Annotated in this window: 51 protein-coding genes (2 of these 51 cut by a window edge); 28 read left to right on the top strand and 23 right to left on the bottom strand. The window is 69.8% G+C overall.

Going from position 1 to position 57671, the window contains the following annotated elements:
- A protein-coding gene (locus IEY86_RS11065; RefSeq protein ID WP_189131412.1) for an HAD family hydrolase crosses the window boundary here: on the bottom strand, window positions 1-620 show its 5' portion. It extends 7 nt beyond the left edge of the window; only the first 620 of its 627 coding nucleotides appear in the window; it begins with the start codon at window positions 618-620; its stop codon lies beyond the left edge, outside the window.
- A gap of 116 nt (window positions 621-736) precedes the next feature.
- Here IEY86_RS11065 and IEY86_RS11060 point away from each other — a divergent pair, with 116 nt between their 5' ends.
- A complete protein-coding gene (locus IEY86_RS11060) occupies window positions 737-880 on the top strand; it encodes a hypothetical protein (RefSeq protein WP_189131411.1) in 144 nt (47 codons plus the stop codon).
- Between the two features lie 33 nt (window positions 881-913).
- On the opposite strand, the gene IEY86_RS11055 is transcribed toward IEY86_RS11060, so the two are convergent.
- Both IEY86_RS11055 and IEY86_RS11050 read right to left on the bottom strand, forming a co-directional pair.
- Window positions 914-1327, bottom strand: coding sequence for a YunG family protein (locus IEY86_RS11055; protein WP_189131410.1), 414 nt, complete (start codon window positions 1325-1327; stop codon window positions 914-916).
- 30 nt (window positions 1328-1357) lie between these two features.
- Window positions 1358-2983, bottom strand: coding sequence for an MFS transporter (locus IEY86_RS11050; RefSeq protein WP_189131409.1), 1626 nt, complete (start codon window positions 2981-2983; stop codon window positions 1358-1360).
- A gap of 85 nt (window positions 2984-3068) precedes the next feature.
- Here IEY86_RS11050 and IEY86_RS11045 point away from each other — a divergent pair, with 85 nt between their 5' ends.
- The 3 genes from IEY86_RS11045 (at window position 3069) to IEY86_RS11035 (ending at window position 5373) form a co-directional block, all read left to right on the top strand.
- Complete coding sequence (locus IEY86_RS11045) at window positions 3069-3671, top strand: TetR/AcrR family transcriptional regulator (protein WP_189131408.1); 603 nt, start codon at window positions 3069-3071, stop codon at window positions 3669-3671.
- Window positions 3672-3979: 308 nt separating this feature from the next.
- On the top strand, window positions 3980-4624 hold the full coding sequence (locus IEY86_RS11040) for a dihydrofolate reductase family protein (RefSeq protein WP_189131407.1): 645 nt from the start codon (window positions 3980-3982) through the stop codon (window positions 4622-4624).
- A 185-nt stretch (window positions 4625-4809) separates the two neighbouring features.
- A complete protein-coding gene (locus IEY86_RS11035) occupies window positions 4810-5373 on the top strand; it encodes a dihydrofolate reductase family protein (RefSeq protein ID WP_189131406.1) in 564 nt (187 codons plus the stop codon).
- 187 nt (window positions 5374-5560) lie between these two features.
- On the opposite strand, the gene dnaB is transcribed toward IEY86_RS11035, so the two are convergent.
- Window positions 5561-7108 carry a replicative DNA helicase gene (gene dnaB, locus IEY86_RS11030; RefSeq protein WP_229698317.1) on the bottom strand — a complete coding sequence of 516 codons (1548 nt, stop codon included), beginning with the start codon at window positions 7106-7108 and terminating at the stop codon, window positions 5561-5563.
- Between the two features lie 445 nt (window positions 7109-7553).
- On the opposite strand from dnaB, the gene IEY86_RS11025 reads away from it, so the two are divergent.
- Entirely contained in the window at window positions 7554-8885 is a 1332-nt protein-coding gene (locus IEY86_RS11025) for an MATE family efflux transporter (RefSeq protein ID WP_189131405.1), read from the top strand.
- Between the two features lie 171 nt (window positions 8886-9056).
- On the opposite strand, the gene rplI is transcribed toward IEY86_RS11025, so the two are convergent.
- The 4 genes from rplI to rpsF all read right to left on the bottom strand — a co-directional run bounded on the left by rplI (window position 9057) and on the right by rpsF (window position 10794).
- Window positions 9057-9503 (bottom strand): 50S ribosomal protein L9, encoded by a 447-nt coding sequence (rplI, locus tag IEY86_RS11020; protein ID WP_189131404.1) that lies wholly within the window; start codon window positions 9501-9503, stop codon window positions 9057-9059.
- Window positions 9504-9520: 17 nt separating this feature from the next.
- Window positions 9521-9757 carry a 30S ribosomal protein S18 gene (rpsR, locus tag IEY86_RS11015; protein ID WP_182660364.1) on the bottom strand — a complete coding sequence of 79 codons (237 nt, stop codon included), beginning with the start codon at window positions 9755-9757 and terminating at the stop codon, window positions 9521-9523.
- A gap of 81 nt (window positions 9758-9838) precedes the next feature.
- Window positions 9839-10420 (bottom strand): single-stranded DNA-binding protein, encoded by a 582-nt coding sequence (locus IEY86_RS11010; protein WP_189131403.1) that lies wholly within the window; start codon window positions 10418-10420, stop codon window positions 9839-9841.
- 83 nt (window positions 10421-10503) lie between these two features.
- On the bottom strand, window positions 10504-10794 hold the full coding sequence (gene rpsF / locus IEY86_RS11005) for a 30S ribosomal protein S6 (protein ID WP_189131402.1): 291 nt from the start codon (window positions 10792-10794) through the stop codon (window positions 10504-10506).
- Between the two features lie 339 nt (window positions 10795-11133).
- On the opposite strand from rpsF, the gene IEY86_RS11000 reads away from it, so the two are divergent.
- The 3 genes from IEY86_RS11000 to IEY86_RS10990 all read left to right on the top strand — a co-directional run bounded on the left by IEY86_RS11000 (window position 11134) and on the right by IEY86_RS10990 (window position 13799).
- The gene (locus IEY86_RS11000) at window positions 11134-11442 is read left to right on the top strand and encodes a hypothetical protein (RefSeq protein WP_189131401.1); all 309 of its coding nucleotides are present in this window, start codon (window positions 11134-11136) and stop codon (window positions 11440-11442) included.
- A 179-nt stretch (window positions 11443-11621) separates the two neighbouring features.
- Window positions 11622-12740 (top strand): lipid II:glycine glycyltransferase FemX, encoded by a 1119-nt coding sequence (locus IEY86_RS10995; protein ID WP_189131400.1) that lies wholly within the window; start codon window positions 11622-11624, stop codon window positions 12738-12740.
- Window positions 12741-12761: 21 nt separating this feature from the next.
- Window positions 12762-13799 (top strand): alanine racemase, encoded by a 1038-nt coding sequence (locus IEY86_RS10990; RefSeq protein ID WP_189131399.1) that lies wholly within the window; start codon window positions 12762-12764, stop codon window positions 13797-13799.
- A 65-nt stretch (window positions 13800-13864) separates the two neighbouring features.
- On the opposite strand, the gene IEY86_RS10985 is transcribed toward IEY86_RS10990, so the two are convergent.
- The 3 genes from IEY86_RS10985 to IEY86_RS10975 all read right to left on the bottom strand — a co-directional run bounded on the left by IEY86_RS10985 (window position 13865) and on the right by IEY86_RS10975 (window position 19123).
- Complete coding sequence (locus tag IEY86_RS10985; RefSeq protein ID WP_189131398.1) at window positions 13865-14755, bottom strand: BRO-N domain-containing protein; 891 nt, start codon at window positions 14753-14755, stop codon at window positions 13865-13867.
- Window positions 14756-14826: 71 nt separating this feature from the next.
- A complete protein-coding gene (locus IEY86_RS10980; protein ID WP_373286993.1) occupies window positions 14827-16323 on the bottom strand; it encodes a glycosyltransferase family 87 protein in 1497 nt (498 codons plus the stop codon).
- Window positions 16324-16465: 142 nt separating this feature from the next.
- A complete protein-coding gene (locus IEY86_RS10975) occupies window positions 16466-19123 on the bottom strand; it encodes a transglycosylase domain-containing protein (protein ID WP_189131396.1) in 2658 nt (885 codons plus the stop codon).
- Window positions 19124-19560: 437 nt separating this feature from the next.
- Between IEY86_RS10975 and IEY86_RS10970 the strand changes: the two genes are divergently transcribed.
- The 4 genes from IEY86_RS10970 to IEY86_RS10955 all read left to right on the top strand — a co-directional run bounded on the left by IEY86_RS10970 (window position 19561) and on the right by IEY86_RS10955 (window position 23504).
- On the top strand, window positions 19561-20241 hold the full coding sequence (locus IEY86_RS10970; RefSeq protein ID WP_189131395.1) for a PadR family transcriptional regulator: 681 nt from the start codon (window positions 19561-19563) through the stop codon (window positions 20239-20241).
- Between the two features lie 120 nt (window positions 20242-20361).
- Entirely contained in the window at window positions 20362-21444 is a 1083-nt protein-coding gene (locus IEY86_RS10965; protein ID WP_189131394.1) for an inositol-3-phosphate synthase, read from the top strand.
- A gap of 141 nt (window positions 21445-21585) precedes the next feature.
- Window positions 21586-22887: an MFS transporter gene (locus tag IEY86_RS10960; RefSeq protein ID WP_189131393.1), complete on the top strand. Its 1302-nt coding sequence runs from the start codon at window positions 21586-21588 to the stop codon at window positions 22885-22887.
- Window positions 22888-22994: 107 nt separating this feature from the next.
- On the top strand, window positions 22995-23504 hold the full coding sequence (locus IEY86_RS10955) for an LppU/SCO3897 family protein (RefSeq protein ID WP_189131392.1): 510 nt from the start codon (window positions 22995-22997) through the stop codon (window positions 23502-23504).
- 109 nt (window positions 23505-23613) lie between these two features.
- Here IEY86_RS10955 and IEY86_RS10950 read toward each other — a convergent pair whose 3' ends face one another.
- Window positions 23614-25089, bottom strand: coding sequence for a CCA tRNA nucleotidyltransferase (locus IEY86_RS10950; RefSeq protein ID WP_189131391.1), 1476 nt, complete (start codon window positions 25087-25089; stop codon window positions 23614-23616).
- 182 nt (window positions 25090-25271) lie between these two features.
- Between IEY86_RS10950 and IEY86_RS10945 the strand changes: the two genes are divergently transcribed.
- Window positions 25272-27752, top strand: a complete 2481-nt coding sequence (locus IEY86_RS10945) for a DUF6049 family protein (RefSeq protein ID WP_189131390.1) — start codon at window positions 25272-25274, stop codon at window positions 27750-27752.
- A 345-nt stretch (window positions 27753-28097) separates the two neighbouring features.
- Here the strand turns inward: IEY86_RS10945 and IEY86_RS36355 are convergent, their stop codons facing one another.
- Window positions 28098-28775: a hypothetical protein gene (locus IEY86_RS36355; protein ID WP_229698315.1), complete on the bottom strand. Its 678-nt coding sequence runs from the start codon at window positions 28773-28775 to the stop codon at window positions 28098-28100.
- Between the two features lie 36 nt (window positions 28776-28811).
- Between IEY86_RS36355 and murJ the strand changes: the two genes are divergently transcribed.
- The 7 genes from murJ to IEY86_RS10910 all read left to right on the top strand — a co-directional run bounded on the left by murJ (window position 28812) and on the right by IEY86_RS10910 (window position 37607).
- Window positions 28812-30962, top strand: coding sequence for a murein biosynthesis integral membrane protein MurJ (murJ, locus tag IEY86_RS10940; RefSeq protein WP_229698314.1), 2151 nt, complete (start codon window positions 28812-28814; stop codon window positions 30960-30962).
- A gap of 184 nt (window positions 30963-31146) precedes the next feature.
- Window positions 31147-33033 carry a protein kinase family protein gene (locus IEY86_RS10935; RefSeq protein ID WP_189131388.1) on the top strand — a complete coding sequence of 629 codons (1887 nt, stop codon included), beginning with the start codon at window positions 31147-31149 and terminating at the stop codon, window positions 33031-33033.
- A gap of 34 nt (window positions 33034-33067) precedes the next feature.
- Window positions 33068-33754 carry an RNA polymerase sigma factor SigM gene (gene sigM, locus IEY86_RS10930; protein ID WP_189131387.1) on the top strand — a complete coding sequence of 229 codons (687 nt, stop codon included), beginning with the start codon at window positions 33068-33070 and terminating at the stop codon, window positions 33752-33754.
- Window positions 33751-34665 (top strand): anti-sigma factor family protein, encoded by a 915-nt coding sequence (locus tag IEY86_RS10925; RefSeq protein WP_189131386.1) that lies wholly within the window; start codon window positions 33751-33753, stop codon window positions 34663-34665. The genes sigM and IEY86_RS10925 overlap by 4 nt, the downstream gene beginning before the upstream one ends.
- Before the next feature lie 267 nt (window positions 34666-34932).
- Window positions 34933-35919, top strand: coding sequence for a thioredoxin-disulfide reductase (gene trxB, locus IEY86_RS10920; RefSeq protein ID WP_189131385.1), 987 nt, complete (start codon window positions 34933-34935; stop codon window positions 35917-35919).
- Window positions 35920-36009: 90 nt separating this feature from the next.
- A complete protein-coding gene (gene trxA, locus IEY86_RS10915) occupies window positions 36010-36339 on the top strand; it encodes a thioredoxin (protein ID WP_189131384.1) in 330 nt (109 codons plus the stop codon).
- Window positions 36340-36437: 98 nt separating this feature from the next.
- Entirely contained in the window at window positions 36438-37607 is a 1170-nt protein-coding gene (locus IEY86_RS10910; protein ID WP_229698313.1) for an N-acetylmuramoyl-L-alanine amidase, read from the top strand.
- 111 nt (window positions 37608-37718) lie between these two features.
- Here the strand turns inward: IEY86_RS10910 and IEY86_RS10905 are convergent, their stop codons facing one another.
- From IEY86_RS10905 to rpmH, 10 genes are all read right to left on the bottom strand, one after another.
- On the bottom strand, window positions 37719-38336 hold the full coding sequence (locus IEY86_RS10905) for a GNAT family N-acetyltransferase (protein WP_189131383.1): 618 nt from the start codon (window positions 38334-38336) through the stop codon (window positions 37719-37721).
- A 6-nt stretch (window positions 38337-38342) separates the two neighbouring features.
- Window positions 38343-38510: a hypothetical protein gene (locus tag IEY86_RS10900; RefSeq protein ID WP_189131382.1), complete on the bottom strand. Its 168-nt coding sequence runs from the start codon at window positions 38508-38510 to the stop codon at window positions 38343-38345.
- 238 nt (window positions 38511-38748) lie between these two features.
- Window positions 38749-39825: a ParB/RepB/Spo0J family partition protein gene (locus tag IEY86_RS10895; RefSeq protein ID WP_189131381.1), complete on the bottom strand. Its 1077-nt coding sequence runs from the start codon at window positions 39823-39825 to the stop codon at window positions 38749-38751.
- Window positions 39818-40924, bottom strand: a complete 1107-nt coding sequence (locus IEY86_RS10890) for a ParA family protein (protein WP_189131380.1) — start codon at window positions 40922-40924, stop codon at window positions 39818-39820. The genes IEY86_RS10895 and IEY86_RS10890 overlap by 8 nt, the downstream gene beginning before the upstream one ends.
- Window positions 40925-41281: 357 nt before the next feature.
- Window positions 41282-42013, bottom strand: a complete 732-nt coding sequence (gene rsmG, locus IEY86_RS10885) for a 16S rRNA (guanine(527)-N(7))-methyltransferase RsmG (protein WP_189131517.1) — start codon at window positions 42011-42013, stop codon at window positions 41282-41284.
- Window positions 42014-42164: 151 nt separating this feature from the next.
- Window positions 42165-42698, bottom strand: coding sequence for a Jag family protein (locus IEY86_RS10880; protein ID WP_189131379.1), 534 nt, complete (start codon window positions 42696-42698; stop codon window positions 42165-42167).
- 63 nt (window positions 42699-42761) lie between these two features.
- Window positions 42762-43979, bottom strand: a complete 1218-nt coding sequence (gene yidC / locus IEY86_RS10875; protein WP_189131378.1) for a membrane protein insertase YidC — start codon at window positions 43977-43979, stop codon at window positions 42762-42764.
- 2 nt (window positions 43980-43981) lie between these two features.
- The gene (gene yidD, locus IEY86_RS10870; protein WP_189131377.1) at window positions 43982-44278 is read right to left on the bottom strand and encodes a membrane protein insertion efficiency factor YidD; all 297 of its coding nucleotides are present in this window, start codon (window positions 44276-44278) and stop codon (window positions 43982-43984) included.
- The gene (gene rnpA / locus IEY86_RS10865) at window positions 44275-44673 is read right to left on the bottom strand and encodes a ribonuclease P protein component (RefSeq protein WP_189131376.1); all 399 of its coding nucleotides are present in this window, start codon (window positions 44671-44673) and stop codon (window positions 44275-44277) included. Before rnpA ends, yidD begins: the two co-directional genes overlap by 4 nt.
- A 26-nt stretch (window positions 44674-44699) precedes the next feature.
- Window positions 44700-44837: a 50S ribosomal protein L34 gene (gene rpmH / locus IEY86_RS10860; protein ID WP_003975051.1), complete on the bottom strand. Its 138-nt coding sequence runs from the start codon at window positions 44835-44837 to the stop codon at window positions 44700-44702.
- Between the two features lie 411 nt (window positions 44838-45248).
- Here rpmH and dnaA point away from each other — a divergent pair, with 411 nt between their 5' ends.
- From dnaA to IEY86_RS10820, 8 genes are all read left to right on the top strand, one after another.
- The gene (gene dnaA, locus IEY86_RS10855; RefSeq protein WP_308425127.1) at window positions 45249-47201 is read left to right on the top strand and encodes a chromosomal replication initiator protein DnaA; all 1953 of its coding nucleotides are present in this window, start codon (window positions 45249-45251) and stop codon (window positions 47199-47201) included.
- 949 nt (window positions 47202-48150) lie between these two features.
- Entirely contained in the window at window positions 48151-49281 is a 1131-nt protein-coding gene (gene dnaN / locus IEY86_RS10850) for a DNA polymerase III subunit beta (protein WP_189131374.1), read from the top strand.
- Between the two features lie 97 nt (window positions 49282-49378).
- Window positions 49379-50353, top strand: a complete 975-nt coding sequence (gene gnd / locus IEY86_RS10845) for a phosphogluconate dehydrogenase (NAD(+)-dependent, decarboxylating) (RefSeq protein ID WP_265804289.1) — start codon at window positions 49379-49381, stop codon at window positions 50351-50353.
- Between the two features lie 54 nt (window positions 50354-50407).
- On the top strand, window positions 50408-51532 hold the full coding sequence (gene recF, locus IEY86_RS10840) for a DNA replication/repair protein RecF (RefSeq protein WP_189131372.1): 1125 nt from the start codon (window positions 50408-50410) through the stop codon (window positions 51530-51532).
- A gap of 113 nt (window positions 51533-51645) precedes the next feature.
- Window positions 51646-52170, top strand: a complete 525-nt coding sequence (locus tag IEY86_RS10835) for a DciA family protein (protein WP_229698341.1) — start codon at window positions 51646-51648, stop codon at window positions 52168-52170.
- 268 nt (window positions 52171-52438) lie between these two features.
- A complete protein-coding gene (gene gyrB / locus IEY86_RS10830; RefSeq protein ID WP_189131370.1) occupies window positions 52439-54505 on the top strand; it encodes a DNA topoisomerase (ATP-hydrolyzing) subunit B in 2067 nt (688 codons plus the stop codon).
- A 70-nt stretch (window positions 54506-54575) separates the two neighbouring features.
- Window positions 54576-57182, top strand: a complete 2607-nt coding sequence (gyrA, locus tag IEY86_RS10825) for a DNA gyrase subunit A (protein WP_308425126.1) — start codon at window positions 54576-54578, stop codon at window positions 57180-57182.
- A gap of 2 nt (window positions 57183-57184) precedes the next feature.
- Window positions 57185-57671, top strand: the 5' portion of a protein-coding gene (locus tag IEY86_RS10820; protein WP_189131369.1) for a DUF3566 domain-containing protein. The gene runs 128 nt beyond the window's last position; the window shows 487 of its 615 coding nt (coding positions 1-487); it begins with the start codon at window positions 57185-57187; its stop codon lies beyond the right edge, outside the window.

Genomic DNA, 57671 nt, shown 5'->3' with positions numbered 1-57671 from the left:
ACGAGTTCATACGCCTCGCGCAAGTCCGTGCCGTTGTAGGCGAATGTGGCCAGCTCCCGTACGTGGTGGTCGGCGTTGACCGCGACCGAGGTCCTGAGCGCCTGGAACAGCGGCGCGTCCGACAGCGAGTCCCCGTAGGCCACGCAGCGCTCCCGGCCCACCCCGAATGTGGCGCACAACTCGTCCGCCGCCAGCACCTTCGACTCCGGCAGCAGGATGCCCCGCGGATCCAGCCGCGCACCCGCGAAGGGCACGTCGGGGAAGACCGAGGCCCGCACCTCGTGCGCGCCCCACTCCCGCAGGCGGGTCACGAAGAAGCTCGGCGACAGGGAGATCACCGCGCAGTACTCGCCTCGGTCGCGGATGTCCTGCCACACCTCACGGATCCCCTCGAGCCAGGGCGCGGACTCGAACGCCGCCATAACCTGCTCGGCGTTGAGCCTCCCCCACATCTCGTAGGCGCGGGCGGCATAGCCGGGTGGGTCGGTCAGCCCTTCGGCCAGTTCGGCCTCCAGCATCCGGAACTCCTCGATGAGCCCCAACTCCCGGGCCATCTCCATGCTCGCCGAGGATCCGCGCATCAAGGTCCCGTCCATGTCGAAGAGATGCAGTCGACTCACGGCAGCAGGGTAAGGGCACACGGTGCGGGCCGGTGCCGCCAGGGGGTGGGAACAGATGGAATGGCCGGAATGGTTGAGGATCAACTCATGTTCTCAGGTGGGGAAGGAGGGTCACCGTGACCAAGTACCCTCAGTACGAGAGCGACTACGACACCGGGCCCGAGAGCACCCCTCGGCGCTGGGAGCGTGCCCAGCTGCTCTTCGAGACCAACAGGTTCTCGGGGCGGAGCCGGACGGTGGGATGCTCCCGGACACCGTGAAGGTGTCCGGGAGCATCCGCCTTCCCGGTCGGCTCAGACCAGGTGGCCCGACATGCGGCGCGGCAGTGGGCCCAACAGGTCGGCGATGCGGCGGCGCAACTCCTCGTACTCCCTCTCGCGCCGGCCGAGCGGCCCCCGTGGCCGCTCGATCAGCCGAGCGTTGGTGACCACCTCGTCGGGCTCGAACTGCTCCCGGGTGAGATCGATCTCCACCTCCGTCGACAGCCGGTTCCACCAGTGGTGGCCGCGCCGCACCCCGTTGACATGCACCTCCCCGAGTATCAGCTCGCCTCCGAGCAGGTCGTGCACGACGAGGGCGGTGATGTCGCACTGCCCGCGAGCCGGATTGCCCGGATGCCATTGGGGAAGGTCGTCGGGGGAGCAGATGTCGGCTGTCCACGAGGAACGCAAGGCTCGTTCGATATCGCTCAGAGTCCAAGGCACCATGACCGCCAGCCTGCCACCCGCCACTGACAATCAGGCTTCCACGGCGGCCGACGAGGACCCCCGCTCGGCCTCGGGGTCCATCCCGGCGTCGGTCTCGCGGTCGGCCTTCACGTCAGGCCCCGCCGCCGTCGAGGTGGCGGCCTTCGCGTCCCGCAGCAGGGCCACGGCGAGGACGGCGGCACCGGCCATCACCACCACCGCGCCGATCGCGGCCGCGTTCATCCCGCTGGTGAATGCCTCCCGAGCCGTGGTGAGCAGGGTGTCGGCCGTCCGCGCGGGCAGGTGCGCCGCGACCGCCTGGGCACCGCCGAGCGTCTCGCGCACCTCGCCCATGGCCGCGGTGGGCACCCCCGCGGGCATGTGCCCGCCCATCCGGTGGTGGTAGACCGCGCTGCCGATGCTGCCCAGGACCGCCATGCCGAGCGCGCCGCCGAGCTCCGAGCTCGACTCCAGCAGGGCGGAGGCGGAGCCGGCCCGCTCGGGCGGGGCGACGCCCATCACCAGTTCCGAGCCCAGGGTCATCACCAGGACGAGTCCCCCGGCGTAGACGGCGGCCCCGGTCAGCGCGACCCACAGCCCGGAGTCGGCCCGCACCCGTGTCAGCTCGACGAAGCCGAGGGCCGCGGTGAGGAAGCCCCCGGCGAGCACATGGGCGCGGTTCACACCCCGCTGGACGAGCAGGGAGCCCACGGGAGCGGCGAAGCCGACCGCCACGGACGGCACCAGGCTCCACAGGGCAGCCTGGAGCGGGCTCTTGCCGAGGACCGACTGCAGGTACTGCGTGGTGAAGATGGCGAAGCCCACGATGGAGAACATCGCGATCAGGTTCATCAGGAGCGATCCGCCGAAGGCGCGGCGGCGGAAGAGCTCCAGGTCGATCATCGGGTCGTCGAGCGTGCGCTGCCTGCGCAGGAAGACCAGGCCGACGGCCAGACCGAGGACGACGGCGAGCGCCGGGAGCGCCTCGAAGCCGTTCTTCGCCATCTCCTTGAGCCCGTACACCACGGGCAGGAGCGCCCCCATCGACAGCAGCGAGCTGAAGAAGTCGAACCCGCCCTTGCTCGCGCCCTTGAACTCCGGCAGCAGGACCGGGGCGAGCAGCAGGAGCATCAGCATCGCCGGGGTGTTGACGAGGAAGACCGAGCCCCACCAGAAGTGCTCCATCAGGAAGCCGCTGAGGATCGGGCCGAGGGAGACGCCGCCGACCATGGCGGCCGACCAGATGGAGACGGCCTTGGCGCGCTGTTTGTCGTCGTGGAAGAGGTTGCGGATCAGCGCCAGGGTCGAGGGCATCAGGGTCGCACCGCCGATGCCCAGCAGCGCCCGGCAGGCGATGAGCATCTCGGCGCTCTGGGCGTAGGCGGCGGCGACCGAGGCGAGACCGAACGCGGCCGCCCCCGCCAGGAGGAGTTTGCGGCGCCCTGTCCGGTCGCCGAGGGCGCCCATGGTGATCAGCAGGCCGGCCAGGACGAAGCCGTACATGTCGAGGATCCACAGCTGCTGGGTGCTGCTGGGCTCGAGCTCCTTGGTGATGGCCGGGACCGCGAAGTACAGGACCGACACGTCCATGGACACCAGGAGGCAGGGGAGCAGGAGCACTCCGAGGGCGATCCACTCCTTGCGCCCGGCCTTGGCGCTTGCGTTGGTCTGAGTCATGGCAGCGAATATACACACGTCTAATACGCTTGTATAGGACGCTTGTTTAAGACGCTTGTATAGCCATCGCGCTAGGCTGTGGAGCATGGGACATCGAGAGGATCTGCTGGCCGGCGCCAAGCGCTGCCTGCTCGAGAAGGGGTGGGCGCGCACGACTGCGCGCGACATCGTGGCCGCCTCGGGCACCAACCTGGCGTCCATCGGCTACCACTACGGCTCCAAGGACGCCCTGATGAAAGCCGCGCTCGTCGAGTCGCTCGGCGACTGGGGCGAGGAGATCGAGCGGGCCATGGCCGCGGACCTCGATCCGGAGGTGACACCGCTCGAGCGGTTCGAGACGATCTGGAACCGCATGGTCGAGCACTTCACCACCCACCGCCAGCTGTGGGCCGCCAATATCGAACTCGTCGCCCAGGCCGAGCACGACCCGCAGATGCGCAAGACCCTGGCCGACCTCCAACCGGAGGGGCGCGAGGGCATGCTGGAGATGTTCCAGGGCGTTCACCGCGAGCCCGCGGGAGACTCGGCGCGGATCTTGGGCGCGTTCTACCAGGCGCTCCTGATCGGCGTGATGTCCCAGTGGCTCATCGACCCCGGGACCGCGCCGTCCGGCAAGGACGTGGCGGAGGCGCTGCGCATCGTCGCCTCGAGCGTGACCGCGACCGACCGGTCACGGGAGAACGGCTGAGGCGCCGGTCGGTGCGGGACTGCAGCCATCCGTTCTACCCACTCACGCTGGATCACAGCTCGCTCGAAGATCGGTCGGCATATGCTGTTCGAGTGGTCGGACGTGCGGGCCTGGATCACGGCGCCCGGCATACCTGCCGAGCCCTGCTGCCGGGCGGCGCAAGAACGCTGACCGCGGGACGGGGTGGTGACCGACGCACCGGGCGAGGCGGTCGGCAAGTACGAAGCTGGGGACCGTCGCAGCGATGAGTCCGGCGGCGCCCACAGGTCTACCTTCCGACCGAAAAACCAACTCATCGGGAGTAAGGCATGGGCCTCATCCACATCGAGCTGTTCGCAACCCTCGACCTCGTCGGGCAGGCGCCCGGCGGCCCCGACGAGGACCCGGTGGGGTTCCCGTTCGGCGGCTGGCAGGCGCCCCTGCTGGACGAGGTCACCGGGGCGCAGGTAGGTGCCGCGTACGAGGGCACGGACGCCCTCCTGCTCGGCCGGCGGACGTATGACATCTTCGCCGCCTACTGGCCGAACCAGGAGGGCGGCGAGGACAACGAGATCGCCACGCTCTTCAACAGCGTCCCGAAGTACGTGGCCTCCCGCGGCAGGCCCGACCTCTCGTGGGCCGGGTCCACGCAGCTCGGCCCGGATCTGGCCGACGCGGTGCGCGAGATCCGTGACCGGCACGAGCACGTGAAGGTCGTCGGGAGCCTGAACCTGGTGCAGACCCTTCTGCGCGAGAAGCTCTTCGACCGTCTCGACCTCTGGGTGCACCCGATCGTGCTCGGCGTCGGGAAGAAGGTGTTCGACGGTGGCGCGGTGCCCACGAACGTCACACTCCTCGAACCGCCGGTGGCCGGTCCGAAGGGGACCGTGTATCTGCGCTACGGGCTCGCCGATGGCACGCCCGGGACGGGGGACATGAGCGCACCCGATCGCGGTGCCGGGCGCGACGACTGAGGCCGCCCCGCGCCATGCCACCCAAGATCGGTCTCAGATCGATGCCGTTTCCACGGCGGAACGATTGAGTCTGCGGCTGAGCCACCGAGCACGAGGACTACATGCGAGCTCAGATCGCGCGCCGATGAGGTTCCCGCGCCGCGCCGGTCTGTACGCGTGAGACCGACTCACGGAAGGCTGGTGCCATGCGGAAACTGATCTACGGCATGAACCTGACCCTGGACGGCTACATCGCCGCGCCCGGCGACGACATCGGCTGGAGCGTGCCGAGCGACGAGCTGTTCCAGTTTTGGTCCGACCAGTTGCAGGCGACCGACCTGTCGCTGTACGGGCGCAAGCTGTGGCAGACGATGAGCTCCTACTGGCCCACCGGCGACCAGCAGCCCAGCGCCACCCCGGCGGAGATCGAGTTCGCGCGCCGCTGGCGGGACATGTCGAAGGTGGTGTTCTCCTCGACGATCGACGAGGTCGACTGGAACACCCGCCTGGTCACCGGCGACGCGGTCGCCGAGATCACCCGGCTCAAGGCCGAGGACGGCGGCCCGATGGACATCGGCGGCGCGACGCTCGCCGGGGCGGCCATGCGGGCCGGGCTGATCGACGAGTACGTGCTGGCCACCGCGCCGGTCCTGGTGGGCGGCGGCACGCCGTTCTTCACCGCGCTGGACAGCTGGGTGAACCTGAACCTGGTGGAGACGCGGACGCTTCCCTGCGGCGTGATCCTGACCAGGTACGAGAGGAGGCGCTGACCCGGGCCCCCGCCAGGATCGCGGCCCGGGTCCGGTACAGCCGTCCTGGGTGAACCGGACCACCGCCCAAGCCACCCGAACGAGTGAAGCCCCTGAACTGCAAGTCTCGTGGCAGTGGCATTTCTGCCATCCATCTGCCAACTGCCGTGAGATTCTGCCAGGCTTTTGAGGCCCTACAACTCGGCGATCAGGTCTGGGCCATGTCCACGAAGCGGGAGTAGTGGCCCTGGAAGGCCACGGTGATGGTCGCGGTGGGGCCGTTGCGGTGCTTGGCGACGATCAGGTCGGCCTCTCCCGCGCGGGGGGACTCCTTCTCGTAGGCGTCCTCGCGGTGCAGCAGGATGACCATGTCGGCGTCCTGCTCGATCGAACCACTCTCTCGGAGGTCGGAGACCATCGGCTTCTTGTCCGTGCGCTGCTCGGGGCCGCGGTTGAGCTGGGACAGCGCGATCACCGGTACCTCCAGCTCCTTGGCGAGGAGCTTGAGATTGCGGGACATGTCGGAGACCTCTTGCTGGCGGCTCTCCGGGCGGCGCGAGCCGCCGCTCTGCATCAGCTGGAGATAGTCGATGACGACCATGCGCAGGTCGTTGCGCTGTTTGAGCCGGCGGCACTTGGCCCGGATCTCCATCATCGTCAGATTCGGCGAGTCGTCGATGTAGAGCGGAGCCGCCGTCACCTCCGGCATCCGGCGCGCCAGGCGGGTCCAGTCGTCGTCCGTCATGGAACCGGACCGCATGTGGTGCAGGGCCACCCGGGCCTCGGCCGACAGCAGGCGCATCGCGATCTCGTTGCGCCCCATCTCCAGGGAGAAGATGACGCTGGGCATGCCGTTCTTGATCGAGCACGCGCGCGCGAAATCCAGGGCCAGGGTCGACTTGCCCATGGCCGGGCGGGCCGCGACCACGATCATCTGGCCGGGGTGGAGGCCGTTGGTCAGGGAGTCGAGGTCGGTGAAACCGGTCGGGACGCCGGACATCTGGCCGCTGCGCGAGCCGATGGCCTCGATCTCGTCGAGGGCGCCCTCCATGATGTCGCTCAGCGGGGCGTAGTCCTCGGACGTTCGCTGCTCGGTGACGGCATAGATCTCCGCCTGCGCGGAGTTGACGATGTCGTCCACGTCCCCGTCGGCCGCGTATCCCATCTGGGTGATACGGGTACCGGCCTCGACCAGGCGGCGCAGAACGGCCCGCTCGTGGACGATCTCCGCGTAGTACTCGGCGTTGGCCGCCGTCGGGACCGACGAGACAAGGGTGTGCAGGTACGCGGCGCCGCCGACGCGGGTGATCTCGCCGCGCTTGACCAACTCGGCGGCCACCGTGATCGGGTCGGCGGGCTCGCCGCGGCCGTAGAGGTCGAGGATGGCGCCGTAGATGGTCTCGTGGGCGGGGCGGTAGAAGTCGACGCCCTTGATGACCTCGACGACGTCGGCGATGGCGTCCTTGGACAGCAGCATGCCGCCGAGGACGGACTGTTCGGCGTCGATGTCCTGCGGGGGAACGCGCTCGAAGCCCCCGCCGCCGTCGAATCCCCCTCGGTCGTGCCGGTCGCCGCGGTCTCCCCGCTCGCCGCGTCCGCCGCGACCGCCGTAGCCGCCCCGCTCACCGCGGTCTGCGCGGTCTCCGCCGTCGTCGGAGCGGCGGGAGACCGGGAGCCGCTCCACCGGGGGCTCGTCCGGCCAGGGGTCCTCGGGGGGCGGGGCCAGGTGCCCTCCAACGTGCTCGGGCTGGTTCACCCCGCCACCTCCTCCCCGTCCGCGCCGCGGACCGAAATGCCAGAACTGCGCCCCTCTTTCTTACGGCACGGCTGTGACAAAAAGGGGTCCCGACTCCGCGTCCGGCGCGTCGGTCGAGTCGTCGCGCGACGCCCAACGCTAGGGCCGTCGGCACCGTCAGCCAAGATGGTTATCCACAGGCCATGTGGACGACGGGGCCAACTCTGTGGAGAAGCTGCCCCAACCTGTGTACAGGCCGGGGGAAGACGCTGTGGATAACCAGACAATCAACCGCCACTTGAGGCTGTGACCTGCGGATTCTCCATCCACCGCCTGTGCAGGAGAAAAACTTCTCAGGTGCGACCAAGATCACGACAAACGGTGCGCAGTCCATCACCCCACAGTCAGCAAAGTAATAGACCAAAGTGGCTTGCACCTATTACCTGTGGACGACTACGGTAAGCGCATGCCCGAAGCCGCCACCAGACCCGCGCGACGCCATGACCGAGAGATCGTCGCGCTCGCCCTGCCCGCCTTCGGCGCACTGGTCGCCGAGCCCCTGTTCGTCATGGTCGACAGCGCCGTCGTCGGCCACCTCGGCACCGCTCAGCTGGCCGGACTCGGTGTCGCGGCCGCCCTGCTCGCCACGGCCGTCAATGTCTTCGTCTTCCTCGCCTACGCCACCACCGCGGCCGTCGCCCGCCGCGTCGGCGCAGGTGACCTCCCGTCGGCGATCCGCCAGGGCATGGACGGCATCTGGCTCGCCGTCCTGCTCGGTGGTGTGGTCATCGCGGTGACCCTGCCGGCGGCGCCCGCGATCGTGGACCTGTTCGGGGCGTCGGCTACCGCGGCGCCCTATGCCGGAACGTATCTGCGGATCAGCTCCCTGGGGATCCCCGCCATGCTCGTGGTGCTCGCCGCCACAGGGGTGCTGCGCGGCCTCCAGGACACCCGCACCCCGCTCGTCGTCGCCGTCGCGGGCTTCACGGCCAACGCGGGACTCAACGCCGGACTCGTCTACGGGGCCCACCTGGGCGTGGCCGGTTCCGCGTGGGGCACGGTCATCGCCCAATGGGGCATGGCCGCGGCCTACCTCGTCGTCGTGGTGCGCGGCGCCCACCGGTACGGAGCGGAGCTCAGGCCGGACCTCGCCGGGATAAAGGCCGGCGCCACCGCGGGAGTTCCCCTTCTGGTGCGCACACTCAGCCTGCGTGCCATCCTGATGGTCGCCACCGCCGTGGCCGCGAGGCTCGGGGACGTCGAGGTGGCCGCGCACCAGATCATCCTCACCCTGTGGAGCCTGCTGGCCTTCGCGCTCGACGCGATAGCCATCGCCGGGCAGGCGATCATCGGCCGCTACCTGGGGGCGGGCGACGCCGACGGCGCTCGGGCGGCCTGCCGCCGCATGGTGCAGTGGGGCATCGCCTCGGGAGTGGTCCTGGGGCTTGTGGTGGTGGCCGCCCGGCCGTTGTTCATCCCTCCGTTCACCTCCGACCAGGCGGTGCGCGACCAGTTGACGGCGGCACTGCTGGTGGTGGCGGTGACCGAGCCGGTCTGCGGGATCGTCTTCGTGCTCGACGGGGTACTGATGGGCGCCGGTGACGGGCCCTACCTGGCCTGGGCGATGCTCGGCACCTTCGCCGTCTTCCTGCCGGCCGCCCTGGCCGTGCCCGCCCTCGGGGGCGGACTGACCGCGCTGTGGTGCGCGATGGGGCTGTTCATGGCGACCCGGATGGCGTTCCTGTGGGCGAGGACGCGCTCGGGCAAGTGGATCGTGACGGGTGCGGTGCGGGCGTAGCGCCTGCGCACCCGAGCCCCGCGCCCCCGCGCCCCCGAGCCGCGGGTCCGCGGGTCCGTTTCAGCGGCGGCGGCACCCCGGCGAATCGGCAGCGGCAACGGCGAAGGGCCGGGACCCCCAGAACGGGGGTCCCGGCCCTTCGTCAACCACGGCGACAGCCATGACCCCGGGTCAGGCGGAGACGACCTCGAGGTCGAGCTTCGCGGAGACCTCGGGGTGCAGGCGCACGGTGAACTGGTGCGCGCCGACCGTCTTGATCGGCGAGTCCAGCTCGATACGGCGCTTGTCCACGTCCGGACCACCGGCGGACTTGATCGCCTGGGCGATGTCGGCCGGGGTGACGGAGCCGAACAGGCGGCCGGTGTCACCGGCGCGGGTCTGCAGGCGCACCTTCACGCCCTGCAGCTGCGTCTTGACGGTGTTGGCGTCGTCGAGGGTCTGGATCTCGCGCACCCGGCGGGCGCGGCGGATCTGCTCGACGTCCTTCTCGCCACCCTTGGTCCAGCGGATCGCGAAACCGCGCGGGACCAGGTAGTTGCGGGCGTAGCCGTCCTTGACCTCGACGACGTCGCCGGCGGCACCGAGGCCGCTGACCTCGTTGGTGAGGATGATCTTCATGCTTCGGTCACCCTCTCTCAGCGAGCAGTCGAGGTGTAGGGCAGCAGCGCCATCTCACGGCTGTTCTTCACAGCCGTGGCGACGTCGCGCTGGTGCTGGGTGCAGTTGCCGGTGACCCGGCGGGCACGGATCTTGCCGCGGTCGGAAATGAACTTCCGCAGCAGGTTCGTGTCCTTGTAGTCGACGTAGGAGATCTTCTCCTTGCAGAACACGCAAACCTTCTTCTTCGGCTTGCGCACGGGCGGCTTCGCCATTGTGCCTCTCCAAACGGGATCAAGAAGTGGGGGATTCGCCCCGTCCCTGCGAGGACGGCCGTGAAGGCCGCCCGCCCGGGACTAGAAGGGCGGTTCGTCCGAGTAGCCGCCGCCGGACTGGTTGCCACCCCAGTTGCCGCCGCCCTGGCCGCCGGAGGCAGGAGCCCCCGTCGCCCACGGGTCGTCGGCCGGAGCGCCACCCTGCTGCGGGGCGCCGCCGGGAGCGTTGCCGCCCCAGCCGCCGCCCTGCTGGCCGCCACCGCCACCGCCGAAACCTCCGCCACCGCCCTGGCCGCGGCCACCGGTCTTGGTGACCTTGGCGCTGGCGTAACGCAGCGAGGGACCGATCTCGTCGACCTCGAGCTCCACGACGGTCCGCTTCTCACCCTGCTGGGTTTCGTACGAACGCTGCCGCAGGCGCCCCTGGGCGACCACGCGCATCCCGCGCTGCAGCGACTCGGCCACGTTCTCCGCGGCCTGCCGCCAGATCGAGCAGCGCAGGAACAGCGCGTCGCCGTCCTTCCACTCGTTTGTCTGACGGTCGAACGTGCGCGGGGTCGACGCGATCGTGAAGTTCGCGACGGCCGCACCGCTCGGGGTGAAGCGCAGCTCGGGATCGTCGGTGAGGTTTCCGACGACGGTGATGACGGTCTCGCCTGCCATGGTTTGGTGACCTCTCGGCGGGTGTGCTCGGGTGTCTCGGCTGTACTGCTACTCGGAACCCGGTACTGACTGAGCGCTCAGGCTCAGTGCATGTCCGGGCGGAGGACCTTGGTCCGGAGCACCGACTCGTTCAGATTGAGCTGCCGGTCGAGCTCCTTGACGACCTCGGGTGCTGCGTTGAGGTCGATGACCGAGTAGATGCCCTCGGGCTTCTTCTTGATCTCGTACGCCAGGCGACGACGGCCCCACGTGTCGACCTTCTCCACCTTGCCGCCGCCGTTGCGGACGACGGAAAGGAAGTTCTCGATCAGCGGGGAAACGGCCCGCTCCTCGAGATCCGGGTCGAGGATGACCATCAGCTCGTAGTGACGCATGCGTGAACCCACCTCCTCTGGACTCAGCGGCCACGGTCTCTCCGTGGCAGGAGGGTTGTGTTGCGTCGGCAACGGTACTGCGGCCCACTGACAACGGGCCTCGGCTCCGTGATCCGGGCTCGGATGACTCGGGCTTCGAGTCGAGCTCGCATCGGGGCCAAGGCTCGGAATGTGCTCGTGGACCGGCGCGGACACCGGTGCAGACGTAACAGACTACCCGCACTCGTTCGGCCTCTTGAAATCCGCCCGCCAACCCGCGCAATCTGTACACATCGGGTGGGTGGACCCGTTACGGTGCGCAGCCCGCCCGGCACCCTCTGTCCATCTCGGAGGTGCCCTATGGCACAGACGTTCCGGAACATCCCGCTGACTCTGAACACCGACGGCAAGGCCCATCCGGTGGAGAACGGCTTCGCCGCGGTCACGGCCCTGCTCGGACTGATCGCGGCCATCACCTCGATCTGGCCCGGACTGCACCTGCTGAGTTCGTGGACCGGCCTGATCGGGGTCTGCACGGGCCTGTGGGCGCAGATGATCTCCGCGACGACGGCGGAGCGCTTCGTGGCCATCCTCGGTCTGGGCGCGTCGGCGGTGGGCCTCTACCTCGGGTTGGCGCACGGAGGCCTGTGGGGCGGGGTGATCGGCTGAGCCGCGGAGGGATCCCCGAGCGACGGCACCCCCGCCCGGCACCGTGAGCCGCGCGGGGGGCCGTACGGCCGGGATCCGGTGTCTCGGGGCCTGCCGCCCCTACGGCGGCAGGCCCCGAGCCCCGCCCGGCGCAGTAGGCTGCGACGCGACAGCCTTGCAGCCCCCGAGGAGCGCCGCGCATGACCCTGAGCCTGAGGACCATCAGCCGCGAGGAGCACCTGGCCTTCATCCGGAGCCTGCCCTCCGCGAGCCACATGCAGGTGCCGGCATGGGCCGATGTGAAGGCCGAATGGCGCTCGGAGAGCCTCGGGTGGTTCGACCAGGGCGGGCAGCTCGTCGGCACGGCTCTCGTGCTCTACCGGCAGCTCCCCAAGGTCAAGCGGTACCTCGCCTACATGCCCGAGGGCCCGGTCATCAACTGGTTCGACCCCAATCTCGAGCAGTGGATGAAGCCCATGCTCGCCCATCTGAAGTCGGTGGGCGCCTTCTCGGTCAAGATGGGCCCGCCGGTCGTCATCCGGCGCTGGGACGCCCCCGTGATCAAGGAAGCCATCGCGGGCAAGCAGGCGAAGCGGCTGCGGGACGTCGAGGCCACCTTCATCGAGCCGCGCGCCTTCGAGGTGTCGGACCGGCTGCGCCGCATGGGCTGGCAGCAGGGCGAGGACGGCGGGGCGGGCTTCGGCGACGTGCAGCCCCGGTATGTGTTCCAGGTGCCGCTGGAGGGCCGCAGCCTGGACGACGTGCACAAGGGCTTCAACCAGCTCTGGCGGCGCAACATCAAGAAGGCCGAGAAGGCCGGCGTCGAGGTCTACCAGGGCGGGTACGACGAGCTGAAGATCTTCCACGACCTCTATGTGGTCACCGCGGAGCGCGACGGCTTCCGCCCGCGGCCCCTGAGCTACTTCCAGCGGATGTGGAACGCGTTGACCGCCGAGGACCCCAACCGCATGCGCCTGTACCTGGCCGTGCACGAGGGCGAGGCGCTCGCGGCCACGACCATGCTGACCGTCGGCGGGCACGTCTGGTACTCCTACGGCGCCTCCGCCAACCACAAGCGGGAGGTCCGCCCGAGCAACGCCATCCAGTGGCGGATGCTGCGCGACGCCTACGCGCTCGGTGGCACCGTGTACGACCTGCGGGGCATCGGGGACAGCCTGGACGAGGAGGACCACCTCTTCGGGCTGATCCAGTTCAAACTGGGCACGGGCGGACAGGCCGCCGAGTACATCGGCGAGTGGGACTTCCCCCTCAACAAGCTGCTCCACAAGGCACTCGACATCTACATGTCGCGCCGCTAAACGAGAGGGGTTCCAACAGCCATGGCGCTCACGCTCTACGTCGACACCGACCGCTGGCGGGCACACCAGTCCGCGGTCCTGGAGGCCTTCCCCGGGCTCGTTCCCGTCGCCAAGGGGAACGGCTACGGCTTCGACAACATGCGGCTGGCGGAGGAGGCTTCGCGGTTCGGCGCGAACCTGCTGGCCGTCGGCACGACGTACGAGGCCGCCAGGGCCAAGGACCACTTCAACGGTGACCTGCTCGTGCTCACGCCGTACCGCCTCGGCGAGGACCCGGTCCCGCTGCCGGACCGGGTGATCCGCTCGGTCTCGTCGGTGGAGGGCGTGCGCGCGCTCGTGGGCGCACGGGTCGTCGTCGAGGTCATGAGCTCCATGAAGCGCCACGGCATCGCCGAGGACGACCTGGTGAAGCTGCACAGCGCGATCGAGGACGTGCGGCTCGAGGGCTTCGCGATCCACCTGCCGCTCGACCGCACCGACGGCTCGGACGCGGTGGACGAGGTCATGCAGTGGATCGACCGCCTCCGGGGAGCACGCCTGCCACTGCACACCGTCTTCGTCAGCCATGTGAAGTCGGACGAACTGGCGCGGCTGCAGCGGGAGTTCCCGCAGACCACGTTCCGCGCCCGGGTCGGCACCCGGCTGTGGCTGGGCGACCACGAGGCGACGGAGTACCGGGGCGCGGTCCTGGACGTCACCCGCGTCTCGAAGGGCGACCGCTTCGGCTACCGCCAGCAGAAGGCGTCCTCCGACGGCCACCTGGTGGTCGTGGCGGGCGGCACGTCCCACGGTGTGGGCCTGGAGGCCCCGAAGGCGATGCACGGCGTGATGCCGCGCGCGAAGGGCGTCGCCCGTGCGGGCCTGGCCACGGTGAACAGGAACCTCTCGCCGTTCGTGTGGGCCGGCAAGCAACGCTGGTTCGCCGAGCCCCCGCACATGCAGGTGAGCATCCTCTACCTCCCCTCCGACGTGGCCCCCCCGGCCGTGGGCGACGAACTGGTGGCCCACCTCCGCCACACCACCACCCACTTCGACCGTCTGGTCGACCGCAGAGCCTGACCCACCCCTGACTCGCGAAAAGGCCGGAGACCGCACCATCGCGGCCTCCGGCCCCTTCCTGTCGGCTACGCCTGCGACAACCAGGCCTGCGGCCGGACGAGAACGTAGAGCGGGTCCCCGTGAGGACTGATCAGCCCCGCCTGCCGGATGCAGCCGTTGCGCATCAGCATCCCCAGGCAGGCGTTCACCCGCTGCCGCGGCAGCCCGGTCGCCGCCGAGATCCTTTCGAGTGAGGCCGTCAACTGCCCCTCCTCCAGGAGCAACGGGAGGATGTACGCGGCCACGGCCCACGCGTCGTCACCGAGCGGCACCCGCGCCTGCCACTCGGCAAGCACCTGCCTGCGGGTGGGGACGGGCACGGGTGTGGGAGATGCGGTGCCGGGCACGGGCATCCGGTCGGCGATGGCCGCAAGGGAGTCCGCAATTCGGTCGAGCGTGCGGTGGGACGCGCGATGCGCGTGCTCCAGTCCAGCGATCGCGTCCACGAGGCGATCGGTCGGGGCCGGGTCCACGGGCTCGTCGGCGGGTTGCTTGCCGGGCAGGGAGTAGGAGCCTTCACGCTGGACGGTCAGGATGACGTCGGTGACCCAGCGCTTGAAGGGTTCGGACTCGGGCTTGGTGGAGCCGTTGACGAGTCGTACAAGGCCTTGGAGATTGACCATGCGCATGGATCTCTTGAGCCCGTGGCCTGCGAGATTGTGCGAAGTGTCTCCCCTGTAGACGCTTCGCGCGAGAGTCTCCAGCGTCAGCCGCGCCTCCTCCGGGACGTGTACGAGGACGGCCTGACGCGTGTTGACGTAGCCCAGGTTCCTGCACAGGTCGACGGCCGGGAACCAGTGCTCGCCGTCCGGGAGGGTCAGTCTGCGGACCCTCGCGCCCGTCGCCGCGAAGACGAAATCGTTGATGTCGATGGCATCCGTACGTCGCTGTGCAGGGACGATCGGTTTGTCGTTCATGCACAGAAACGTAGGCAGAAATCACCCTCTATTGGGTTTAAATACGGTGCTTCACTCGAACGGGTGGTGGGTTAGTCCGTGCCCGGACTGGTTGTGCCCCAGTGGACGTACTGCGCCTTCTCCAGGGGGCCCGGGGAGGGACGGGTGAGGGTCCAGTGGTCCCGGGCGCCGTCCAGGGGGCCGCCGGAGGGGTCGTCGGTGCCGTCCTGGCGGACCGGGTCGTGTTCCGGGTGGAGCATGTCGCGCACGACCATCGCGCACAGGTACAGCGTGCCGAGCAGGTGGACGGCGATGACGGCGTGGTAGCCGCCCTCGGGCAGGCCCTGGTGCTTGTCGCCGATGTTGTTGGCCAGGTACAGCCACACGCCGAGGAAGTACATGACCTCGGCCGCCTGCCAGATCAGGAAGTCGCGCCAGCGCGGCCGCGCGAGGGCGGCCAGGGGGATGAGCCAGAGGACGTACTGCGGCGAGTACACCTTGTTGGTCAGCACGAACGCCGCCACGACCAGGAAGGCCAGTTGAGCCAAGCGCGGGCGCCGACGGGTGGACAGGGCCAGCACGCCGATGGCCGCGCAGATCACCAGCATCGCCACCGAGCAGTACGTGTTGAGCCCGTCGAGGGCCTGCCCCCGCTGCTGCATCAGGATCAGCCAGAACGAGCCGTAGTCCTCCCCGCGCTCCTGGCTGAAGGTGTAGAACTTCGCCCATCCCTGCGGCGCGAGCAGGATGAAGGGCAGGTTCACCACCACCCATGCCGCGACGGCCCCCCACAGCGCCCTGCCGAAGTCCCGCATCCGCCCGGCCCTCAGACACAGCACCAGCAGGGGGCCGAGCAGGAGCACGGGATAGAGCTTCGCCGCGGTGGCGAGCCCGATGAGGACCCCCGCCCAGCCCGTCCTCCCTCGCGACCACAGGTACATCGCGATCGCCGTGAGCGCCACGGCGAGCAGGTCCCAGTTGATGGTGGCGTTCAGCGCGAGAGCGGGCGCGAGCGCCACGAGCAGGGCGTCCCAGGGCCGCCTGCGGTGGGTGCGCGCCACGGCCACGACCACGACGACGGCGCAGATCATCAGCAGGGAGGCGTTCGCCATCCAGTACGCCTGCTCGCGGTCCTGGATGGAGCCCCCGTCCGGGGTGAACCAGGCGGCGAGCTGCATCAGCGCGCCCGTGAGCACCGGGTACTCGAGGTAGTCCATCCCGCCCGAGACATTCGAGGGGATCTTGTCGAAGTACGGCACGAGGCCGTCCGCGAAGCCTCGCCCCTGGAACAGGTGCGGGATGTCCGAGTAGCAGGCGTGCGTGTACTGCGCGTTCGCCCCGAAGAACCACGCCCCGTCGTAGCAGGGGTACTTCTGCACCATGCCGAGCGCGAACATCGCGATGACGGCGAGGGCCATCACCCGCAGGGGCGTCCACCACCCCCTCCCGACGACGAGCCGCCGTCCCGGCGGGCCGCCGAGCGCCTCGCTGCCGGTCACGGCGACGGGGTCCTCCGCGGTCGGCAGCACGGGGCCGCGGCCGTCACGGCGGCCCGCATGGTCTTCGCGCACGCTCGTCATGCCCGCCATCCTGCCCTACGGCGCCCCCGCGGTCGGGGACGGCCCGGGAACGGCCGCGGCCACGGCGAGCGTGGTGCCTGTGCTCGCCGTGGCCGCCGGTGCGCCGGGCCCAGCCCGGGCGGACGCCGGGCCGAAGCCCTGTCGGGAAGGGCTAGGCGCCGCCGTCCTGCCCGAAGATCGTCCCGTTGGAACTGCTGGTACTGCCGCCGTCCGGATTGCCTCCGTTGCTGCCCCCGCTGTTGCTGTTGCCTCCGTTCACGGGGCCACCGTCCTGGCCTCCGTTCGCGCCGCCGTCCTGGCCGCCGTCGGTGCAGTCGACGGGGTTGCGGCACGGCGAGTTCGACGGCGAGGGGGACGGGGAGTTCGACGGCGAACTCGACGGCGACGGCGACGGGGAGGACGGGGTGTCCGAGGGGGTCGGCGAGGTGCTGCTCGGCGGGGCCGAGGGGGTCGGCTTGGGCACGCCCAGCCCGTCCGTCACCTCGCCGAGGTCGGTGGCCGACGGGAAGTCCTGGGCCGTCCTGCCCTCCAGCGCGGCCCTCATGTACTCGGTCCACACCTCGGTCGGCAGGTCACCACCGTGGATGGAGTCCTTGCCGCCCACGCCGTTCATGGACAGCAGCTTGTGCTTCTTCGGGTCCTCGCGGAACATCGTGACCGCCGTGGACAGCTGCGGCGTGTAGCCGACGAACCACGCCGACTTGTTCTTGTCGGTGGTACCGGTCTTGCCGGCCGCGGGACGGCCGAGCGCGAGCGCCTTCCTACCCGTACCGTTCTTGATCACGTTCTTGAGGACGTCGGTGACGTTGTTGGCCACGTTGTCGTCGATGGTCTGGCTCGTCTTAGGCTTGCCGAAGCCCGCCAGCGGCTGGCCCTCCTTCTCCACGCTCGTCACCGAGTACGGCTCCGCCCGCAGCCCGGAGGAGGCGAAGGTGCCGTAGGCGTCCGCCATCCGGATGGCGGAGGGAGTGGAGGTACCCAGGGCGAACGAGGCATTGCGCTCGGCCATGCTGTCGTGCGAGATGCCCGCCGACTCGGCCATCTTCATGACCTTGTCCATGCCGACGTCCATGCCGAGCTGGACGAACGGGACGTTGATGGACTGCTCCATCGCCTTGCGCAGCGTGATGGCGCCCCACCGCGTCGTCCCCTCGTTCTTCTGGAGGAAGAACGAGCCGTCCTTGTTCCGCACGTACGAGCCGTCCGGGTTCCTGATCTTCATCAGGTCGTTGGCCAGGTACTTGCTCATCGGGGAGATCGGGCCGTCGGACTTGTAGGTGCCGCTGTCCATGGCCGCCGCGAGCACGAACGGCTTCCACGTCGAACCGACCGGGACGCCCTGGGTGTCGGCGTTGTTGGTGAAGTGCTTGACGTAGTCGCCACCGCCGTAGAGCGCGACGATCTTTCCGTCGCCCGGCGCGATCGAGGCCGCGCCGAACTGGACGTGCTTGTCCTTGCCCGGGCGCAGCTTCTCGTCGATGTTGGCCTTGCGGACCTTCTTGACCGCGGTCTCGAGCTCCTTGACCTTCTTGCGGTCGAAGGTGGTGTGGATGCTGAAGCCGCCGAGCTCCAGGTCCTTCTTGGTGAGGTTGGTCTTCTTCAGGATGTACTTCTCGGCGGTGTCCATCAGGTAGCCGATCTGGCCGGCCTGCCCCTGCTCGACGGTCTGGCCCTTGACCTTGGGGAACTTGTAGGAGTCCCGCTCGCTCTGGGAGAGCTTGCCGTGCTTGACCATGGCGTTGAGGACGTCGTTCCAGCGGCCCTCGGCGCGCTGGCGGTTCTCCTGGGGCGAGGCGCCCGGGCCGACGCCGCCGTCGGGGTTGTAGAGGTTGGCGTTCTTCAGCAGTGCGGTGAGGAACGCGCTCTCGTTGGAGTTCAGGTTCGCGGCGTCCTTGTGGAAGTACGCCTGCGCGGCCGCCTGGATGCCGTAGGCGCCGCGCCCGTACCAGGCGGTGTTGAGATAGCCCTGGAGGATCTTGTCCTTGTCCTGGGTGGTGCTCACCTTTATCGAGATGAACATCTCCTTGAACTTGCGGCTGAGCGTCTGCTCCTGGCTCAAGTAGGTGTTCTTCACATACTGCTGGGTGATGGTGGAGCCGCCCTGGGTGTCACCGCCGGTGGCCATGTTGAACAGGGCCCGGGCGATGCCCTTCGGGTCGACGCCGGAGTCGGTGCGGAAGCTGGCGTTCTCCGCGGAGATGACCGCGTCCTGCATATGGGTGGAGATCTTCGCCAGGTCGACGTTCTGCCGGTTGGTCTCACCCCGGTGGCCCATGACCTTGCCGTCGGACCAGTAGAAGACGTTGCTCTGCTGGGTGGAGGCGGCCTTGGCCTCGTCGGGGACGCCGACGAGCAGGAAGGCGATCCAGGACAGGCCGACGAGCATGCCGAGGAACGACAGGCAGATGCCGGTCACCAGCCGCCACGACGGCATCCACCGCTTGGCACCGGCGCGGCCGGCCCTCGGGTAGTCGATGAAGCGCTTGCGGCCACCGCCGCCGCCACCGCCGCCACCGCCCGCGCGCCCTCCGCCCGCGCCCGAGGCATGGGCGGTCGTGGCGCCGCGGCGTCGGCCGCCCCGGGAGGCGGCCTGCGCCGCACGGCGGGCTTCGGCCCTTCCTCCACGCGGCTGCGCGGCCCCGGACCGGGCGCGGGGCTGCCCCCCGCTCGAAGCTCCTGACGAAGGGGACGCTCCGCTGGGCGGGGTCGCTCGACGACCGGACGGCTGCGGGGGCTGCGCTCCGCGTCGCGCGGCGGCTCGGCCGCCGCCACCCTGCGACTGAGGCGGCTTCCGGCGGTGCTCGCTCATCGTTCCAGCTACTCCTCGGGCAGGCGATAGCGCCTGAAGGCGGCAGTTGTCTTCCGGTCCCCCGGCGTCCGTCGCCCCGGCAGTGTGGACCCTTGGGGTCCGATTGCTCAAGGAGCGGGCACACAGAGGACTTCAGACGCTCAGCAGCGTCCCATGGTTCCAGGTCCACAGTTCTCGGACTGCATCGGACTGCAAGGGAAAGAGTACGCACGGTCAAAACCTGCTTGATGCGCACCTTCGGCGTATAGCGGTCAGTTGGCCCTCCGAGAACTTCTGTGTGACGCCGTTCACCGCACCCCCTCTTGCCACATCTCGATCACCGTTCTATCGTCCAGATGTATCGAGTCGATACATCGTGGCGGCATATCGCCCGGATGCATCGGAACGAGCAATGGCAGACGCGGGACCGGCGCGGATGGACGAGGAGGGTGCGAGCGGTGAGCAGACGTTCCAACATGCTCGAGTTCGCCGTCCTCGGTCTGCTGCGCGAGTCGCCGATGCACGGATACGAGCTGCGCAAGCGGCTCAACACCCTGCTCGGAACGTTCCGTGCGTTCAGCTACGGCACCCTCTACCCCTGTCTGAAAACGCTGGTCGCCAAGGGATGGTTGATCGAGGAGCACAGCCCCGTTCCGGATCCGCTCGCCGCGCCCCTGGCCGGCAGGCGGGCGAAGATCGTCTACCGGCTCACGGCCGAGGGCAAGGAGCACTTCGAGGAGCTGCTGGCGAACTCGGGCCCGGACGCCTGGGAGGACGAGCACTTCGGCGTCCGGTTCGCCTTCTTCGGGCAGACCGACCAGTCCGTGCGCATGCGCGTGCTGGAGGGAAGGCGCAGCCGCCTCGAGGAGCGGCTGGAGAAGATGCGTGCCTCCCTCGCCAGGACACGCGAGCGGCTCGACGACTACACGCTCGAGCTGCAGCGCCACGGGATGGAGTCGGTGGAGCGCGAGGTCCGCTGGCTGAACGAGCTGATCGAGACCGAGCGGGCCGGGCGCGAGGCGCGCCGGGCCGCGGACGGCAGCAACTCGAGCAACAACCCGAGCAACAACTCAACAGACAAGGACGGCTCGGCCCGGGACCGGGGCACTGGCCCGGACCCGTCCGACACCGCCACGTAGGACCGCTCGGCGGCAGCGGCAGCGCGCCGCGCGCCACCGGTCGACCCAGCCAATCAAGGCACCGCCAAACAAGGCCCGCTTCCGTCGCGGGCCTGGTCGAGAACACAGGGAGCAACCGCAATGGGTTCGGTACGCGTAGCCATTGTCGGCGTGGGCAACTGCGCCGCGTCGCTGGTGCAGGGCGTCGAGTACTACAAGGACGCCGACCCGGACAGCCGCGTGCCGGGCCTCATGCACGTGCAGTTCGGCGACTACCACGTCCGCGACGTCGAGTTCGTGGCCGCGTTCGACGTGGACGCCAAGAAGGTCGGCCAGGACCTCGCGCACGCCATCGGCGCCAGCGAGAACAACACCATCAAGATCTGCGACGTCCCGCCGACCGGTGTGACCGTCCAGCGCGGCCACACCCTCGACGGCCTCGGCAAGTACTACCTCGAGACCATCGAGGAGTCCTCCGAGGAGCCGGTCGACATCGTGCGCGTCCTCGAGGACAAGCAGGTCGACGTCCTGGTCTGCTACCTGCCCGTGGGTTCCGAGGACGCCGCGAAGTTCTACGCGCAGTGCGCCATCGACGCCAAGGTCGCCTTCGTCAACGCCCTTCCGGTCTTCATCGCCGGTACCAAGGAGTGGGCGGACAAGTTCACCGAGGCGGGCGTGCCGATCGTCGGTGACGACATCAAGTCGCAGGTGGGCGCCACCATCACCCACCGCGTGATGGCGAAGCTGTTCGAGGACCGCGGTGTCGTCCTCGAGCGCACCATGCAGCTGAACGTCGGCGGCAACATGGACTTCAAGAACATGCTCGAGCGCGAGCGCCTGGAGTCCAAGAAGATCTCCAAGACTCAGGCCGTCACCTCCCAGATCCCCGACCGCGACCTGGGCGCCAAGAACGTCCACATCGGCCCGTCCGACTACGTCGCGTGGCTCGACGACCGCAAGTGGGCGTACGTGCGCCTCGAGGGCCGTGCCTTCGGTGACGTTCCGCTGAACCTGGAGTACAAGCTCGAGGTCTGGGACTCCCCGAACTCGGCCGGTGTCATCATCGACGCGCTGCGTGCCGCGAAGATCGCCAAGGACCGCGGCATCGGCGGCCCGATCCTGTCGGCGTCCTCGTACTTCATGAAGTCGCCCCCGGTGCAGTACTTCGACGACGAGGCCCGCGAGAACGTCGAGAAGTTCATCCGCGGCGAGGTCGAGCGCTGACGTTCGGCTCGAGGCCGGACAGCAGGGCCGCCGCGGCGCTGCTCGAGCGGCGTCCGGTGACTCCTTGAACGGCGTCCTGTGACCGAGGGTCCCCGTGCGTATCGCACGGGGACCCTCGTGTGTCTGTGCGACCCTGGGGCCGTGTCGTTCCTCCGCGATCTTCGGGCCCTGCTGCGGCTGCGGGACTTCCGACGGCTGTTCGCGGTGCGCCTGCTCTCGCAGGCCTCGGACGGTGCTTTCCAGGTCGCGCTCGCCGCCCATGTGGTCTTCTCGCCGGAGCGGCAGACCTCGGCCACGGCCATCGCCTCGGCCATGGCGGTCCTGCTGCTGCCGTACTCCCTGCTGGGACCGTTCACCGGCGTCCTGCTGGACCGCTGGCGCAGACGGCAGGCACTGCTCTACTGCAACCTCCTGCGGGCGGTGCTGGCCTCGGTCACCGCGGTCCTCGTCCTGTCCGTCGTCTCCGACTGGCTCCTGTACCTCTCGGCGCTGTCGGTCACCGCGGCCAACCGCTTCGTCCTGGCGGGCCTGTCCGCCTCCCTGCCGAGGGTCGTGCCCGAGGACAGGCTCCTCATGGCGAACGCGGTCTCCCCGACAGCGGGCACCGTCGCCGCCACGGTGGGCGGCGGTGGGGCGTTCCTGGTGAACCTCTTCATGGCGAAGGGGGCGGGCTCGGACGCGGTGGTGCTCCTGCTGTCCGCGCTCCTGTACCTGTGCGCCGCGCTCGCCGCCCGGCGGATCCCGGTGGACCTGCTGGGCCCCGAGGCGGACCGGGAGCGGCCTCCGCTGGGCTCCGCGGTGGTGGCGACCGTGCGCGACATGGCGATGGGACTGCGCCATCTGGCCGAACGCCGGCTCGCCGCCTACGCGCTGGGCGCCATGACCGCGATGCGCTTCTGCTACGGCGCGCTCACCGTGACGGTGCTCATGCTGTGCCGCTACACCTTCAACGGCGTCGGCGGCGGCTCCTCGGACGGGCTGGCCATGCTGGGGCTGGCGGTGGGCTTCTCCGGGGCGGGCTTCTTCGTGGCGGCTCTGGTGACCCCGTGGGGGACCGACCGGCTGGGCCTGGAGAACTGGATCACCTTCTGCGCAGCGGCGGCCGCCGTCCTGGAGCCGGCGCTCGGCCTGCCGTTCCACCCCTACCCGCTGCTGGCGGCGGCGTTCGTGCTCGGGGTGGTCACCCAGGGCGCGAAGATCGCGACGGACACGGTGGTGCAGGAGACGGTGGACGACGGGTTCCGGGGGCGGGTCTTCTCCCTCTACGACGTGCTGTTCAACGTGGCGTTCGTGGGCGCCGCGGCACTCACCGCGCTGATGCTGCCCCCCGACGGGAGGTCGTCCGCGCTGCTCGTCCTCGTCGCGGTGCTGTACGCGCTAACGGCCGTGGGGTACGCGACGGCGGTGCGGGCTCGGTCGTTTGACCGTGTTTCGGGCGGTTAGCGCTTCATTGCAGCAGCAGTGTTACGGAAATGAGTGCGGGGGTGTCCGCGGCAGTCGATAGCGTGCGTGCTTTCGATCCACCAACAAACATCCAACGAGGGAATCGCATGACCACCCCCCAGCCGCCCTACGGTGGGAACCCGTACGGCCAGCCCCAGCCCCAGCCCCAGCCCTACCAGGGCGGCGCCCCCTACGGCCAGCAGACACCGCCCCAGCCCGGGGGCCCGCAGCCCTCGCCGTACTTCAACCAGCCTCAGGGCGGCCCGCAGGGCGGTTTGCCGGGCGGCTACCCCGCGCCGCAGCCGCAGCGCCGCTCCAAGGCCAAGATCGTCAAGTTGGTGGTCGTGCCGGTGATCGTCCTCGCTGTCGCGATCGGCGGCTACATAGCCAGCCGTGACGACGCCGAAACGGCGAAGGCGGGTGACTGCATGCACAACAGCGGCACCAACTTCAAGCCGGACCTCGAGGTCGTGGACTGCGGTTCGTCCAAGGCCCAGTACACCGTGCTGAAGAAGATCGACGACACCAGTGACACCCAGAAGTGCACGGTCGGCGACGCGGCGTACTACGAGAGCGGCGGCGGCAACAACTTCGTGCTCTGCCTGAAGCACAAGTAGGCCGACGCCGGCACATCGGCGCCGGCGGCTCAGTACAGCGCTCAGGGGCGGTGTTTCACGTGAAACAACGTAAAACACCGCCCCTGGTGCGTGCCCGGACTCCGAGGATTCAGGCCTGCGCGGAGTCCTGCTGGGTCGCCCACCACTCCTTCAGGGCGGCGACCGCCGCGTCGTGCTCCATCGGGCCGTACTCCAGGCGCAGCTCCATCAGGTGCTGGTACGCCCTGCCGACCTGCGGGCCGGGCTTGAGACCGAGGATGCCCATGATCTCGTTGCCGTCCAGGTCGGGGCGGATCGCGTCGAGCTTCTCCTGCTCCCGAAGCTTGGCGATGCGCTCCTCCAGCCCGTCGTACGCCCTCGACAGCGCCGCCGCCTTGCGCCGGTTGCGGGTGGTGCAGTCCGAACGGGTCAGCTTGTGCAGGCGGTTCAGCAGCGGCCCCGCGTCCCGGACGTAGCGGCGCACCGCGGAGTCCGTCCACTCGCCCGTACCGTAGCCGTGGAAGCGCAGGTGCAGCTCGACCAGGCGGGAGACGTCCTTCACCAGGTCATTGGAGTACTTCAGCTTCGTCATACGGGACTTGGTCATCTTCGCGCCCACCACCTCGTGGTGGTGGAAGGAGACCCGCCCGTCCTGCTCGAACCGCCGGGTCCTGGGCTTGCCGATGTCGTGCAGCAGGGCCGCCAGCCGCAGCACCAGGTCCGGACCCTCCTCCTCGAGGTCCATCGCCTGCTCGAGCACGGTCAGGGTGTGCTCGTAGACGTCCTTGTGGCGGTGGTGCTCGTCACGCTCCAGCCGCATCGCCGGGATCTCGGGGAAGACCCGCTCCGCGAGACCGGTCCGCACGAGCAGCTCAAGGCCCTTGCGGGGGTGCGCCGACATGATCAGCTTGTTGAACTCGTCGCGCACCCGCTCCGCGGAGACGATCTCGACGCGCTCGGCCATCTCCGTCATCGCGGTCACCACCTCGGGGGCGACCTCGAAGTCGAGCTGCGCCGCGAAGCGAGCGGCCCGCATCATCCGCAGCGGATCGTCGGAGAAGGACGCCTCCGGCGTGCCCGGCGTGCGCAGCACTCGCTCCGCCAGGTCCACCAGGCCCCCGTGGGGGTCGATGAACGCCTTCGCGGGCAGGGCCACCGCCATGGCGTTCACGGTGAAGTCACGGCGGACCAGGTCCTCCTCGATGGAGTCGCCGTACGACACCTCGGGCTTGCGCGAAGTCCGGTCGTACGCCTCGGACCTGTAGGTAGTGATCTCGATCTGGAAGTCCTGCTTGCGGCACCCGACCGTGCCGAACGCTATGCCCACGTCCCACACCGCGTCCGCCCAGGGACGGACAATGGCGAGCACCTGCTCGGGGCGGGCGTCCGTGGTGAAGTCCAGGTCGTTGCCGAGGCGGCCGAGCAGCGCGTCGCGAACCGAACCCCCGACGAGTGCGAGGTGGTGTCCCGCCTCCTCGAACCGGCGGGCGAGGTCGTCCGCGACCGGGGAGACCCGAAGGAGCTCGCTCACGGCCCGGCGCTGGACCTGGCTGAGCACGTTCGGTGACTGCGGGGTCTGGCTGCTGTCATTGTTGGCATTCGGCACAACAGAAGAGGGTACGTGGCCCCGGCCCCGCGAGCTTCCCGTATTCGAGCCGGACGAAACCCTGGAGCGGTGCCCGTCACCGCATCGCAACGATCATGCGGGCACTCCGCAGCACTTTCCGGCCCGGCGCATCGTTACCATTCCAGGGCGCACATCCGACGAGAACCGAGGACGGCGAACGCGTGGGCAAGGCGGCACGTCATTTTGGCACGACCCCTGCCCGCGTACGACTGCTCCGGGCCGGAGCGCTGCTGGCGGGCGGTCTGCTCCTCGCCGGGACCGCGTACCCCGCCCAGGCCGCCGCCCCGCGGAGGAACGCCGCCGGGACGGCCGCGGCGAAAAGCCCGGCCGCCGCGCCACTGAGGACCGCCTCCCCGGCCAAGGCCCCCTCGCAGCCCGGTACCGGGTCCGAGACCGCCGCGATCTCCCTGACCTCGATCACGCCCACCGTCCCCGGTGACCACGACACCGTGACCGTCAGCGGCACCGTGACCAACAACGGCAGGTCCACCATCACCGGCGCTCACGTCGGACTGCGCCTCGGCCAGGGCGGACAGGCGCTCGGCAGCCGCAGTGACCTGTCGGCCACCGCCGGGCGCAAGGGCCTCCAGGCGTCGGACGGCAGCGAGATCACCGGCCACACACAGCGGATGGCGGCCATGGCGCCCGGCATCAGCCGCCCGTTCACGCTGAAGGTCCCTGTCGAGGATCTGAATCTCGGCGGAAACGGCGTCTACCAGCTCGGTGTCTCCCTCTACGGCCAGGACCGGGCCGCCCCGTACGGGCACGTCCTCGGCATCGAGCGGACCTTCCTGCCGTGGTACCCCGACCCCGCAGACACCCAGCACACGCGGGTGGCGCTGGCGTGGCCGCTCGTCGACCGCCCGCACCTCGACGCCCGCACCGACTCCGATCCGCAGCAGACCCCCGTCTTCCGGGACGACCGCCTGGCCGCCGAGCTGGCCCCGGGCGGGCGCCTGGAGCAGATGGTGTCCATCGGCAAGAACCTGCCGGTGACCTGGGTCATCGACCCCGACCTCCTCGCCACGGTCGACGCGATGGCCAAGGGCTACAAGGTCGCCGACGACGGCGAGACCATCGACAAGGCGCGGCCGGGCTCCGGCAGCCAGGTGGCCAAGCGGTGGCTGAACGAGCTGAAGACCACCGTGAAGAGCCAGAAGGTCGTCGCGCTGCCCTTCGCCGATCCCGACCTCGCCTCCATCGCCCACCACGGCAGGTTCGTCCCGGGCACCCTGGGGCACCTGAAGTCGGCCACCGACCTGGCGGCCGAGACCACGGACACCATCCTCGGTGTGAGACCGCGCACGGACGTGGCCTGGCCCTTCGAGGGAGCCGTGGACCGATCCATCGTCAGCGTGGCCCGCACCGCCGGGGCCGACAAGGTGGTCGTCGGCAGCTCGGCGCTCGGCGCCGGCGGACTCAACCGCACCCCGAACTCCCCCCGACCGATCGGCGGCGGCACCACCGCCCTGGTCTCGGACAGCACACTCTCGAACACATTCAACGGCGACATGGCGATGGCCGGGAAGTCCACGCAGGCGGTCCAGCGGTTCCTCGCCGAAACCCTGATGATCACCATGGAGGCACCGAACACCGAGCGCAGTGTGCTCGTCACGCCCCCACGGGGGCTAGCGCCGAGCGCCGCCCAGTCGCTGTCCACGGCGCTCTCGGCCGCCCAGGACGGCAAGTGGATGACGCCGGTGAGCCTGGAGACGCTGGAGAAGGCGTCCCCGGACCGCGAGGCCCAGCACGCGGTACCCGGCTCGAGCCGCTACCCGGCGCAGCTGCGCAAGGGGGAGCTGGGCACAAACGCGTTCCGTGAGATCCAGAACACCCAGGCGTCCCTGAAGACCCTGCTGTCGATCCTCTCCCAGCAGCGGCGGGTGATCACCCCCTTCAACACCGCGGTCCTGCGCTCGATGTCCAACTCCTGGCGCGGGGACGCTTCCGGCGCGGGCACCTACCGCTCGTCGGTCGCGGGGTACCTCAAGGGGCTGCAGGGTGCCGTCCATGTCATGGACAAGTCCGATGTGACGCTGTCCGGCAGCAGCGGGACCGTACAGGTGACGGTGGAGAACAACCTGGCGCAGGAGGTGAGGAACCTCCATCTGGAGCTGACCTCGGGGCAGCGCCAGCGGTTCCAGGTCGGGGACCCGCAGGTGGTCTCGGTGGCGGGTGCGCACCGCAAGTCGTTCAAGTTCCACACCTCGGCGAAGGCCAACGGACCGGTCCCGGTCGTGGCGCAGCTGTACACGGAGAACGGCGAGCCGTACGGCAAGCCGATGACATTCGAGGTCAACGTGAAGTCGGTGACCGAGATCGTGCTCGTGGTCATCGCGTTCGGACTGCTGTTGCTGGTGCTCGCGGGGGCGAGAATGTACCGGCAGCGCAAGCGCTCGGCGCTGGCGCAAGAGACGTCGGAGACATCGGAGGCGTTGGAGACATCGGAGGCGGAGGACGGCGCCGAGCGGGAGGACGACGCCGAGGCCGACGACGGTGCGGGCGAGGAGGATCCTTCGGGGGACGATCCTCATACCGGGACGAAATCCGCTGGCCAGGAGGCCGTCGGAGCGGATCCGAAGCCGGACACCTGCGCCGAGGGCTCGGAGCCGGACGTCTCGGATGAGAAGGTGGACCGGTAGTCGAGCCCGTGGCTGCGCGCCGCGCGCCCGGATGAGAAGTAGGGGTCCAGCATGAACGCGCCGTACGACGGTGAGCGCGACGGGGAGGCCGAGGCGGGCCGGGTCCCGCAGCCTCCTGCGCCCGCGCAGGGCCCTGGGTACGCCCAGGAGCCCTCGCATGCCCAGGAACCCCCGTACGGCGCCACTGCGGACCCCTACCCCCCCGAGAACACCTACGCCCCGACCGCCTACCCGCAGGCGCCTTATGGCCAGGCCCCGCAGGGGCAGGGGGCGCCGGGCCCTGCCCCGTACGGCCGACGCGCGCAGAACCAGGCACCACAGGGTCAGGCCCCGTACAGCCCGGGGTCACAGGCGCAGGGTGCAGCTCCGCAGTCCCCGCAGGGGCAGGCTCAGTACGGCCAGAGCCCGCAGGGGCAGGATCCCGCTCCCCACGCCCCGCAGGGACAGGCGCCCTACGGGCAGGCGCAGGACCCGCAGGGCGGCATTCCGCACGGTGAAGCACCTCGGAACCAGGCACCGCAAGGTCAGGCGCCCTACAGCCAGGCCCCGCAGGGCCCGGCACCGTACGGCCAGGGCCCCCAGGGGCAGGATCCCTCTCCCCACGCCCCGCAAGGTCAGGCGCCCTACAGCCAGGGCCCGCAAGGGCAGGGTTCCACTTTGCAGTCCCCGCAGGGGCAGGCACCCTACGGACAGAGCCCGCAGGGGCACGCTCAGTACGGGCAGAGCCCGCAGGGCCCGGCGCCGTACGGCCAGGGCCCGCAGGGCCCGGCACCGTACGGCCAGGGCCCCCAGGGGCAGGATCCCTCTCCCCACGCCCCGCAGGGACAGACGCCCTACGGACAGAGCCCGCAAGGGCAGGCGCCGCAGGGCCAGGCGCCGCAAGGTCAGGCGCCGTACAGCCAGGCCCCGCAGGGCCCGGCACCGCAAGGGCAGGGCCCGCAGGGGCAGGATCCCTCTCTCCACGCCCCGCAGGGACAGGCGCCCTACGGACAGGCGCAGGACCCGCAGGGCGGCATTGCGCACGGTGAAGCACCTCGGAGCCAGGCACCGCAAGGTCAGGTGCCCTACAGCCAGGCCCCGCAGGGCCCGGCACCGTACGGCCAGGGCCCGCAGGGGCAGGATTCCTATGCCCAGGACCCCTACCTCCAGCAGACCTACGCCGACCCCTACCGCACACAGACGCCGCCCGGGCCCGATCCGGTGGCCGCGGCGCTCCATGACCGGGCGGCGCATCCTCCGCCCGCACCCGGGGCGGGATACCCCGACGCCACCCAGCAGCTCCCGGCGCCCGATCCCCGACTGTGGGCCGCGCCGCCGCAGGGGGAGCCCGCCGGGCCGGTCGAGCGCCACCTGCCCTACGGAGACCGCGAGACCACCGACTACGTCGGCGTCGACGAGCTGATGAGCGCCGCCTCCGAGGACGGTCCCCAGCCGGACGCCTACGCGCACCTGTTCAGGGACCAGCGCCCCGGGGCCACCGCCCCGCCCGTGCCCATGCCTCCCGGCGCGGCCACCGCCACCGCCGATCCCGCGTCGGCGGAGCCCGAGCCGGCCAGACCCGAGAGCACGGGCGGTCGCGCCGGCGGAATACTGAAGTCGAGCGCCCTGATGGCCGCGGGGACCCTGGTCTCCCGCATCACCGGCTTCGTCCGCACCCTGGTCATGGCGGCGGCGATCGGTCTGGCCACCCTCGGCGACGTCTACCAGGTCGCCATGGTGCTGCCGACCATGATCTACATCCTGACCATCGGCGGCGGCCTCAACTCCGTCTTCGTCCCGCAGCTCGTCCGGGCCATGAAGGAGGACGACGACGGCGGCGAGGCCTATGCCAACCGCCTGCTGACCCTGGTGATGGTCATCCTCGGCGGAATCGTGGCGGTCACCGTCGTGGCGGCGCCTCTGCTGATCAGGATGATGTCGAACAGCGTGGCCAGCGACCCCGTCCAGATGGAGGTCGCGGTCACCTTCGCCCGCTTCTGCCTGCCCACCATCTTCTTCATGGGCGTGCACGTGGTGATGGGCCAGATCCTCAACGCCCGCGGCCGATTCGGCGCGATGATGTGGACCCCGGTCCTCAACAACATCGTGGTCATCTTCGCCTTCAGCGCCTTCCTCTGGGTCTACGGGCCGTTCTCCTCGACCCACATGGACTCCTCGACCATCACTCCCGAGGGTGTGCGGCTGCTGGGCGTCGGTACCCTGCTGGGCCTGGTCGTGCAGGCGCTGTCGATGCTGCCCTACCTGCGGGAGGCGGGCTTCAGGTTCAGGCCGCGCTTCGACTGGCGCGGCCATGGCCTCGGCAAGGCCGCCAAGCTGGCCAAGTGGACCTTCCTGTTCGTCCTCGCCAACCAGGCCGGCCTCATCGTCGTCACCCAGCTCGCCACGCTGGCGGGCAAGAAGGCGCACCACCTCGGCTTCGACGGCACGGGCATCACCGCGTACAACAACGCCCTGGCGATCTGGCAGATGCCGCAGGCCATCATCACCGTCTCCGTGATGGCCGCCGTCCTGCCCCGCATCTCCCGGGCCGCCGCCGACGGCGACCCGCACGCCGTGCGCGACGACATCTCGTACGGTCTGCGCACGTCCGCGGTGGCGATCGTGCCGGCCGCGTTCCTCTTCCTCGCGGTCGGCGTCCCGCTGTGCACGCTGATGTACTCCAGCGCGGGTGTCTCCGGAGCGCGGTCCACCGGGTTCGTCCTCATGGGCTTCGGGCTCGGGCTGATCCCGTTCTCGGTCCAGTACGTCGTGCTGCGCGGCTTCTACGCGTACGAGGACACGCGCACGCCGTTCTACAACACGGTCATCGTCGCCGCCTCCAACGCCGCCCTGTCGGCCGTGTGCTACCTGGTGCTGCCCGCCCGCTGGGCCGTCGCCGGCATGGCCGCCGCCTACGGAGCCGCTTACGCCATCGGAGTGGGAGTCGCGGTCAAGCGCCTCAAGCACCGGCTCGGCGGAGACATCGACGGGGCCAGGATCCTGCGCACCTACGCACGGCTGGTCGGCGCGTGCCTGCCCTCCGCGGCCGTCGCCGCCGTGTTCGCCTACGCGATCGTGCAGGGACTGGGCAGTGGAGCCCTGGGCTCGCTCGTCGCGGTGTGCGGTGGGGGACTTGCCCTGATCGCCCTGTTCCTCGTCATCGGCAAGCGCATGCGAATCGATGAGATGACCGCATTGGTGGGCATGGTCCGTGGAAAACTCGGACGCTAGTCGAGGACCCCTCGCACCGCGCTGAACAGGGCGTTCGCCGAGCAGCGGCATGTACTCGCGGTTCGGGGGCAACCAATGTGCACTCTCGTGAGTCGTGCACAGTGGTCGTCAGTGGGCACAATTGGCTTCGGACGTCTTTTTAGAATCGATGGACGCGCCAACGGATGGGGAGGCAGGAGCGACGGTGGCGGATCGCAGTACGGCTGCCGTCGACGTGGCCAATGAGAGCGGGGCACCGCTGGACGGGGCAGCGGACGCCGCGGCGACCCCCGGGGCCACGATCGACGCGGTGGACAAGGACGAGACGGAAGCGGAGCCCCTACAGGGCCGAACGGGTGAGGACGAGGTGACCACCACCGCCGACACCTCCTTCGACGCGTCCGCGGCCGATGCGTCCACGGCGAAGGCGTCCTCCACCGAGGCGACCGCGGTCACGGAAGAACTCCCCGAAGTCGCCGCCTCCACCGGGCCCCTCGACCTCCCCAAGGTCTGCGAGACGCTGGAGGAGCCCAAGCTCCCCGAGCCGCCCGAGCTCCACAGCGGCCACAAACTCGCCCGCCGCTACCGCCTCGAGGAGTGCGTCACCCGCGCCGACGGCTTCAGCAGCTGGCGCGCCGTCGACGAGATGCTCCGCCGGGCCGTGGGCGTGCACATCCTCCCCTCGGACCATCTGCGGGCCAAGCGCGTCCTGGCCGCCGCCCGTTCGGCGGCCCTGCTCGGCGATCCCCGGTTCGTCCAGGTCCTCGACGCCGTCGAGGAGGATGAGCTCGTCTACGTCGTCCACGAATGGCTGCCGGACGCCACCGAGCTGACCGCCGTGCTCGCCGAAGGCCCCATGCAGCCCTACGAGGCCGACCACATGGTCCGCCAGCTCGCCGAGGCGATGGCCGCCGCCCACCGCGAGGGCCTGTCCCACCTCAAGCTCACCCCGCACGCCGTACTGCGCACCGAGGGCGGCCAGTTCCGCATCCGCGGCCTCGCCGTCGCCGCCGCGCTGCACGGCTGCGAGGCCGACCGTCCGCAGCGGGTGGACACCGAGGCGATCGGCGCGCTGCTGTACGCCGCCATCACCCAGCGCTGGCCCTACTCGGAGGACGCCCACGGGCTCGTCGGGCTGCCCCGCGACATCGGCCTCGTCGCCCCCGACCAGGTGCGCGCGGGCGTGCACCGCGGCCTGTCCGAGCTCGCCATGCGCGCCCTCGTCAACGACGGGGCGACCTCCACCCGCCAGGAGCCGGCCTGCGCCACTCCGGAGGAGCTGGCCAAGGCCGCCGCGGGCATGCCGAGGGTCCGGCCCCCGGAGCCGGAACTCGGGCCGTACCAGCGCACGACGTACCAGCAGGGCAGCTACCGCCAGCCGCCGTCGCGCACCCCGGTGACCCCGGCACCCTCCCCCGTCGCTCCTCCGCCCCCGCCGCCCGCTCTGCCGGGCCGCACCGGCAAGGCCCTGAAATGGGCCGTCTCCGGCCTGCTGATCGCCGCGCTGGGCCTCGGCAGCTGGCAGGTCGCGGACGCGTTCCTGCACAAGGACAAGCACAAGTCCAAGGGCTCCACCTCCTCGTCGGGCTCGACCAAGACCAAGACCAAGCCGAAGACCGTGCCGCTGGGGATCCAGGGGGCCCAGGAGTTCGTGTCCAAGGGGAGCCCGCAGCACCCCAACGACGTCGCGAAGACCTACGACCGCGACAAGACGACGTACTGGCGCACCAGCAGCTACCTCGCGGGGCCCCCGCTGGCCCCCTACAAGGACGGTGTGGGCATCATCTACGACCTGGGCTCGGCCAAGGACGTCACCGGCGTGACGGCCTCGCTGCAGTACCCGGGCAACCGGACCACCGGCGCGCTCTACGCCACCGACTCCCTGCAGGGCGGCCCGCTGTCGTCCATGAAGAAGATCGGCGGCGGCAGCACACAGAACCGGACGCTGAAGATCCAGGGCGGCAAGGCGGTCAGGACGAGGTACGTTCTGTTGTGGCTCACCGAGCTGCCGCACGCGCCGAAGGACGACTTCAGCAACGACGGCTACAAGCAGGGAATAACGGATCTGTCGTTCGCCGGGCTCAAGAAGTGACCCAGGGCCCGGTCCACGAGAAGGGCAAGGGGCGGTGGACGGAGTCGCGGAGCCGCTGAGCGACCGTGAACTCCTGGCACGGCACGTCGCGGGAGACCATGACGCCTTCGGCGAGATCGTCCGCCGGCACCGGGACCGGCTGTGGGCCGTCGCACTGCGGACCCTCGGGGACCGTGAGGAGGCCGCCGACGCCGTCCAGGACGCCTTCGTCTCGGCGTTCCGGGCCGCGCACACCTTCCGGGGGCAGGCCGCCGTCACCACCTGGCTGCACCGGATCACCGTCAACGCCTGTCTGGACCGCCTGCGCAGGGCGGAGAACCGCAGGACCTCCCCCGTCTCGGACTCCGACCGCTTCGAGGAGCTCCTGGAGCCCCACGAGTCGGCCGAGGTGCCCGCGGAGCGCAAGGAGCTGCACTCCGAGCTCGTCACGGCTCTGGGCACCCTGCCGGCCGACCAGCGGGCCGCCCTGGTCCTGGTGGACATGCAGGGCTACCCCGTCGCGGAGGCCGCCGACATCCTGGGCGTGCCGATGGGGACCGTGAAGAGCCGCTGCGCCCGCGGTCGCGCGCGTCTGCTCCCACTGCTCTCGCATCTGCACTCCGGCACCATGGATAACGCGGCCGCGGCGGGGGGAAGGAACCGGACGGGCAGCGCATCCGTCACACCGACGGCAGCACAGCACAAGCCGCGGTCGGACCAGGGCGGAGGTGGTAACCCGTGAACAGCGAACAGAACTTCGTCGGCACCGACGAGCAGCACCCCGAGGTCGAGGAGATCTCCGCGCTCACCGAGGGCGTCCTGCCCCAGGACCGGACCGACGAGGTGCGGGCCCACCTCTTCGGCTGCGAGCTGTGCGCCGATGTCCGCGACTCCCTGGAGGAGATCCGGGGCCTGCTCGGCAGGCTGCCCGGCCCCCCGCAGATGCCCGCGGACGTCGCCGGACGCATCGACGCCGCCCTCGCCGCCGAGACGCTGCTCGCGGCGACCTCGCCGACGCCGGGGGAGCCCGTGGAAAGGCGTCCGGCGTCCACTCCTCAGCGCCGAGCACACGCCGCGGGCGGGCCTGCCCGCAGTGCCCGCAGCGGACCGGGCAGGGGACAGGGCGGGGGCTCCCGCCGCCGCCGTTCGCCGGCCGTGCTCCTCGCTCTCACCTGCGCCCTGGTGGTCCTCGGCTTCAGCGCCTTCTTCATCAGCGCCCTGACCTCCGGCGACAGCGGCAGTGACATGGGCGCCAAGGCGGACCGGGCCACGGCGCCCGTCCACGGCTACACCGACGCCAATCTCGAGCCGACCGTGCGGAAACTGCTCACCTCGGGACAGGACGACTCCAGTGCCAAGTACCACCGGGAGAACGGCGAGACCTCGGAGAGGTCCCCCCTCGTGCGTCCCTCGAAGAACCCTGTCGGGCCGTCCCTGCCGGGCTGCGTACTGAAGGCGACAGGGCGCCCCTCCGAGCAGCCCCTGGCCACCGACCAGGGCGTGTACCGGGGCAAGCAGGTCGACGTGGTGGTCCTGCCCGACCGCTCCGACAGCCGACGCGTCAATGTGTTCCTCGTGGACTCCTCCTGCGCGAACGCGTCGCCCTCCGGCACCGGGACCGTCCTCCTCCAGCGCACGGTCCCCCGTTCCTGAGGCCCGCCTGAAACGCTGCGGACCCACTCGCCGCCTTTCGCCGCCTGCCGACCGACCCTTGCCGACCGACCCTTGCCGACCGACCCTTGCCGCCCGTCTGCCGCCCCCTCGCCGCCCTGCTCCACGCCCCTTGCCCACCACCCCCGTGCCGCGTGTCCGACGTGCCGCGCACGGTGAGCGGGAATGCTCGACACGTAGGATCCGTTAGGCGGGATGAGACTCCCGCAGGGACCCAGACAGCAGTCGGCAGACAGGGAAGTAGACACCGTGAGCGACGTCCGTAACGTGATCATCGTTGGTTCCGGCCCGGCGGGCTACACGGCGGCGCTCTACACCGCCCGCGCATCTCTCAAGCCGCTCGTCTTCGAGGGCGCCGTCACCGCGGGTGGCGCGCTGATGAACACCACGGACGTCGAGAACTACCCGGGCTTCCGCGACGGCATCATGGGCCCGGACCTCATGGAGAACATGAGGGCGCAGGCCGAGCGCTTCGGCGCCGAGCTCGTCCCGGACGACGTCGAGTCCGTCGACCTGAGCGGCGACATCAAGACCGTCACCGACTCCACCGGTGCCGTCCACCGCGCCAAGACGGTCATCGTGGCCACCGGCTCCCAGCACCGCAAGCTGGGGCTGCCCCGCGAGGACGAGCTCTCCGGCCGCGGTGTCTCCTGGTGTGCCACGTGCGACGGCTTCTTCTTCCGCGACCAGGACATCGCGGTGATCGGTGGCGGTGACACCGCCATGGAGGAGGCCACGTTCCTCTCCCGCTTCGCCAAGACGGTCACCGTAGTCCACCGCCGGGACGCCCTGCGCGCCTCGAAGGCCATGCAGGACCGCGCGTTCGCCGACGAGAAGATCAGGTTCATCTGGGACAGCGAGGTCGCCGAGATCCACGGCGAGACCAAGCTCACCGGGCTGACCCTGCGCAACGTCAAGACGGGAGAGACCGCCGAGCTCCCCGTGACCGGCCTGTTCATCGCGATCGGCCACGACCCGCGCACCGAGCTCCTCAAAGGCCAGCTGGACCTGGACGACGAGGGTTACCTCAAGGTCCACGCACCCTCGACCCGCACATCCGTCCAGGGTGTCTTCGGCGCCGGTGACGTCGTCGACCACACCTACCGCCAGGCCATCACGGCGGCCGGCACGGGCTGTTCCGCCGCTCTCGACGCCGAGCGCTACCTGTCGGCGCTGGCGGACGGCGAGCACAGCGAGCACACCCGCGAGCCCGAGCTCACCACCGTCGAAGGCTGACGGAACCCCAGCCAGGGTCCGGGAGCCCTTCGTCCGCCGGGCCCGCATCCGACCAACTGCCACACCGCACTACCACCTGAGGAGATTTCCGTGGCCGGTAACACCATCACCGTCACCGACGCGTCGTTCGAGGAAGACGTCCTCAAGAACGACAAGCCCGTCCTGGTCGACTTCTGGGCGGCATGGTGCGGCCCCTGCCGCCAGATCGCCCCGTCCCTCGAGGCAATCGCGGGCGAGCACAGCGACAAGATTGTCATCGCCAAGGTGAACATCGACGAGAACCCGCAGGTGGCCGCCAAGTACGGCATCCTGTCCATCCCGACGATGAACGTGTACCAGGGCGGCGAGGTCGTGAAGACCATCGTGGGCGCCAAGCCCAAGGCCGCCATCGAGCGCGACCTGGCGGAGTTCATCGGCTGACCCCGAACCCTGCCCGAGAGGCGGCCCGTCCGACGCGGACGGGCCGCCTCTCTCGTGTTTCACGTGAAACAGCCGATCTTCTGCCTACGATCGGGCATGTGAACCATCAGCAGCCCACCTCAGCCATGTTCCTCTGGAAGCTCGGGGACAGCGGCCCCGCCGTCGCCGACATCCGCTCCAGGCTCATCGCCCTGGGCCTGCTGACGGCGGACCGGTCCCCGCAGCACGAGGACCCCGCCACCCAGCCGTTCGACGAGGCCATGGAAGCGGCCGTCCTCCACTTCCAGCAACAGCGGGCACTGAGCGCGGACGGCGTCGTCGGACGGGAGACCTACCGCAATCTCGACGAGGCACGGTGGAAGCTGGGTGACCGCCTTCTCGCCCACACCGTCAGCCACCCCACGGTCGGCGACGATGTGGCACAGCTCCAGCAGCGCCTGCTCGACATGGGCTTCGTCCCCGGACGCGTCGACGGCATCTTCGGTACCGACACCGAGCAGGCCCTACGGGAATTCCAGCGCAACACCGGGCTCCTCCCCGACGGCACCTGTGGGCCGGCCACCTTCACCGTCCTCGCCCGCCTCGCCAGAACCGTCGTCGGCGGCCACCCGCACGTCATGCGCGAGAGCGAGCAACTGCGCCGCTCCGGCCCCTCGCTCGCCGGGAAGGTCCTCGTGCTCGACCCCGGCCACGGTGGAGCGGACACCGGGATCATCGCGAACGGCTTCACCGAGGCGGATCTGATGTGGGAGCTGGCCGCCCGACTCGAAGGCAGGCTCGCCGCCCTGGGAGTGCGCACGTATCTCACCCGGGGCCGCAACACCGGGGGCGACGAGACCCAGCGCGCCGAGTTCGCCAACGCCACCGACGCGGACCTCGCGATCTCCCTGCACGCCGACAGCCACCCCAACGAGGAGGCGAGCGGCAGCTCCACCTACTACTACGGATACGACCAGCACGGGCGCTGGTCCCACACCGGACGCCGATTCGCGGGGCTCGTCCAGCGAGAGCTGGTCGCCAGGACCGGCATCGGCGACAACCGCAGCCACGGCAAGACCTGGACCCTGCTGCGCACGACCCGGATGCCCACGGTGCGCATCGAACTGGGCTACCTCACCAACGCCGACGACGCCAAGAAGCTGGGCTCGTCCGAGGTGCAGGCGCTGGCCGTGGAGGCGATCGCCGTGGCGCTCCAGCGGCTCTACCTCGCTCCGGAGGACGACCACCCGACCGGGATGCTGCACCTGCCCGCCAGCGTCACCGACTGACGCGCTCCCGACGCCCACCCGGGGCCGCCGCGCTCGACGGGCGGACAGGTCGTGTTTCACGTGAAACACGACGCCTGCCACCGCCAGAGCGGCGGACATGGCATCGGGTGCTCACACCGGCCGGAAAACCGGCTCCTTCTGCACCGCGCCCAGGAGCCTCTCCAGCGCCACCTCGACGTCCTCCTTCCAGGAGATCGTCGTGCGCAGCTCCAGCCGCAGCCGGGGGAAGCGGGGGTGCGGACGGACGGTCTTGAAGCCCACCGCCAGCAGATGGTCGGCGGGCAGGACGCACGCGGGCTCCTCCCACTGGGCGTCGCCGAATGCCTCGATCGCCTTGAAGCCGCGCCGCACCAGGTCCTTGGCCACCGTCTGCACCAGCACCCGGCCCAGACCCTGCCCCTGGAAGCCCGGGAGGATCCGAGCGGTCATCAGCTGTACGGCGTCCGGCGACACAGGGCTTGTGGGGAAAGCCGTGGACCGCGGAACGTAGGCCGGGGGAGCGTAGAGCACAAAGCCCGCCAGGACCTCGTCGACATAGACCACGCGCCCGCAGGAGCCCCACTCCAGCAGGACCGCGGAAATCCATGCCTCCTTCTCCAGCTCGGGCGCTCCGGCCTGAACCGCGGCCTCACCACTGACCGGGTCCAACTCCCAGAACACACAGGAGCGGCAGCGCTTCGGCAGATCCGGAAGGTTGTCCAGGGTGAGCGGAACCAGACGACGTCCCATCGGTCCTCAGAACCTCGTTCCCATCGGCCTGGAGACCCCCTGGGGCATCCGGCCACCACGCCGGTCCCGGAAGAGTCCGCCCAGGAATCCTCCGACGGCGCCGATCCCGAGCCCGGTCGCCACCAGGGCGCTGCGCGGCCAGTGTGCGATCCCGTCGCGGCTCAGCGAACGCATGGCAGTCCTCCACAACAGCCGGGAAGCTACGTGGCCTTCCTGAGCGCATCGTATCCATGGGTCCTCGCCGGGCAACACCGCGATCGGGGTGACACGCCAGGACGTCTTGGCTCGCCCCGGACGCCTGGGTGAAGCCCCGGACGCCGAAGGGCCGGTTCGACGTTTCACGTGAAACGTCGAACCGGCCCTTCGGTACTGGCGGTGCCGGCCAGTCGTGGCCGTGACGGCCCGGTCGGATTCAGTCCATCTCGTCCTCGTCGCTCTCCCCGGAGAGGCTCTGCTGGAGCACCTTGCCCTCACCCGGCGCCATCGCGCCCAGGATCCGCTCCAGGTCCTCGACCGAGGCGAACTCCACCACGATCTTCCCCTTCTTCTGCCCGAGGTCCACCTTCACCCGGGTCTCGAAGCGATCGGACAGCCTGGCCCCCAGGTCCGCGAGCGCGGGAGACAGACGCTTGCCCGCACGCGGCCCCTTGGGCCGGGACGAGGGCATGTCCCCCAGCTCCATGAGCCTGACGATCTCCTCGACCGAGCGCACCGACAGCCCCTCGGCGATGGTGCGCTCGGCCAGCCGGATCTGCTGTTCGATGTCGTCCACCTTCACCAGGGCCCTGGCGTGGCCGGCGGAGATCACTCCTGCCGCCACCTTGCTCTGCACCGGAGGCGACAGCTTCAGCAGCCGGAGGGTGTTGGTGACATGAGGACGGGAGCGGCCGATCCGGTCGGCCAGCTCGTCGTGCGTGCAGGAGAAGTCCTCCAGGAGCTGGTCGTAGGCGGCCGCCTCCTCCAGCGGGTTGAGCTGGGCCCGGTGCAGGTTCTCCAGGAGGGCGTCCAGGAGAAGCTTGTCGTCCTCGGTCGCCCGCACAATCGCGGGAATCCGCTCCAGACCGGCTTCCCGACTCGCCCGCCACCGGCGCTCGCCCATGATGAGCTCGTAGCGCTCCGGCCCGGTCCTGCGCACCACGACCGGCTGGAGCAGGCCCACCTCCTTGATGGAGTGGACCAGTTCGAGCAGAGCGTCCTCGTCGAAGTGCTCACGGGGCTGGCGCGGGTTGGGTGTGATGGCGTCGAGCGGCAGCTCGGCGAAGTGCGCTCCGGCGACTCCCTCGGTTTCACGTGAAACGTCGTTCCCCACGACCGCGAGGCTCGCCGCGGTCACGCCACGCTCGGCGGTGAAGACCTGGGGGACCGCCGTCGGCGAGGAGGCACCCTGGCTGATCACGGTGGGACCGGCGGTCCCACTTCCCGCGCCGTCCGCTGCCGGAGGGATCAGGGCACCCAGCCCACGGCCGAGTCCCCTGCGTCGCTCAGTCACTGAAACCCTCCGAAGTGGCGCTGCTCTGCTGGCTGTTCATGTGGTTCTGCGGTGCGTCGTACGAGACATCGATCCGGCCGGCAGTGGGGACGCCCCGCAGGGCGATCTCCCTGGCCGCCTCGAAGTACGAGAGGGCCCCGCTGGACCCGGGATCGTAGGTGAGCACGGTCTGCCCGTAGCTCGGCGCCTCGGAGATACGCACCGAGCGGGGAATGCTCGTACGCAGCACCTCATTGCCGAAGTGGGTGCGCACCTCGTCCGCCACCTGTGAGGCCAGCCTCGTACGGCCGTCGTACATCGTGAGCAGGATGGTGGAGACATGGAGGTCGGGGTTGAGGTGGCCGCGCACCAACTCCACATTCCGCAGCAGCTGACCGAGCCCCTCCAACGCGTAGTACTCGCACTGGATGGGGATGAGCACCTCGGCGCCGGCCACCAGGGCGTTGACGGTCAGCAGGCCCAGTGACGGCGGGCAGTCGATGAGGATGTAGTCCAGCGGCTGCTCGTACGCCTGGATGGCCCGCTGCAGCCTGCTCTCCCGGGCCACCAGCGAGACCAACTCGATCTCGGCGCCCGCCAGGTCGATGGTCGCGGGGGCACAGAACAGACCCTCCACGTCCGGCACCGGCTGCACCACATCGGCCAGCGGCTTGCTCTCCACCAGCACGTCGTAGATGGAGGGCACCTCGGCGTGGTGGTCGATGCCGAGCGCGGTGGAGGCATTGCCCTGCGGGTCGAGGTCGACCACCAGGACGCGGGAGCCGTGCAGGGCCAGGGAGGCGGCCAGGTTGACCGTCGTGGTGGTCTTGCCGACGCCGCCCTTCTGGTTGGCGACGACGATGACACGGGTCTGTTCCGGTCGGGGCAGGCCCTCACCGGCACGTCCCATGGCTTCGACTGCGAGCTGGGCAGCCCGGCCGATGGGGGTGTCGTCCATCGGTGGCGGTGTCTCACGGGACAGGTCCGTCCCACCCGACTCGCTCCGCGGACCCGGGACCGGATCGGTCACCGGACCCGCGACATTGGATTCGGACCGCAAGGGTTCACTCTCCGGTGCGCTCTCAGGGACTTCAGACTCACGACATACAGAGCCTGCCATGCCTTCGGCACCAGAAACTACAGAGGGCCCTGGTTCAGCGCCCGAATCCACCTCTTCGGTGCGGGAATCCCCCGTGGCGGCGGGCTTCCGCGTGGTGGCACGTCGTGCGCGAGCGGGAGCGGGTGGAGGAAGGGGAGCAGGGGCCGTGGTCGAAGCGCGACCACGGCTGAGGATCCCTGGCAGCAGCGAGCGACGATGTTTCACGTGAAACACGATGCCCCGCGGCCGGTCGTATCCAGGGCGCGACACTCCGCTTTGTGGATACTGTCCCGATTTACCCAGAGACCGATGGGCCGATGGCCGACCGGCCGCTGATGGGCCGACCGCCCCGGGAAAGCAGCCGGGACGACCAGCGCCTCAGCGCCGGCGTCGGCCGCCTCCGCGGGCCGAGCGGTTGGCCCGGACGGCCTTGGCCCGCCGGGCCGCGGCCTTCACCCCGCCGGGGCTCTCCCCCACCAGCACTCGCACGACGGTGGACGGCACCTCGAGCACATCCTCGCCCGCCTGCACCACGGACCACTCCACCGCGCCGAGCTTGTGCAGGGCGTCCCGCGCCGCCGCGAGCTCCTCCTCGGCCGTGTCGCCCTTGAGCGCGAGCATCTCCCCGCGCTGGCGCAGCAGGGGAAGCCCCCATCCGGCGAGGCGGTCCAGGGGCGCTACGGCACGGGCGGTGACCACATCCACCTGAGGCAGCTTGCCCACCATCTCCTCGGCACGCCCACGTGCCACGGTCACATTCTCCAGCCCCAGCTCACGCACGGCCTCCTCCAGGAAGGTCGTCCGCCGCAGCAGCGGCTCCAGGAGTGTGATCCGAAGATCGGGCCTGGTGAGCGCCAGCGGAATACCCGGCAGCCCGGCGCCCGAGCCGACGTCGCACACGGAGACATCGGCGGGAACCACCTCGGACAGCACCGCGCAGTTCAGCAGGTGGCGCTCCCAGAGCCTGGGCACCTCACGCGGCCCGATGAGACCGCGGCGCACGCCCGCGTCCGCCAGGAGCTCCGCGTACCGCACGGCCTGCGGGAAATACTCACCGAAAACCGCCTTGGCCTGCTCCGGCGCCGGCGGAAGCTCCGCTGCCTCGATCACGGGATCCACGGGACCGTCCTTCCCATCCGCCCTCCTCGCCCCCGGAAGGGCGGGAGGAGCACTTGCTGCACGCTCTCTATCAGGCTGACACAACAATCGGCCCCGCCTGTTCCCAGGCGGGGCCGAGACAACGCACTGCCGCGCTCGGGCGTCAGACCGGAAGCACGACCACCCGGCGCTGAGGCTCCTCGCCCTCGGACTCGCTCCGCAGCCCGGCCGCGGCCACGGCGTCGTGGACGACCTTGCGCTCGAAGGGGGTCATCGGCCGCAGTTTCACGGGCTGCCCCGTGCCCTTGGCCTCCTCGGCCGCCTTCGCGCCCAGCTCCGCGAGTTCCTCGCGCTTGCGCGCCCGGAAGCCGGCGATGTCCAGCATCAGGCGGCTGCGGTCACCGGTCTCGCGGTGCACGGCCAGCCTGGTGAGCTCCTGCAGAGCCTCCAGCACCTCGCCGTCCCGGCCGACCAGCTTCTGCAGGTCCCTGCCGGAGCCGCTCTCGGCGACGATGGAGACAGCGGCGCGGTCGCCCTCGACGTCCATGTCGATGTCACCGTCGAGGTCGGCGATGTCCAGCAGCCCCTCGAGGTAGTCGGCCGCGATCTCCCCTTCCTGCTCGAGCCTGGTCAGGCTGTCCGCGTCGGCGGGGGCGGAGACAGTGCCCTCGGCGGTGGGGGTGGTGCCTTCCGTCACGGATGGACTCCTATCGGATCTTCTCGTACGAGGTCTGGGGCGGGATTGCGGTCCCCGGCGGGACTACTTCTTGCTCGGGCGTGAGCCCGTCGGCTGGCGTGGCTTGCCGCCCTTGCGCTGCTGGCCGCCCTTGCCGCCGCGTCCCGCCTTGCTCTGGGCGCCCTGGCTGCCCTGGCCCCTCGCCGCCTGCTGGGGCTTCTTCTGCAGATCCGGCGTGGCGTCGGAGGGCTCGTCGGCCACGGCGTCGGCGGCGTCCGCGGCGTCCGCCTTGGCCGCACCCGTGGAGGCCGCGGCACCCGAGGGCGCGGCCGCGGCGGCACCGCTCTGGCGCTGTGCCTTGGTCTGGCGCTTCGGCTGATGGCGCTTGGCCGGCCCCGCGTCGGCGGGCTGATCGGCGGTGGCGGTGGCCGCGACGGCCTCGATGGCGACGACCTTGCCGGTCTTCGGGTCGAGCTGCTTGCCCTTGGCCTTCAGGCGCTCCACGCGCTCGGTGAAGGCCTTGCTGCCCGGGGTCGGGTTGCGTCGGATCACCACGAGCTGCTGGCCCATGGTCCAGGCGTTGGTGGTCAGCCAGTAGACCAGGACACCGACGGGGAAGTTGATACCGAAGACGGCGAACATGATCGGGAAGACGTACATCAGCATCTTCTGCTGCTGCATGAACGGCGTCTTCACGGAGAGGTCGACGTTCTTCGTCATCAGCTGGCGCTGCGTGATGAACTGCGACGCCGACATCAGGAGGATCATGACGACCGTGACCACGCGTACGTCGGTGACCGTCGCGCCGAGATCATGGAGCTTGGCGGCGCTGTCGGTGAACTTCGCCGACAGCGGGGCACCGAAGATATGGGCGTCACGGGCGCTGTTGACGAGAGCCTGGTCGTCGATGACGCCGACCGTCTTGCCCTTCGCGATGTAGCTGAGCACGTGGTACAGCGCGAAGAAGAACGGCGACTGCACCAGGATGGGAAGGCACGAGGAGAACGGGTTGGTGCCCGTCTCCTTGTACAGCTTCATCATCTCTTCGGACTGACGCTGCTTGTCGCTCTTGTAGCGCTCCTGGATCGCCTTCATCTTCGGCTGGAGCGCCTGCATGTTCCGGGTCGCCTTGATCTGCTTCACGAAGAGCGGGATCAGGCAGATCCGGATCAGCACCACCAGCGAGACGATGGAAAGGCCCCAAGCCCACCCGCTGTCAGGGTCGAAGATGTGGCCGTACAGCGAGTGGAATTGGACGATGATCCACGACACTGCGTCGTAGAGCGGGTTCAAGAGACCCACGGTCAGGCTCCTTGGGCATTGTGCGCGGGGGCAGGGCTACTGTCGGCTCCACCGTGCTTGGCGCGCCGGAAGATCGGGGGCCGCTTGCGCGGCGGTACGTGGTCGACACCGCCGGCCGACCAGGGGTTGCAGCGCAGAATCCGCCACACGGTCAGGTATGTGCCCTTCACCGCGCCGTGCACGGAGATGGCCTCGTATCCGTAGTGGGAGCACGAGGGGTAGTACTTGCACACAGGGCCCAGCAGCGGGCTGATGGTCCACTGGTAAAGCTTGATCAGCCCGAGCAGCGGGTATTTCATGTCGCCCCTCCTGCCTTGGCCGGCAGTAGCCGCTGGAGTGCGGCATCGAGGTCGCGGGCCAGCTCGGTGTACTCCGCGACGCCTGCCCCGGGCAATGCCCGTACGACTATCAGGCTACCGGGGGGCAGAAGCCTCAGGCGTTCCCGGACAAGATGCCGCAGTCTGCGCTTGACCAGATTGCGGACCACGGCCGGACCCACGGCCTTGCTGACGACGAAACCCGCACGCGCCGGGGGGAGCATCCCCCCGGTTGCGTGCGGGTCGCCGTGGTCCCTGTTCAGGGGCGTACCGCTTCTCAGATGCACTACCAGGAGCGGGCGGCCGGCCCGGCGTCCGCGGCGAACCGCGGTCGCGAAGTCCTGGCGCCGCCTCAGCCGGTTCTCGGTGGGCAGCACGGCATGACCTGACCTGGTGTGCGCGATCAGGCGGACAGGCGCGCGCGGCCCTTGCTGCGGCGGGTCGCCAGGATGGCGCGACCGGCACGGGTGCGCATGCGCAACCGGAAGCCGTGGGTCTTCGCGCGGCGGCGGTTGTTCGGCTGGAAGGTGCGCTTGCTCACTCGGGGGCTCCAGGAAATCGTGATGCGGGGCGTCGCCTGGCTGTCACCGTGCGCCCACGAGAAGCTCGCGACACGCTCTAGTGGTGTACCGCTTCCCGATCACCGAAATGATCCTGCCCATCGGAGGCATGCGGCAGCAGCCATCGACAACTCGACCTGGTCACGGTACGCGGGACTGCTCCATCCGGTCAAACCGAGCCCGCCGGTTCCCGGCCGACCCGCCGGACTCCTCCCCGGAGGCCGTCGCGCCGTGGGACCATGGCACATTTGTACACAGCCTGTGGACAACAACTTGAAGCAGGCACCCGGGCTGATTACCGTTGCTGGACTTCCCGTGTTCCCCGCCCTTCCCAGGAACAACACCGCCGTGGGAGCCAGCGAGCCCATACCCCAAGCGAGAGAGCGTGCACTGTGGCTGATGTAACCGCCGATCTTGCCGCAGGGTGGGCCAGGGTCATCGACCGGCTGAGCGCCGACGAGAGCGTGGAGGCGAAGGACAAGCGCTGGCTCCAGACCAGCCAGGCGCTGGCGCTGGTGTCCGACACGGCCCTGCTGGCCGTGCCCAACGAGTTCGCCAAGGGCGTCCTCGAGGGCCGGTTGCTCAAGCAGATCACCGAGAACCTCACCCATGAATTCGGCCGTCCCATCCGGATCGCCGTCACCGTCAACCCCTCGGCGGCAGCCTCGCCGCCGCCACCGCAGGCCGAGCCCGCGCCGCAGCCCCAGCCCGGCTACGGGGAGCCCCGCCGCGAGTACGAGCAGGACGGTTACGGGCGCGGCCACCAGGACCCCGGGTACGACCCCCGCCCGGGCGATGGCCCGGGCGGCCGGGGACCGGGTCCGGGCTATCAGGGCGGCGGATACGGCGAGCAGGAGCCGGCCTGGCGCCGGCCCGAGTACGGCGGCCACCTCGGGCCCGAGCGTCACGCGGGCCCCGAGCGTCACCCCGGCCCCGACCGTCACCCCGGATCCGATCGTCACTCAAGCCCTGATCACCACCACGGCCACAACGGACCCGGCAGTCACAGCGCCCCCGGCGGCCAGGACGGCTGGCAGCAGCCCCGCCTCGGCTATCCCGACCACGACACCTACGCGCCCCGCACCGACTGGTCCGCGCAGACGCCCGAGCGGCGCCAGCAGTCCATGGACCTGCCGGCGCTGCCCAACCAGCGCGGGGAGCACCTGCCCGACCGGAGTGAGCGCGGCGGCGCCGGGGAGCAGGGGCGCTCTTCGCAGCCCCAGCCCCGCTCCGGACGCCCGGACCTGCCCGCCCCCAGCGGCGCCCCCGGCCCCTTGGCCGCCAAGCCCGGTCCGGCGCCGGGACCCGGTGAGCCCGCGGCGCGGCTGAACCCCAAGTACCTCTTCGACACATTCGTCATCGGCGCCAGCAACCGCTTCGCGCACGCCGCCGCCGTCGCCGTCGCCGAAGCCCCCGCCAAGGCCTACAACCCGCTGTTCATCTACGGCGAGTCCGGCCTCGGCAAGACGCACCTGCTGCACGCCATCGGGCACTACGCCCGCAGCCTCTACGAGGGCACGCGGGTGCGGTACGTGAGCTCCGAGGAGTTCACCAACGAGTTCATCAACTCCATCCGGGACGGCAAGGCGGACGGCTTCCGCAAGCGGTACCGGGACATGGACATCCTGCTCGTGGACGACATCCAGTTCCTGGAGACCAAGGAGCAGACCCAGGAGGAGTTCTTCCACACCTTCAACACCCTCCACAACGCCAACAAGCAGATCGTGATCTCCTCCGACCGGCCGCCCAAGCAGCTGGTCACCCTGGAGGACCGGCTGCGCAACCGGTTCGAGTGGGGCCTGATCACCGACGTCCAGCCGCCCGAGCTGGAGACGCGCATCGCGATCCTTCGCAAGAAGGCGATCCAGGAGCAGCTGAACGCTCCTCCGGAGGTGCTCGAGTTCATCGCGAGCCGGATCTCCCGCAACATCCGGGAACTCGAGGGCGCGCTCATCCGGGTCACCGCCTTCGCGAGCCTGAACCGGCAGCCGGTGGACCTCCAGCTGACCGAGATCGTGCTCAAGGACCTCATGCCGGGCGGCGACGACGCCGGCCCCGAGATCACCGCGACGACGATCATGGCGTCCACGGCCTCGTACTTCGGGCTCACGGTGGACGACCTGTGCGGGCCCTCCCGCAGCCGGGTCATCGTCACGGCCCGCCAGATCGCGATGTACCTGTGCCGGGAGCTCACCGACCTGTCGCTGCCCAAGATCGGGGCGCAGTTCGGCAGCCGCGACCACACCACGGTGATGCACGCGGACCGCAAGATCCGCACTCTGATGGCCGAGCGGCGCTCCATCTACAACCAGGTCACCGAGCTGACCAACCGCATCAAGAGCTGAGACCGGGCCGGAGACGGCCGAGGGGCTCGCGGGGACCGCACATCCCCGGCGGGCCCTTTGCTTTGCCTGTGCGCCATCGTGCGCTCCCCGGTGCCCGTTTCCCCGCCCGCTTTCCCGCCTTCCCCGCCGCTTCCCCGGCCACTTCTTCCGGCCGCATTTCCCTCGAGGGGCGTCCGCGGGCCTTCTTCCGCATGACCCCCAAGAGGCAGCTATTCGAACAGAAAGCGGCGCCGGGGGACCTTTCCACAGGCTCGGGGGTTTTCCCCCGTCCACACCCTGGGGACGCCGGAGTTGTCCAGATGGCCCTCCACAGGAGCGGTGTACGGGAGGATGTCCTCGCAGGTGGGGAGCCTGTGGAATTGTGGTCAACCGTCGTCCACAGCCTGTGGACAGCCGAATGGCCCACGAGCGGCGAGCGGGGTTGTCCACGGGTTACCCACAGCCAACTCCCTGTTGTACACAGGGTTTCCACACCCTTGTCCACTGTTCGGCAACATCGGAAGCCCTCTCACCGTGTCGAGTGAAAGCCGTCACACCAGGGCGTGGATTGGGGTGGGGAAAACAGGGGTAGAACCTGGGGATCACTCTGGGGACAACCAGGGCTTGCCTGGGGATGGGTGTGGACAGTGCTGCGGCCGTCCACAGACCCACCGGGTTATCCACTGCCTCCACCCACAGGCCCGGTGGATAAAAAAGTGGCCCTGACCTGCGGGGACATGGGTTATCCACGGTATCCACAACCCCTATTACTACGACTACGTAGAGATACCGGGGAGCTGGATTCGAAGCCTGGGCTGTGGACAGCTGTGGATCGAGCGAGCCGGGACCGGACCGCATCGCTTCGGACCAACCTGCACACGCTGTCGGCGCGGTACGTCAGACTGTCCTCGGCACGACAGCCACGACAGCAGCAGGCAAACGACAGCAGCAACAGCAGGAGGCGGTTCCGGTGAAGCTCCGGGTGGAGCGAGATGTCCTCGCGGAGGCAGTGGCCTGGGCAGCCCGCAGTCTTCCGGCCCGTCCGCCGGTGCCGGTCCTGGCAGGTCTGCTGCTGAGGGCCCAGCACGGTGCCCTCAGCCTTTCCGGCTTCGACTACGAGGTCTCGGCCCGTGTCGAGATCGAGGCGGACGTCGAGGACGAGGGCACGGTCCTGGTCTCGGGCCGCCTGCTCGCCGACATCTCACGCGCGCTCCCCAACAGCCCTGTGGAGATCTCCACCGACGGCTCGCGGGTCAATGTGCACTGCGGCACCTCGCGGTTCGCGCTGCACACACTGCCTGTGGACGAGTACCCGGCGCTGCCCGCCATGCCCACGGCTTCCGGCAGCGTCCCCGGTGACGTCTTCGCCGCCGCCGTCTCCCAGGTGGCCATCGCCGCCGGGCGCGACGACACCCTGCCGGTCCTGACCGGTGTGCGGATCGAGATCGAGGGCGACACGGTCACCCTGGCCGCCACCGACCGCTACCGCTTCGCGGTCCGCGAGTTCACGTGGAAGCCGGAGACCGCGGACATGTCCGCCGTCGCGCTGGTCCCGGCCAAGACCCTCCTCGACACCGCCAAGTCGCTCACGAGCGGTGACACCGTCAGCCTGGCGCTGTCCGGCAGCGGTGCCGGCGAGGGCCTGATCGGTTTCGAGGGCGCCGGGCGCCGCACGACGACGCGGCTGCTCGAGGGCGACCTGCCGAAGTACCAGAAGCTCTTCCCGACGGAGTTCACCTCCGTCGCGGTGATCGAGACCGCGCCGTTCGTCGAGGCGGTCAAGCGTGTGTCGCTGGTGGCCGAGCGGAACACCCCGGTGCGCCTGCGGGTCGAGGAGGGTGTGCTGACGCTGGAGGCGGGCTCGAGCGACGACGCCCAGGCTTCGGAGCGGATCGACGCCCGGCTCGAGGGCGAGGGCGGCCCGCTCGCCTTCAACCCCACGTTCCTGCTGGACGCCCTGAGCGCCATCGCCTCCCCGGTCGCGCAGCTGTCGTTCACCACCCCGACCAAGCCGGCGCTGCTCAGCGGCCGCCCGGCGCTGGACGTGGAGGCGGACGAGAGCTACCGCCACCTGATCATGCCGGTGCGGCTGAGCGGATGATCTCCCTCCTCGGGGCCCGCGGTGGATCACGGGCCCTGAGGGAAGGCGCCCCCGGGGAGGGTGCTCCGAGCAGGGGCGCCCCTGAAGGGAAGGCGCCCTGGGGGAAGGCGAGGGACGGCGGACCGCTTCGCCGGTCGGCCGACGTAGGCTCGAAGCCCGATCAGCTACGGCGACAAGTGAAGGATCTGTGATGGAGCTCGGTCTCATCGGTCTCGGCAAGATGGGCGGCAACATGCGCGAGCGCATCCGCCGCGCGGGCCACACCGTCATCGGCTACGACCGGAACGCGGACCTCGCCGATGTCCACAGCCTCAAGGACCTTGTGGACGGCCTGAAGGCTCCCCGCGTGGTCTGGGTCATGGTCCCCGCCGGCGAGGCCACCCAGGCCACCGTCGAGGAGCTCGCCGAGCTGCTCTCGCCCGGTGACGTGGTCGTGGACGGCGGCAACTCCCGCTGGACGGACGACGAGAAGCACGCCGAGCTGCTGAAGGCCAAGGGCATCGGCTTCGTCGACTGCGGTGTCTCCGGCGGTGTGTGGGGCCTGGAGAACGGCTACGCGCTGATGTACGGCGGCGAGCCCGAGGACGTCGCCAAGGTGCAGCCGGTCTTCGACGCGCTCAAGCCCGAGGGTGCCTTCGGCTCGGTGCACGCGGGCAAGGTCGGCGCCGGCCACTTCGCGAAGATGGTCCACAACGGCATCGAGTACGGCATGATGCAGGCCTTCGCCGAGGGCTGGGAGCTCCTCGAGGCCGCGCCCGCCGTCACCGACGTGCGCGAGGTCTTCCGCTCCTGGCAGGAGGGCACGGTCATCCGCTCCTGGCTGCTCGACCTGGCCGTCCGCGCCCTCGACGACGACGAGCACCTGGAGAAGCTGCGCGGCTGGGCCGCGGACTCCGGCGAGGGCCGCTGGACCGTGGAGGCGGCGATCGACCACGCCGTTCCGCTGCCCGCGATCACCGCGTCGCTGTTCGCGCGGTTCTCCTCGCGCCAGGACGACTCCCCGCAGATGAAGATGATCGCCGCGCTGCGCAACCAGTTCGGCGGCCACGCCGTCGAGGCTTCCAAGAAGTAGTCCCAACAGCCGCGCGAGCGGCTCAAGCAGCCCTGGAAAGCAGCTCGGAAGCCCATGCACGTAGCGCATCTGTCGCTCGCCGATTTCCGGTCCTACGCCCGGGTCGAGGTCCCCCTCGACCCGGGCGTGACCACCTTTGTCGGTCCCAACGGCCAGGGCAAGACGAACCTCGTCGAGGCGATCGGCTATCTGGCGACGCTGGGCAGCCACCGGGTGGCCGGTGACGCCCCGCTGGTGCGGCAGGGCGCCGAGCGCGCGATCGTGCGGGCGGCCGTGGTCCAGGGCGAGCGGCAGCAACTGGTGGAGCTGGAGATCAACCCCGGCCGGGCCAACCGCGCCAGGATCAACCGCTCGTCGCAGGTGCGCCCCCGCGATGTCCTGGGGATCGTGCGGACGGTGCTGTTCGCGCCCGAGGACCTGGCGCTGGTCAAGGGGGATCCGGGGGAGCGCCGCCGGTTCCTGGACGAGCTGGTCACCACCCGTTCCCCGCGGATGGCGGGCGTGCGCCAGGACTACGATCGGGTGCTCAAGCAGCGCAACGCCCTGCTGAAGTCCGCGGCCACGGCCCGTCGCGGCAGCGGCCGGGTGGACCTGTCGACGCTGGACGTGTGGGACCAGCATCTGGCGCGCGCCGGCGCGCAGTTGCTGGCGGCGCGGCTGGATCTCGTGGCGGCGCTGCACCCGTTGGTGGACAAGGCGTACGAGCAGCTGGCGCCGGGCGGCGGGCCCACGGCGCTGGAGTACCGCGCTTCGATGGGGCCGATGGCCGCGGCCGGTCCCGAGCAGTTGGCGCAGGCGCTGCTGGGCGCCCTGGGCGAGGCGCGCAAGCAGGAACTGGAGCGGGGGATCACGCTGGTGGGCCCGCACCGGGACGATCTGGTGCTGAAGCTGGGCGAGTTGCCCGCGAAGGGCTACGCCAGCCATGGGGAGTCGTGGTCGTACGCCCTGGCGCTGCGGATCGCTTCGTTCGAGTTGCTGCGCGCCGACGGCGCCGAGCCGGTGCTGGTCCTCGACGACGTGTTCGCCGAGCTGGACGCCTCGCGGCGCAGGCGCCTGGCGGAGCTGGTGGCTCCCGGTGAGCAGGTGCTGGTGACGGCGGCGGTGGACGAGGACGTTCCCGCGGTGCTGGCGGGGGCGCGTTTCTCGGTGTCGGACGGGACCGCGGTGAGGGCGTCGTGACCGGCCCCGGCAGAGGCGGCCCGGACAGAGGGGGCCCCGACAGGACCGGCCCCGAGCGGCGGCCGGACTCGGGCAAGGAGCCGGACTCGGGCAAGGAGGGCGCCGCTCCCGAGGTGCCCGGTCCTGATCCGTCGGCCCCTGGCCTGTCCGGGGTGGATCTGGCGCGGGTGGCGCTGCGCGCGGCGCGTGAGCAGGCCAAGGCCCGCGGTGAAGAGGTCAGGAAGAAGAAGCAGGCCAGGCGCGGGGGCCTGCGCAGCGGTGCGAGGGCGGACGGCAGGGATCCGCTGCCGCTGGGCGCCGCGGTGCACCGGCTGATCACCGAGCGCGGGTGGGAGACACCGGCGGCGGTCGGCGGGGTGATGGGCCGGTGGCCCCAGCTGGTGGGGCCGGAGGTGGCGCAGCACTGCGAGCCGAAGTCCTACGACGAGGACGAGCGGGTGCTGACCGTTCAGTGCGATTCGACGGCGTGGGCGACGCAGCTGCGGCTGCTGGCTCCGCAGCTGGTGGCGCGGCTGAACGCGGATCTGGGCCATGGCACCGTGAAGTTGATCAAGGTTTTGGGGCCGATGGGGCCTCCGCGTCCCAGGGGGCGGCTGAGGGCTCCGGGGAGCAAGGGGCCGGGGGACACCTATGGGTAGGGCGTACCAGGTGACCGCCCGGTAACGAGGGGTGCGCGGGCATCGCGGAGGGTGCTCATCCGGAAGCCTTCAGCGCCTATGTGAGCCTCTTGTCGCCTGGGTCCGCGTGTAGGGAGTCAGGCGGAGGCGGTTCAGAGCGGCACATGCGCATTCAGGTACCGCCAAAGCCCCATCCATGTCGGTGCTACCGGTAGACTGGGACGCACACCGCCGCTTGCGGACCATGTGTCGAACGACGCGGCTGCTCCCGCTCTCTCGGGAGCAGCCCGTGCTGTGCCAGAAAGGGCGCTTCGTGGCCGATTCCGGCAACCCCAACGAGAACAACCCCTCCAATACCCCCGCCGACGAGCTCGTCGAAGAGGTCCTCGCGGCCGCTGCGGCGGCCGGCCAGCGGTCGTACGACGCCAGTGCGATCCAGGTCCTCGAAGGCCTGGACGCGGTACGCAAGCGCCCCGGCATGTACATCGGCTCGACCGGTGAGCGTGGCCTTCATCACCTCGTGCAAGAGGTGGTCGACAACTCGGTCGACGAGGCGCTGGCCGGGCACGCCGACCGGATCGAGGTGACGATCCTGCCGGACGGCGGTGTGCGCGTGATCGACAACGGTCGCGGCATCCCCGTGGACATCGTTCCCGCGCAGGGCAAGCCGGCCGTCGAGGTCGTGCTCACCGTGCTGCACGCGGGCGGCAAGTTCGGCGGCGGCGGCTACGCCGTCTCCGGCGGTCTGCACGGTGTGGGTGTCTCGGTCGTCAACGCGCTGTCGACGCGGCTGTCGGTCGAGGTCAAGCGCGAGGGCTTCCGCTGGTCGCAGGACTACAAGCTGGGTGTGCCGACGGCGCCCCTGGCCAAGAACGAGCAGGTCGAGACGACGGGCACCACGGTCACCTTCTGGGCCGACCCGGACGTCTTCGAGACCACGGAGTACTCCTTCGAGACGCTGTCGCGGCGCTTCCAGGAGATGGCGTTCCTGAACAAGGGCCTGGCCATCTCGCTGACGGACGAGCGCCCCCAGCACGCGAACCCGGAGGACGGTTCCCCGCTGTCGGTGACGTACCACTACGAGGGCGGCATCGTCGACTTCGTGAAGTACCTGAACTCGCGCAAGGGCGAGGTCGTCCACCCCACGGTGATCGACTTCGAGGCCGAGGACACCGCCAGGCACATCTCGGTCGAGATCGCGATGCAGTGGAACACCCAGTACTCGGAGGGTGTCTACTCCTTCGCGAACACGATCCACACGCACGAGGGCGGTACCCACGAGGAGGGCTTCCGCTCGGCGCTGACCTTCCTGGTGAACAAGTACGCCCGCGAGAAGAAGCTCCTGCGTGAGAAGGACGACAACCTCACGGGTGAGGACATCCGCGAGGGCCTCACCGCGATCATCTCGGTGAAGCTGAGCGAGCCGCAGTTCGAGGGCCAGACCAAGACCAAGCTGGGCAACACGGAGGCGAAGACCTTCGTGCAGAAGGTCGCCAACGAGCACATCGCGGACTGGCTGGACCGCAATCCCAACGAGGCCGCGGACATCATCCGCAAGTCGATCCAGGCGGCGACGGCCCGGGTGGCGGCGCGCAAGGCCCGCGACCTGACCCGCCGCAAGGGCCTGCTGGAGACGGCCTCGCTGCCGGGCAAGCTCAGCGACTGCCAGAGCAACGACCCGTCCAAGTGCGAGATCTTCATCGTGGAGGGCGACTCCGCGGGCGGCTCGGCGAAGTCCGGCCGCAACCCGCAGTACCAGGCGATCCTGCCGATCCGCGGAAAGATCCTCAACGTGGAGAAGGCCCGGATCGACAAGATCCTCCAGAACACGGAGATCCAAGCGCTGATCTCGGCGTTCGGCACCGGTGTCCACGAGGACTTCGACATCGCGCGCCTGCGCTATCACAAGATCATTCTGATGGCGGACGCCGACGTCGACGGCCAGCACATCAGCACCCTGCTGCTGACCTTCCTCTTCCGCTTCATGCGGCCGCTGGTGGAGGCGGGGCACGTGTACCTGTCGCGTCCGCCGCTGTACAAGATCAAGTGGGGCCGGGACGACTTCGAGTACGCCTACTCCGACCGGGAACGCGACGCCCTGATCGAGCTCGGCCGCCAGCAGGGCAAGCGCATCAAGGACGACTCCATCCAGCGCTTCAAGGGTCTGGGTGAGATGAACGCCGAGGAGCTGCGCGTCACCACCATGGACATCGAGCACCGTGTCCTGGGCCAGGTCACCCTGGACGACGCGGCGCAGGCGGACGACCTGTTCTCGGTGCTGATGGGCGAGGACGTGGAGGCACGGCGCTCGTTCATCCAGCGCAACGCCAAGGACGTCCGCTTCCTGGACATCTGAGCCGCCGCAGACCTCCGGCCCGCACATCGCAGTCCGTGTGGGCTGCACTCCGAAAGGACCTTGACCAGCGATGGTCGATCAGACTCCCCCGAACGACGGCGACCCGACCGAGGGCGGCCCGACGCTCCCCGCAGGCGAGGGCGAGACCGGTCTCCGTGTGGAGGCCGTCGGCCTCGAGACGGAGATGCAGCGCTCGTACCTCGACTACGCGATGAGCGTGATCGTCTCGCGTGCGCTGCCCGATGTGCGCGACGGCCTCAAGCCGGTGCACCGCCGGGTGCTGTACGCGATGTACGACGGCGGGTACCGGCCCGACCGCGGCTTCTACAAGTGCGCCCGCGTCGTCGGCGACGTCATGGGTACCTACCACCCGCACGGCGACGCCTCGATCTACGACGCCCTGGTGCGCCTGGCGCAGCCGTGGTCGATGCGGATGCCGCTGGTCGACAGCAACGGCAACTTCGGCTCCCCGGGCAACGACCCGGCGGCCGCCATGCGGTACACCGAGTGCCGGATGGCGCCGCTGTCGATGGAGATGGTCCGGGACATCGACGAGGAGACCGTCGACTTCCAGGACAACTACGACGGCCGCAACCAGGAGCCGACGGTCCTGCCGGCCCGTATCCCCAACCTGCTGATCAACGGCTCCGCCGGTATCGCGGTCGGTATGGCCACCAACATCCCGCCGCACAACCTGCGGGAGGTGGCCGCGGGCGCCCAGTGGTACCTGGACAACCCCGAGGCGTCCAACGAGGAACTGCTCGAGGCGCTGATCGAGCGGATCAAGGGCCCCGACTTCCCGACCGGTGCCCTGGTCGTGGGCCGCCGAGGCATCGAGGAGGCGTACCGGACCGGGCGCGGCTCGATCACCATGCGGGCGGTCGTCGAGGTCGAGGAGATCCAGAACCGCCAGTGCCTGGTGGTCACCGAGCTGCCCTACCAGGTCAACCCGGACAACCTCGCGCAGAAGATCGCCGACCTGGTGAAGGACGGCAAGGTCGGCGGGATCGCGGATGTCCGCGACGAGAGCTCCTCGCGTACCGGCCAGCGGCTGGTCATCGTCCTCAAGCGGGACGCGGTCGCCAAGGTCGTGCTGAACAACCTCTACAAGCACACCGACCTGCAGACCAACTTCGGCGCGAACATGCTGGCGCTGGTCGACGGTGTGCCGCGCACGCTGTCCCTGGACGCGTTCGTGCGCAACTGGGTCACGCACCAGGTCGAGGTCATCGTCCGCCGCACGACGTTCCGGCTGCGCAAGGCCGAGGAGCGCGCGCACATCCTGCGCGGTCTGCTGAAGGCGCTCGACGCCATCGACGAGGTCATCGCGCTGATCCGGCGGTCCGAGACCGTCGAGGTCGCCCGCACCGGCCTGATGGGCCTGCTGGTGATCGACGAGATCCAGGCCAACGCGATCCTGGAGATGCAGCTGCGCCGCCTGGCCGCCCTTGAGCGGCAGAAGATCCAGGCCGAGCACGACGAACTCCAGCGCAAGATCAACGAGTACAACGAGATCCTCGCCTCCCCCGTGCGCCAGCGCGGGATCATCAGCGAGGAGCTGGCGGCGATCGTCGAGCGGTTCGGCGACGACCGGCGCAGCCAGCTCATCCCGTTCGACGGCGACATGTCCATCGAGGACCTCATCGCCGAGGAGGACATCGTCGTCACGATCACGCGCGGCGGCTATGTCAAGCGGACCAAGACCGAGCACTACCGGTCGCAGAAGCGCGGCGGCAAGGGTGTGCGGGGCACGCAGCTCAAGCAGGACGACATCGTCGACCACTTCTTCGTGTCCACGACGCACCACTGGCTGCTGTTCTTCACCAACAAGGGCCGGGTGTACCGGGCGAAGGCGTACGAGCTCCCCGACGCGGGGCGCGACGCCCGCGGGCAGCACGTGGCGAACCTGCTGGCGTTCCAGCCGGACGAGTCGATCGCCCAGATCCTGGCGGTGCGCGACTACGAGGCCGCGCCCTACCTGGTCCTGGCCACCAAGGCGGGCCTGGTGAAGAAGACCCCGCTGAAGGACTACGACTCCCCGCGCTCCGGCGGTGTGATCGCGATCAACCTGCGGTCCGCCGAAGGTGACAAGGGCGACGAGCTGATCGGCGCCGAGCTGGTCTGCGCGGACGACGACCTCCTGCTGGTCAGCAAGAAGGCGCAGTCGATCCGGTTCACGGCGACGGACGAGTCGCTGCGCCCGATGGGCCGTGCCACTTCGGGTGTGAAGGGCATGAGTTTCCGCGAGGGCGACGAACTCCTCTCGATGAATGTGGTCCGGCCCGGTACGTTCGTGTTCACCGCCACCGACGGCGGGTACGCGAAGCGGACGAGTGTGGACGAATACCGGGTGCAGGGGCGGGGCGGCCTTGGGATCAAGGCGGCCAAGCTCGTCGAGGACCGAGGCTCACTGGTCGGGGCGTTGGTGGTCGAGGAAACGGATGAGATCCTTGCCATCACGCTCGGCGGTGGTGTGATCCGGACACGGGTCAACGAGGTCCGGGAGACCAGCCGTGACACCATGGGTGTCCAACTGATCAACCTGGGCAAGCGCGATGCCGTCGTGGGCATCGCCCGCAATGCCGAGGCCGGCGCCGAGGCCGAAGAGGTCGTCGGGGAAGCGGTCGAAGGCGACGCGGAGGGCGCCGGGCAGGAGCCTGAGGAGCAGGAGGAGTAGTCGTGAGTGGAACCCAGGGTTCCGCGGGCGGCACGGGGCGGGCGGCGTACGCGCCGACTCATGGGGGCGACTCCGCAGGGACGCCGGCCGAAAGCCCCCGTCCGCAACCGCACCAGCCCCCGCAGGCCTACCAGCCGCCGGCCCAGCCGCCCGCCGCCTACGGCCCGCCCCAGGCGGGTCCGGCGGTGCCGGGCGACCCGGCGCAGGCCACCCGTCGCCCGCGTCCGGCGGCCCGCCCCGCGCCGCGCACCCGCAAGGCGCGGCTGAGGGTGGCCAAGGCCGACCCGTGGTCGGTGATGAAGGTCAGCTTCCTGCTGTCGATCGCGCTGGGCGTGTGCACGATCGTCGCGGTGGCGGTGCTGTGGATGGTGCTGGACGCGATCGGCGTGTTCGGCACGGTCGGCAAGACCATCAGCGAGGCGACCGGCTCGGGAACCGACGGCGGATTCGACCTCCAGGGGTTCCTGTCGCTGTCGCGCGTGATGATGT

This window comes from Wenjunlia tyrosinilytica, from assembly GCF_014646055.1.
GTDB lineage: Bacteria > Actinomycetota > Actinomycetes > Streptomycetales > Streptomycetaceae > Wenjunlia > Wenjunlia tyrosinilytica.
Note: the sequence above shows the minus strand (reverse complement) of the source record. Positions and strands in the feature narration are given on the sequence as shown.

Coding starts and splice junctions, on each gene's coding strand:
- IEY86_RS10965 (WP_189131394.1), top strand. CDS start 20,362: ATGGGTTCGGTACGCGTAGCCATTGTCGGCGTGGGCAACTGCGCCGCG.
- IEY86_RS11010 (WP_189131403.1), bottom strand. CDS start 10,420: ATGGCAGGCGAGACCGTCATCACCGTCGTCGGAAACCTCACCGACGAT.
- IEY86_RS11000 (WP_189131401.1), top strand. CDS start 11,134: ATGGCACAGACGTTCCGGAACATCCCGCTGACTCTGAACACCGACGGC.
- IEY86_RS11025 (WP_189131405.1), top strand. CDS start 7,554: ATGCCCGAAGCCGCCACCAGACCCGCGCGACGCCATGACCGAGAGATC.
- IEY86_RS10955 (WP_189131392.1), top strand. CDS start 22,995: ATGACCACCCCCCAGCCGCCCTACGGTGGGAACCCGTACGGCCAGCCC.
- yidD (WP_189131377.1), bottom strand. CDS start 44,278: ATGAAATACCCGCTGCTCGGGCTGATCAAGCTTTACCAGTGGACCATC.
- IEY86_RS10985 (WP_189131398.1), bottom strand. CDS start 14,755: ATGAACGACAAACCGATCGTCCCTGCACAGCGACGTACGGATGCCATC.
- IEY86_RS10995 (WP_189131400.1), top strand. CDS start 11,622: ATGACCCTGAGCCTGAGGACCATCAGCCGCGAGGAGCACCTGGCCTTC.
- gyrA (WP_308425126.1), top strand. CDS start 54,576: ATGGTCGATCAGACTCCCCCGAACGACGGCGACCCGACCGAGGGCGGC.
- IEY86_RS10890 (WP_189131380.1), bottom strand. CDS start 40,924: ATGGCAGGCTCTGTATGTCGTGAGTCTGAAGTCCCTGAGAGCGCACCG.
- rpsF (WP_189131402.1), bottom strand. CDS start 10,794: ATGCGTCACTACGAGCTGATGGTCATCCTCGACCCGGATCTCGAGGAG.
- IEY86_RS10900 (WP_189131382.1), bottom strand. CDS start 38,510: ATGCGTTCGCTGAGCCGCGACGGGATCGCACACTGGCCGCGCAGCGCC.
- IEY86_RS11045 (WP_189131408.1), top strand. CDS start 3,069: ATGGGACATCGAGAGGATCTGCTGGCCGGCGCCAAGCGCTGCCTGCTC.
- IEY86_RS10980 (WP_373286993.1), bottom strand. CDS start 16,323: ATGGCGGGCATGACGAGCGTGCGCGAAGACCATGCGGGCCGCCGTGAC.
- IEY86_RS10905 (WP_189131383.1), bottom strand. CDS start 38,336: ATGGGACGTCGTCTGGTTCCGCTCACCCTGGACAACCTTCCGGATCTG.
- IEY86_RS11040 (WP_189131407.1), top strand. CDS start 3,980: ATGGGCCTCATCCACATCGAGCTGTTCGCAACCCTCGACCTCGTCGGG.
- IEY86_RS10990 (WP_189131399.1), top strand. CDS start 12,762: ATGGCGCTCACGCTCTACGTCGACACCGACCGCTGGCGGGCACACCAG.
- IEY86_RS11055 (WP_189131410.1), bottom strand. CDS start 1,327: ATGGTGCCTTGGACTCTGAGCGATATCGAACGAGCCTTGCGTTCCTCG.
- rplI (WP_189131404.1), bottom strand. CDS start 9,503: ATGAAGATCATCCTCACCAACGAGGTCAGCGGCCTCGGTGCCGCCGGC.
- IEY86_RS11035 (WP_189131406.1), top strand. CDS start 4,810: ATGCGGAAACTGATCTACGGCATGAACCTGACCCTGGACGGCTACATC.
- IEY86_RS11050 (WP_189131409.1), bottom strand. CDS start 2,983: ATGACTCAGACCAACGCAAGCGCCAAGGCCGGGCGCAAGGAGTGGATC.
- recF (WP_189131372.1), top strand. CDS start 50,408: ATGCACGTAGCGCATCTGTCGCTCGCCGATTTCCGGTCCTACGCCCGG.
- rpsR (WP_182660364.1), bottom strand. CDS start 9,757: ATGGCGAAGCCGCCCGTGCGCAAGCCGAAGAAGAAGGTTTGCGTGTTC.
- IEY86_RS10975 (WP_189131396.1), bottom strand. CDS start 19,123: ATGAGCGAGCACCGCCGGAAGCCGCCTCAGTCGCAGGGTGGCGGCGGC.